Origin of the sequence: Anaerocolumna jejuensis DSM 15929, from assembly GCF_900142215.1 — a bacterium.
Lineage (GTDB): Bacteria > Bacillota > Clostridia > Lachnospirales > Lachnospiraceae > Anaerocolumna > Anaerocolumna jejuensis.
Genome location: NZ_FRAC01000016.1, coordinates 1 through 57,671 on the forward strand (window position 1 = coordinate 1; position 57,671 = coordinate 57,671).

Annotated in this window: 53 protein-coding genes (1 of these 53 running past the window's edge); 40 read left to right on the forward strand and 13 right to left on the reverse strand. The window is 41.3% G+C overall.

The window, feature by feature from the left end:
- The 6 genes from BUB77_RS29945 to BUB77_RS15810 form a co-directional block, all read left to right on the forward strand.
- A partial coding sequence (locus tag BUB77_RS29945) for a hypothetical protein (protein ID WP_170866667.1) occupies nucleotides 1-302 on the forward strand: 302 nt, incomplete at its 5' end.
- 895 nt (nucleotides 303-1,197) lie between these two features.
- Nucleotides 1,198-1,713, forward strand: coding sequence for an STM3941 family protein (locus BUB77_RS15790; protein ID WP_073277645.1), 516 nt, complete (start codon nucleotides 1,198-1,200; stop codon nucleotides 1,711-1,713).
- Between the two features lie 31 nt (nucleotides 1,714-1,744).
- Nucleotides 1,745-2,398, forward strand: a complete 654-nt coding sequence (locus BUB77_RS15795) for an HAD family hydrolase (protein ID WP_073277878.1) — start codon at nucleotides 1,745-1,747, stop codon at nucleotides 2,396-2,398.
- 131 nt (nucleotides 2,399-2,529) lie between these two features.
- Nucleotides 2,530-3,285 (forward strand): exodeoxyribonuclease III, encoded by a 756-nt coding sequence (locus BUB77_RS15800; protein WP_073277647.1) that lies wholly within the window; start codon nucleotides 2,530-2,532, stop codon nucleotides 3,283-3,285.
- Nucleotides 3,286-3,505: 220 nt separating this feature from the next.
- Nucleotides 3,506-4,078 carry a cyclase family protein gene (locus tag BUB77_RS15805; protein ID WP_073277649.1) on the forward strand — a complete coding sequence of 191 codons (573 nt, stop codon included), beginning with the start codon at nucleotides 3,506-3,508 and terminating at the stop codon, nucleotides 4,076-4,078.
- A gap of 25 nt (nucleotides 4,079-4,103) precedes the next feature.
- Complete coding sequence (locus BUB77_RS15810; RefSeq protein WP_073277651.1) at nucleotides 4,104-5,132, forward strand: M42 family metallopeptidase; 1,029 nt, start codon at nucleotides 4,104-4,106, stop codon at nucleotides 5,130-5,132.
- Here BUB77_RS15810 and BUB77_RS15815 read toward each other — a convergent pair.
- From BUB77_RS15815 to BUB77_RS15825, 3 genes are all read right to left on the reverse strand, one after another.
- Nucleotides 5,116-6,855, reverse strand: coding sequence for a S8 family peptidase (locus tag BUB77_RS15815; RefSeq protein WP_073277653.1), 1,740 nt, complete (start codon nucleotides 6,853-6,855; stop codon nucleotides 5,116-5,118). The genes BUB77_RS15810 and BUB77_RS15815 overlap by 17 nt on opposite strands.
- A gap of 73 nt (nucleotides 6,856-6,928) precedes the next feature.
- Entirely contained in the window at nucleotides 6,929-7,786 is an 858-nt protein-coding gene (locus BUB77_RS15820; RefSeq protein ID WP_073277655.1) for a YitT family protein, read from the reverse strand.
- Between the two features lie 342 nt (nucleotides 7,787-8,128).
- Complete coding sequence (locus BUB77_RS15825) at nucleotides 8,129-9,022, reverse strand: AraC family transcriptional regulator (protein WP_073277880.1); 894 nt, start codon at nucleotides 9,020-9,022, stop codon at nucleotides 8,129-8,131.
- Between the two features lie 283 nt (nucleotides 9,023-9,305).
- On the opposite strand from BUB77_RS15825, the gene BUB77_RS15830 reads away from it, so the two are divergent.
- From BUB77_RS15830 to BUB77_RS15850, 5 genes are all read left to right on the forward strand, one after another.
- Nucleotides 9,306-12,491: an alpha-mannosidase gene (locus tag BUB77_RS15830; RefSeq protein WP_073277657.1), complete on the forward strand. Its 3,186-nt coding sequence runs from the start codon at nucleotides 9,306-9,308 to the stop codon at nucleotides 12,489-12,491.
- 356 nt (nucleotides 12,492-12,847) lie between these two features.
- On the forward strand, nucleotides 12,848-13,534 hold the full coding sequence (locus BUB77_RS15835) for a response regulator transcription factor (protein ID WP_073277659.1): 687 nt from the start codon (nucleotides 12,848-12,850) through the stop codon (nucleotides 13,532-13,534).
- 94 nt (nucleotides 13,535-13,628) lie between these two features.
- A complete protein-coding gene (locus BUB77_RS15840) occupies nucleotides 13,629-14,555 on the forward strand; it encodes an ABC transporter ATP-binding protein (RefSeq protein WP_073277661.1) in 927 nt (308 codons plus the stop codon).
- Nucleotides 14,548-15,345 (forward strand): ABC transporter permease, encoded by a 798-nt coding sequence (locus BUB77_RS15845; protein WP_073277663.1) that lies wholly within the window; start codon nucleotides 14,548-14,550, stop codon nucleotides 15,343-15,345. Before BUB77_RS15840 ends, BUB77_RS15845 begins: the two co-directional genes overlap by 8 nt.
- 41 nt (nucleotides 15,346-15,386) lie before the next feature.
- On the forward strand, nucleotides 15,387-16,289 hold the full coding sequence (locus tag BUB77_RS15850; protein WP_073277665.1) for a sensor histidine kinase: 903 nt from the start codon (nucleotides 15,387-15,389) through the stop codon (nucleotides 16,287-16,289).
- 152 nt (nucleotides 16,290-16,441) lie between these two features.
- Here the strand turns inward: BUB77_RS15850 and BUB77_RS15855 are convergent, their stop codons facing one another.
- Nucleotides 16,442-17,020, reverse strand: coding sequence for a methyltransferase family protein (locus BUB77_RS15855; protein ID WP_073277667.1), 579 nt, complete (start codon nucleotides 17,018-17,020; stop codon nucleotides 16,442-16,444).
- A 754-nt stretch (nucleotides 17,021-17,774) separates the two neighbouring features.
- On the opposite strand from BUB77_RS15855, the gene clpB reads away from it, so the two are divergent.
- The 3 genes from clpB to BUB77_RS15870 all read left to right on the forward strand — a co-directional run bounded on the left by clpB (nucleotide 17,775) and on the right by BUB77_RS15870 (nucleotide 23,365).
- Complete coding sequence (clpB, locus tag BUB77_RS15860) at nucleotides 17,775-20,366, forward strand: ATP-dependent chaperone ClpB (protein ID WP_073277669.1); 2,592 nt, start codon at nucleotides 17,775-17,777, stop codon at nucleotides 20,364-20,366.
- Nucleotides 20,367-20,472: 106 nt separating this feature from the next.
- Nucleotides 20,473-21,453, forward strand: a complete 981-nt coding sequence (locus tag BUB77_RS15865; protein ID WP_073277671.1) for a DHH family phosphoesterase — start codon at nucleotides 20,473-20,475, stop codon at nucleotides 21,451-21,453.
- A 319-nt stretch (nucleotides 21,454-21,772) separates the two neighbouring features.
- Complete coding sequence (locus tag BUB77_RS15870) at nucleotides 21,773-23,365, forward strand: DEAD/DEAH box helicase (protein WP_073277673.1); 1,593 nt, start codon at nucleotides 21,773-21,775, stop codon at nucleotides 23,363-23,365.
- Between the two features lie 112 nt (nucleotides 23,366-23,477).
- Here BUB77_RS15870 and BUB77_RS15875 read toward each other — a convergent pair whose 3' ends face one another.
- Complete coding sequence (locus BUB77_RS15875; RefSeq protein WP_073277674.1) at nucleotides 23,478-23,984, reverse strand: putative signal transducing protein; 507 nt, start codon at nucleotides 23,982-23,984, stop codon at nucleotides 23,478-23,480.
- Nucleotides 23,985-24,498: 514 nt separating this feature from the next.
- Between BUB77_RS15875 and BUB77_RS15880 the strand changes: the two genes are divergently transcribed.
- The 3 genes from BUB77_RS15880 to BUB77_RS15890 all read left to right on the forward strand — a co-directional run bounded on the left by BUB77_RS15880 (nucleotide 24,499) and on the right by BUB77_RS15890 (nucleotide 27,925).
- On the forward strand, nucleotides 24,499-25,671 hold the full coding sequence (locus tag BUB77_RS15880) for an AGE family epimerase/isomerase (protein ID WP_207650842.1): 1,173 nt from the start codon (nucleotides 24,499-24,501) through the stop codon (nucleotides 25,669-25,671).
- Nucleotides 25,672-25,704: 33 nt separating this feature from the next.
- Nucleotides 25,705-26,868 carry a glycoside hydrolase family 130 protein gene (locus tag BUB77_RS15885; protein WP_073277678.1) on the forward strand — a complete coding sequence of 388 codons (1,164 nt, stop codon included), beginning with the start codon at nucleotides 25,705-25,707 and terminating at the stop codon, nucleotides 26,866-26,868.
- Nucleotides 26,869-27,322: 454 nt separating this feature from the next.
- Entirely contained in the window at nucleotides 27,323-27,925 is a 603-nt protein-coding gene (locus BUB77_RS15890) for a lysozyme (protein ID WP_073277680.1), read from the forward strand.
- A 204-nt stretch (nucleotides 27,926-28,129) separates the two neighbouring features.
- Here BUB77_RS15890 and BUB77_RS15895 read toward each other — a convergent pair whose 3' ends face one another.
- Together BUB77_RS15895 and BUB77_RS15900 are read right to left on the reverse strand one after the other, a co-directional pair.
- Nucleotides 28,130-28,750, reverse strand: a complete 621-nt coding sequence (locus BUB77_RS15895; RefSeq protein ID WP_073277682.1) for a hypothetical protein — start codon at nucleotides 28,748-28,750, stop codon at nucleotides 28,130-28,132.
- 351 nt (nucleotides 28,751-29,101) lie between these two features.
- The gene (locus BUB77_RS15900) at nucleotides 29,102-29,497 is read right to left on the reverse strand and encodes a hypothetical protein (RefSeq protein WP_073277684.1); all 396 of its coding nucleotides are present in this window, start codon (nucleotides 29,495-29,497) and stop codon (nucleotides 29,102-29,104) included.
- A 490-nt stretch (nucleotides 29,498-29,987) separates the two neighbouring features.
- On the opposite strand from BUB77_RS15900, the gene BUB77_RS15905 reads away from it, so the two are divergent.
- Nucleotides 29,988-30,290 carry a hypothetical protein gene (locus BUB77_RS15905; RefSeq protein ID WP_139241206.1) on the forward strand — a complete coding sequence of 101 codons (303 nt, stop codon included), beginning with the start codon at nucleotides 29,988-29,990 and terminating at the stop codon, nucleotides 30,288-30,290.
- Nucleotides 30,274-31,527: a hypothetical protein gene (locus tag BUB77_RS15910; RefSeq protein ID WP_073277688.1), complete on the forward strand. Its 1,254-nt coding sequence runs from the start codon at nucleotides 30,274-30,276 to the stop codon at nucleotides 31,525-31,527. Before BUB77_RS15905 ends, BUB77_RS15910 begins: the two co-directional genes overlap by 17 nt.
- A gap of 221 nt (nucleotides 31,528-31,748) precedes the next feature.
- Here BUB77_RS15910 and BUB77_RS15915 read toward each other — a convergent pair whose 3' ends face one another.
- The 3 genes from BUB77_RS15915 to trhA form a co-directional block, all read right to left on the reverse strand.
- On the reverse strand, nucleotides 31,749-32,291 hold the full coding sequence (locus BUB77_RS15915) for an NADH peroxidase (protein ID WP_073277690.1): 543 nt from the start codon (nucleotides 32,289-32,291) through the stop codon (nucleotides 31,749-31,751).
- A gap of 436 nt (nucleotides 32,292-32,727) precedes the next feature.
- Nucleotides 32,728-33,129, reverse strand: coding sequence for a Fur family transcriptional regulator (locus BUB77_RS15920; RefSeq protein WP_073277692.1), 402 nt, complete (start codon nucleotides 33,127-33,129; stop codon nucleotides 32,728-32,730).
- Nucleotides 33,130-33,192: 63 nt separating this feature from the next.
- Nucleotides 33,193-33,864, reverse strand: coding sequence for a PAQR family membrane homeostasis protein TrhA (gene trhA / locus BUB77_RS15925; protein WP_073277694.1), 672 nt, complete (start codon nucleotides 33,862-33,864; stop codon nucleotides 33,193-33,195).
- Nucleotides 33,865-34,021: 157 nt separating this feature from the next.
- Between trhA and BUB77_RS15930 the strand changes: the two genes are divergently transcribed.
- Complete coding sequence (locus BUB77_RS15930; RefSeq protein WP_073277696.1) at nucleotides 34,022-34,222, forward strand: DUF951 domain-containing protein; 201 nt, start codon at nucleotides 34,022-34,024, stop codon at nucleotides 34,220-34,222.
- A 120-nt stretch (nucleotides 34,223-34,342) separates the two neighbouring features.
- Here BUB77_RS15930 and BUB77_RS15935 read toward each other — a convergent pair whose 3' ends face one another.
- A complete protein-coding gene (locus BUB77_RS15935; RefSeq protein ID WP_073277698.1) occupies nucleotides 34,343-35,227 on the reverse strand; it encodes an ROK family protein in 885 nt (294 codons plus the stop codon).
- Between the two features lie 306 nt (nucleotides 35,228-35,533).
- Between BUB77_RS15935 and BUB77_RS15940 the strand changes: the two genes are divergently transcribed.
- The 19 genes from BUB77_RS15940 to BUB77_RS16030 all read left to right on the forward strand — a co-directional run bounded on the left by BUB77_RS15940 (nucleotide 35,534) and on the right by BUB77_RS16030 (nucleotide 54,498).
- Nucleotides 35,534-36,370: an alpha/beta hydrolase gene (locus BUB77_RS15940; RefSeq protein ID WP_242962530.1), complete on the forward strand. Its 837-nt coding sequence runs from the start codon at nucleotides 35,534-35,536 to the stop codon at nucleotides 36,368-36,370.
- 309 nt (nucleotides 36,371-36,679) lie between these two features.
- Entirely contained in the window at nucleotides 36,680-37,732 is a 1,053-nt protein-coding gene (locus tag BUB77_RS15945; protein ID WP_073277700.1) for an NAD(P)H-dependent flavin oxidoreductase, read from the forward strand.
- A 462-nt stretch (nucleotides 37,733-38,194) separates the two neighbouring features.
- Complete coding sequence (locus BUB77_RS15955) at nucleotides 38,195-39,226, forward strand: LacI family DNA-binding transcriptional regulator (RefSeq protein ID WP_084124336.1); 1,032 nt, start codon at nucleotides 38,195-38,197, stop codon at nucleotides 39,224-39,226.
- Nucleotides 39,227-39,281: 55 nt separating this feature from the next.
- Nucleotides 39,282-40,196 (forward strand): ribokinase, encoded by a 915-nt coding sequence (locus BUB77_RS15960; RefSeq protein WP_073277706.1) that lies wholly within the window; start codon nucleotides 39,282-39,284, stop codon nucleotides 40,194-40,196.
- 275 nt (nucleotides 40,197-40,471) lie between these two features.
- A complete protein-coding gene (locus BUB77_RS15965) occupies nucleotides 40,472-41,383 on the forward strand; it encodes a nucleoside hydrolase (RefSeq protein WP_073277708.1) in 912 nt (303 codons plus the stop codon).
- A gap of 191 nt (nucleotides 41,384-41,574) precedes the next feature.
- On the forward strand, nucleotides 41,575-43,110 hold the full coding sequence (locus BUB77_RS15970) for a hypothetical protein (RefSeq protein WP_073277710.1): 1,536 nt from the start codon (nucleotides 41,575-41,577) through the stop codon (nucleotides 43,108-43,110).
- 355 nt (nucleotides 43,111-43,465) lie between these two features.
- On the forward strand, nucleotides 43,466-43,753 hold the full coding sequence (gene rpsF / locus BUB77_RS15975; RefSeq protein WP_073277712.1) for a 30S ribosomal protein S6: 288 nt from the start codon (nucleotides 43,466-43,468) through the stop codon (nucleotides 43,751-43,753).
- Between the two features lie 21 nt (nucleotides 43,754-43,774).
- Nucleotides 43,775-44,212, forward strand: a complete 438-nt coding sequence (locus BUB77_RS15980) for a single-stranded DNA-binding protein (RefSeq protein WP_073277714.1) — start codon at nucleotides 43,775-43,777, stop codon at nucleotides 44,210-44,212.
- A 56-nt stretch (nucleotides 44,213-44,268) separates the two neighbouring features.
- Complete coding sequence (rpsR, locus tag BUB77_RS15985) at nucleotides 44,269-44,556, forward strand: 30S ribosomal protein S18 (protein WP_073277716.1); 288 nt, start codon at nucleotides 44,269-44,271, stop codon at nucleotides 44,554-44,556.
- A gap of 370 nt (nucleotides 44,557-44,926) precedes the next feature.
- Nucleotides 44,927-46,228: an SPFH domain-containing protein gene (locus tag BUB77_RS15990; RefSeq protein WP_073277718.1), complete on the forward strand. Its 1,302-nt coding sequence runs from the start codon at nucleotides 44,927-44,929 to the stop codon at nucleotides 46,226-46,228.
- A gap of 12 nt (nucleotides 46,229-46,240) precedes the next feature.
- Nucleotides 46,241-46,942 (forward strand): hypothetical protein, encoded by a 702-nt coding sequence (locus tag BUB77_RS15995; RefSeq protein ID WP_073277720.1) that lies wholly within the window; start codon nucleotides 46,241-46,243, stop codon nucleotides 46,940-46,942.
- Nucleotide 46,943: 1 nt separating this feature from the next.
- The gene (locus BUB77_RS16000; RefSeq protein ID WP_073277722.1) at nucleotides 46,944-47,537 is read left to right on the forward strand and encodes a hypothetical protein; all 594 of its coding nucleotides are present in this window, start codon (nucleotides 46,944-46,946) and stop codon (nucleotides 47,535-47,537) included.
- A 27-nt stretch (nucleotides 47,538-47,564) separates the two neighbouring features.
- A complete protein-coding gene (locus tag BUB77_RS29950; RefSeq protein WP_170866668.1) occupies nucleotides 47,565-47,726 on the forward strand; it encodes a hypothetical protein in 162 nt (53 codons plus the stop codon).
- Nucleotides 47,727-48,198: 472 nt separating this feature from the next.
- The gene (locus BUB77_RS16005; RefSeq protein WP_073277724.1) at nucleotides 48,199-49,956 is read left to right on the forward strand and encodes a peptide ABC transporter substrate-binding protein; all 1,758 of its coding nucleotides are present in this window, start codon (nucleotides 48,199-48,201) and stop codon (nucleotides 49,954-49,956) included.
- Nucleotides 49,957-50,058: 102 nt separating this feature from the next.
- Nucleotides 50,059-51,015 carry an ABC transporter permease gene (locus BUB77_RS16010; protein WP_073277726.1) on the forward strand — a complete coding sequence of 319 codons (957 nt, stop codon included), beginning with the start codon at nucleotides 50,059-50,061 and terminating at the stop codon, nucleotides 51,013-51,015.
- A 17-nt stretch (nucleotides 51,016-51,032) separates the two neighbouring features.
- Entirely contained in the window at nucleotides 51,033-51,950 is a 918-nt protein-coding gene (locus tag BUB77_RS16015; RefSeq protein WP_073277728.1) for an ABC transporter permease, read from the forward strand.
- 36 nt (nucleotides 51,951-51,986) lie between these two features.
- The gene (locus BUB77_RS16020; RefSeq protein WP_073277884.1) at nucleotides 51,987-53,012 is read left to right on the forward strand and encodes an ABC transporter ATP-binding protein; all 1,026 of its coding nucleotides are present in this window, start codon (nucleotides 51,987-51,989) and stop codon (nucleotides 53,010-53,012) included.
- A 1-nt stretch (nucleotide 53,013) separates the two neighbouring features.
- Nucleotides 53,014-54,009: an ABC transporter ATP-binding protein gene (locus BUB77_RS16025; RefSeq protein WP_073277730.1), complete on the forward strand. Its 996-nt coding sequence runs from the start codon at nucleotides 53,014-53,016 to the stop codon at nucleotides 54,007-54,009.
- A 144-nt stretch (nucleotides 54,010-54,153) separates the two neighbouring features.
- Nucleotides 54,154-54,498 carry a hypothetical protein gene (locus BUB77_RS16030; RefSeq protein ID WP_073277732.1) on the forward strand — a complete coding sequence of 115 codons (345 nt, stop codon included), beginning with the start codon at nucleotides 54,154-54,156 and terminating at the stop codon, nucleotides 54,496-54,498.
- Between the two features lie 319 nt (nucleotides 54,499-54,817).
- Here the strand turns inward: BUB77_RS16030 and BUB77_RS16040 are convergent, their stop codons facing one another.
- Together BUB77_RS16040 and BUB77_RS16045 are read right to left on the reverse strand one after the other, a co-directional pair.
- Entirely contained in the window at nucleotides 54,818-55,816 is a 999-nt protein-coding gene (locus tag BUB77_RS16040; protein WP_073277736.1) for a WYL domain-containing protein, read from the reverse strand.
- Nucleotides 55,806-57,035 (reverse strand): WYL domain-containing protein, encoded by a 1,230-nt coding sequence (locus BUB77_RS16045; protein WP_073277738.1) that lies wholly within the window; start codon nucleotides 57,033-57,035, stop codon nucleotides 55,806-55,808. Before BUB77_RS16045 ends, BUB77_RS16040 begins: the two co-directional genes overlap by 11 nt.
- Nucleotides 57,036-57,180: 145 nt before the next feature.
- On the opposite strand from BUB77_RS16045, the gene BUB77_RS16050 reads away from it, so the two are divergent.
- Nucleotides 57,181-57,671 carry the start of an RtcB family protein gene (locus tag BUB77_RS16050; RefSeq protein WP_073277740.1) on the forward strand. Its footprint extends 742 nt past the window's final position, so the window shows 491 of its 1,233 coding nt (coding positions 1-491); the start codon lies at nucleotides 57,181-57,183; the stop codon falls past the right edge of the window.

Sequence of the window (57,671 nt, forward strand, 5' to 3'; positions counted from 1 at the left end):
CGCAGTACTCAGGTTCTAATGACGTTGAATCATATTTTTTTGCTCTTACTAATGAAGATGCTTTTTTATTTAATTTTGAATTTAATAAAGCATCTGGAAATAATGATAGTAGTGTAAGTTCTATTATACCGATAATATCACAAACAAAAAGCGAATATAAACCCAAAAAGCAAGGCGATAATCTAATAATAAAAACCACTCTAAATATAGGTGATAATGATTTAACGTTATTTGAGATTACTTTTAATCCAGATTTAAAAAATAGGATAATGAAATTTATCAGTAAATCTAAATTGGAATGATAAAAGGGCTGTTGTTCAACTAACTATAATGTTAAGCAACAGCCCTCTTTGAGACTGTGAAAAAAAGTCAGTAAAAATGTAAACATAAAGTAGGTCTTCTATGATAAAATCATAGTGATTATTTCGCATGAATGAGTCCAGTATAGAACAAAGTTCCGTACCCCATATCCTCTTTTTATACCACCTATTCGAGCATGGAACCATACACTTGAAGCCCTTCACATTTAACAGAAGAATTACTGACAACATAAAAATACTTATTACTGGATACCCGTCACATAAAAATGAGCTGTAGCACTAATTTTAGTGTGCAGCTCATTTTTATGTGCTGTTTACATTATTTTTAAATAATTTTATGGATCAATTACTCATTGGAATCTTCTTTACTATTTTCTGAAAGATCTTTGTCCAATAATTTTTCACTTACATTATCTAGCATATTATCTATTATATCAGAAATCTGGGGACTTTACTTGATTAAATCAGCGTTTCCCTAGTTTAATACATGCAGGCAGTTTGCACAAAACAGAGAGATGAATGCGCCTATGGAAATGTATTAGAAATTCTTTTCTCTGAAGCTTTTGTGCTATATCATCAAACAGATTGTCTGAGCCCACGAGTTATCTGTTTGATGATATGTCCAGCGCAAAAGCTTCAGAGAATTAGGATTTCTTATACATTGGAATCGAAGCATTCATCTTTCTGTTTTGTGCAAACTGCCGTCCCCATTGTGAAAAACTGCTTTTTACCATACAAATCTTAATCTCATTACCCTGGGACTTATAACCCATATAATATAACAAATTTCACCATGTTTACTTGCTTTTTTAAGGTTAACCATATAAAATGAAAGAAAGAATGGAAAGATGCGTACAGACACGCGGATGGGAGCAACGTGGAGAAGATTATTATTGAGGAAAAACAGACGAAAGCAGTACGGCACTTTTTGCGTTCTTTCGCCCTTTTTTTTCTGGCGGTTACCCTATGGGTAGCAGGATTTCGGGCGAGGTCTCTGCTGCTTGGTTTGCCAGGGGGTATAGCTGCTGTTGTATTCGGTATACGGTGTATTGTGAATCTTTTGAAGGCATCGCAGAAAAAACCTCTGATTACCATAACCTTTGACGGTATTATTGACAGTTCCTCGAAAAATTCAATAGGTATGCTGTCATTCCAGGATATTGAACAGTTCTGTATTGCAGAGGAAGATGATGCCATTGGAATTATACCAAGGGATGAAGAAGTTTTTATAAAGAAGCTCTCGCCTTTAAAGCAGCAAAAGGCCATTGATAATAAAAGCTACGAAAAGCCGGTGTTCCTGCTCTATGTGGGGAATGCAAAGGATATGTCCTTAGAGGATATCTACACTCTTCTGAAAAAACGTTTGGATGACTACCGCAGCCTGTATGATTGACACAATGATAATGACAACAGAAAGGTATTACATGATAAAGAGATATCTATTATTTGATTTAGACGGAACACTTACAAATCCCAAAGAGGGAATTACAAAATCCTTGCAGTATGCCCTTCATCATGTAGGAATTGAGGTAGAAGACCTGGATTCCTTAGAGAAGCATATCGGCCCTCCTTTAATAGACGGACTGAGGGATATCCAGGGACTGAAGGAAGAGGAGATAAAGGAAGCCACAAGATGGTACAGGGAATACTTTAAGGAAAAAGGAATCTTTCTGAATGTTAAGTATGAAGGTATCGATGACCTCCTTGATACCCTTGTAAAGGCTGGCAGGACCTTAATTCTTGCAACCTCCAAGCCGGAAGAATTTGCAAGGGAAATCCTGGTGCATTTTAATCTGGACCATTATTTTACGGACATCTGCGGCGCTGCCATGGATGATACCAGAAGAAAAAAGGGTGACATTATAGCGTATGCCCTAAAGAAGAATGGCATAAATGACAAAGAGCAGGTCGTAATGATAGGGGACAGGCTTCATGACATAAAGGGAGCCAGGGAAAACGGAATCAGTTCTATTGGGGTACTCTATGGCTTTGGAAGCAAGGAAGAGCTGACAGAAGCAGGAGCCGGCAGCCTTGCAAAGGACCTGGAGGAATTAAAGGATATATTGTTAAAGGAATAAATGCTGATGCTGCTGAAAGAGAGTGGCATCCGTAATAAAAGCAATGCTGTTTCCTGCTCAGGCAGCTTAAGGGCCAGGCAGGAGTAAATACTAAATTATGCACCGCCATGAGCGGAGGAATGGAGGTAACTATGAGATTTATATCATGGAATGTAAATGGTTTAAGAGCATGTTTAAATAAAGGCTTTGAAGATTTTTTCAAAGAACAGGAGGCGGACTTTTTCTGCCTTCAGGAAACCAAGATGCAAAAGGAGCAGTGGGAGCATTCCTTTGAAGGCTATTATGAGTACTGGAACAGTGCGGTAAAGAAGGGCTATTCGGGAACTGCCATTTTTGCAAAGAAAGAACCCTTATCCGTAACCTATGGCCTTGGTATTGAAAAGCATGACCTGGAAGGCCGTGTCATTACACTGGAATATGACAATTTCTATCTGGTAAATGTTTATACGCCCAATTCCAAGAGAGAACTGGCAAGGCTTGATTACCGGATGGAATGGGAGGATGATTTCAGGGCCTATTTAAAAGAGCTGGATAAGAAGAAACCGGTAATTCTTTGCGGGGATTTAAATGTTGCCCATAAAGAGATTGATTTAAAGAATCCCAAGACAAATACCATGAATGCCGGCTTTACAAAGGAAGAACGTGAGAAGATGACAACGCTTCTGGAAAATGGCTTTGTAGATTCTTTCCGCTATCTCTATCCTGATGACATAGAGCGTTACACCTGGTGGTCCTACATGTTCCATGCCAGAGAGAAGAATGCTGGCTGGCGTATTGACTATTTTATAGTGTCGGAGCCATTAAAGGATAAGATTAAAGACAGCATTATTCATAAGGATGCCTTAGGCAGTGACCATTGTCCTGTTGAGCTGGATATAGAATTGTAATAGGAATATTTAAAATGCATTTTATTGCGGGCCATTTAACTCATGGAAGAGGGAAAACCAGGATACAGCTTATATGGACAGAAGAAAGATGTATTATAAAAGAAATATATAAATAAAAGAATAACTGAAAGAAAATTAAGGGAATGAAAGGCTGCCATTTGTAATTCTTTCAGCTTCTATACGGGCAGTGCCGGAAAACTGCGGCAGGAAAATATAAGCTATGAAAATCTACGATATAACCCAGGAGGTCTTTACGAGTGCCGTATATCCTGGAGATGAAAAGCCTTCCTATGTAAGGAACAGTTCCATGGAAAAGGGTGATGTCTGCAATGTTACGGTAATTACCATGTGTGCCCATAACGGTACCCATATGGATGCACCTTTCCATTTTGTAAAAGACGGGAAAACCATTGAGGAGCTCAATCTTTATCATTGCGTTGGAAACTGCACCTTGAAGGCCTTTGATAAACAGCCTTCAGCCGAGGAGCTGAGGGAAGTCCTAAAGCACAGCCAGAAAAAATTGCTTTTAAAAGGACCGGTGGTTATTTCCATGGAGCTTGCCAGGTGCATCCTTGAATATGACCTGGAGCTTATCGGAGTGGAAAGCCAGAGCGTGGCACCGTTAGAAGCACCAAGGGAAGTGCATGTGGAGCTTTTGGAAAAGGAAGTAGTCCTGCTGGAGGGGCTGAAGCTGGACGAGGCGGAAGAAGGGGAATACTTTCTGGTCGCCGCACCGGTTAAGCTCGGAGGCTGTGACGGAGCACCGGTAAGAGCAATATTAATGGAGCTGTAAGGCTGGTAAAAGGAGGATATGCTGCATGGATACCATGGAATTTATAGTAAATACAATAAAAGAGCTTGTGAATATTCCAAGCCCTTCCGGCTACACAAAGGAAGTAATGGAATACGTAAGAAATAAAGCGGAGGGATTCGGCTACGCTTGTGAATACAGCAAAAAGGGCGGAATGATAATATCAGTTCCGGGAAAAGAAAAGGAAACCTTGGGGGTTTCTGCCCATGTGGATACTCTGGGAGCCATGGTGCGTTCCGTATCAGCCAATGGCATGCTTAAGTTCACTCTGGTAGGCGGATTTACGATGCAGAGCATTGAAGGCAGCTATTGCAAGATACATACCAGGGAGGGAAAGACCTTTACAGGTACCATATTGTCAAAAAGTCCTTCGGTCCATACCTATGATGATGCAAGAACACTGGAACGAAGTGAAAAAAATATGGAGATACGTATTGACGAGCAGGTAAAAAATAAGGAAGAGGTACTTGCTTTAGGAATCAATACCGGAGATTATATCAGCTTTGATGCTAATTTTGAGTATACGAAAGCAGGCTTTATCAAGTCCAGGCATCTGGATGACAAAGCCTCAGTTGCAGTATTATTGGGCTTATTAAGGGATATGCAGGAAGAAAAAGTGGTGCCTCAGAAAAATTTAAAGCTTGTTATCAGCAACTACGAGGAAGTGGGATACGGTGCCAGCTGGCTTCCGGAGGATATCACGGAATTTTTAGCCGTGGATATGGGAGCCATGGGGGATGACCTGAATGGAAGTGAGTATGCCGTATCCATTTGTGCCAAGGACTCTTCCGGCCCCTATGATTATGAACTGACCAATAAGCTTATCAATATCGCAAAGCGCTCAGAGGTGGATTTTGTAATTGATATATTCCCCCATTACGGCTCTGATGTATCCGCAGCTCTCAGAGGAGGAAATAACATCAGGGGCGCCTTGATCGGACAGGGAGTACATGCCTCCCATGGCATGGAACGTACTCATATCAAGGGCTTGGAAAACACTCTGAAGCTGCTGGAGAAATTCATACTGGAAAAGTAGGCATAGTTTCCTGTACGCTTATAATGGAATTAATCACATTTCCCATATTGGCAATATCAACGATGCCATAACCCCAATCCGGGTTGGGATAAGTCTCATTAGGCCTTCGGCTTGCGCTTTGGGTGATGATTTTTTTCATAAGTGCATTACTCATCTGAGGAAAATTACCGTTTGTTACGCCCCATTCCAGGAGAAGGGATAAGACCCCTGCTATATAGGCGGAGGCAACACTGGTGCCGCTTACCTGGATGAACTTGTTGTCAAGATAGGGACTTAAGATATTAACGCCGGGAGCAGTGATATCTGGCTTTGGGAAGTTATTAACGGTATTGCCTTTGCTGGCGTAAAAGAAGAGAGTATTGTTTACCGGATTGTAAGCTGTGGCACATATCAGGCTGCTGTTGTTACCCGGAGCAACAATGGTAGTATTATTATTCGGTTCTAAAAAAGTTGTTCCTGCTGATAGAAAATTATGAATAGGAAGCCAGAAATGAAAGCGCATGGGCAGGTCGCCCTTGATGCCATAAACATAAAAATGCCAGTTTCCCGGGACAGGCTGATTGAAGCGCAAAACAATAAATTGCTCTGTGGAATAGGGCTCCTTGACCTGGCTGTCAGCAATGATGGTCATATTTTCAAGAGAATAAAGAATGCTGTTGCTGGTTGTCGGCGGTATCCTGGTAATGAACCCTCCGTCAGGGGCATACAGGTCAATCCAGAACCAGTTTGGGGCGGTTCCCCAAAACTGCATGGTAAATCCATAGGTATTTTCGCCAACGGTAAGAATAACATCGTCGAAAGCAGTGGGAGGCTTGATATCACCATAATAATGGCTTCCCCGGTTACTTTCATTGCCTGCTGCCACTGCGACAGCTCTTCCGTTTATTTCGCTGAAGGAAGCCAGAAATCTGCTTAAAGTCCGGTTACCCGTATGGTCGCTTTGGCTGGTGCCTATTCCTAAACAAATGATCAGCGGTTTATTATTTGCAAGAGCCAGCTGATGGAGGTAGACAACTCCGGTTATGATATCATTTTCCTGAAAACAGACAGCATCAGGGGGAATGGAGAAGAACTCCTTTATATAGGCTTTGGCAGGTTTTAATTTGACTACAGCAAAGATGATATCATCGGCAACACCGGAAAAACCAGATTCCGTGTTCTTTGATCCTCCGGCAATACCGGCCATCATGGTACCATGTCCAATGGTATCCATACTTGGAACTACTGCCAGGGGATTCTCTGCTTTTAAAGCTTCATTAATCATCCCATTATTGTATTCCGTACCATAGAAAAAGCCTTGTGGATAATTGCTGCTGTCGATGCTCTGGTCCCAGATGGTCAGTATCCTGCTGGTCCCATCTTCCTTTAAAAAAGTTTGGTTTCGGTAATCAATGCCGGTGTCAATAAATCCAATTATTACACCTTTACCGGAATAACCGTCTCCCACCTTAAAGGAAACCGGAAGATTCCTAATATTATAATCAAAGGTATCTTCATTTGCGTTTAACAAGCCAAAGCAGGCAGGGATTCGGTTATAGCCAAATCTATGGATACTGTCAAAGGTCATATTCTCAACTGGAATGTGGACGACGGATGAATCATCAAAGGTCAGACTTACAGAGGTATCAGGGTAGGTATTTACGATTTCATCTCTTTCTTGGTTAGAGACAATTAGATCTGCAAAATCATCACTTAGTATTTTAAACCGCTCGGATTCAGTCATAGGGCTACCTCTATAGACTATTTACTTCATTTATATGAAGGAAAGAAGAAGAACGGAACAAAAATATAAAAAGTTAATGAATCGGTTTCTTTCTGTATTTCTTTCCGGCAACTTCTACACTCCCAATGGTTATCAGAGCGTTGTTATCAAAGGAATGTACGATATTTTTGATCTTTGCGATTTCCAGACGGGATACAACAACATAAATGACATTCGTTGTCAATCTTGAGAAGCCGCCCTGGCCGTTTAACAGGGTCACACCTCTTCCCAATCTATCGATGATGGCCTGGGTAATATCTTCATTTCTATCGGAAACAATGGTAACAGCCTTGGACTCGTCCACACCTTCCACAACAATATCAATCATTTTAAAGGCTACGAAATAGGCAATAAGAGAGTACATAGCCCTGTCCCATCCATATACAAATCCCGCACCGCTTAATATAAATACATTAAAAAACATCACTATTTGTCCTATGGAAAAGCTGACTTTCTTATCCAGAATAATGGCAACAATCTCCGTACCGTCCAAAGAACCCCCTGCACGGATAATAAGACCTACGCCGGTACCGTTGATAATGCCGCCGAATACCGTTGCCAGAAAGATATCATGAGTAACACCGGGAATCGGATGGAGAAAGGAAACGCCGATGGAAAGACAGGTTACGGCAAAGGCAGTGGAGAGCACGAAGGTTTTCCCGATTTGCTTGTAGCCGATAATAAAAAAAGGAATATTTAAAGCGAATGTAAAGAGTCCCAGAGGTAATCCGGAAAGATAACTGGTAATAATAGATACGCCTATGATACCGCCGTCGATGATGTTATTGGGTATTAAGAAAATTTCCAGCCCAATGGATGATAAACATGCTCCGAAGATAATCATTAACATCCGAAAGACGATAGAAAGGTATTTGTGTTTGGTCTGTGTCATCCACTATCCTCCTATAAATTAGTTTTAATTTCATTTTAACATAGGAAAAAAGGGGAGACAAGAGAAAATTACAGAAAAGACACGGTAAACGCATAAAGGAAGTTTATGGAAACGGACGATGACCAAGAGGGGGGGTGGAGTTTTGTTACGCGAGAACCCTTATTTCACTAAAGCGGCAGAAGACGTAACTGGCAGGTAAATCAGCGCCAAACTCGCTGTAACAAATATGGCTGTGTCAGTTAACGAGCTCAAACAGTGGCGCTGTTTTACCTGGTCACGTTTCCTGCCGCTTAAGTGTCATAAGGAACCTCTTGAGACAAAACGCCAAAACACCCCCCTTGGTCATCTGTGCATATCCATTATTTGGTCTGTATCATCTATCCGCCGTTTCCGGTATTCCGTCGGACTTAGCCCAAGGTTTTTAAGGAATACCCGGGAAAAGGTCTTATAGGACTTAAAGCCCGTCTCAAAGCAGATATCAAGAACGGAGGAATCGGTAGAAAGCAGCAGGTCACAGGCCTGTGCAAGGCGTATTTTCTCCAGGTATTTGTGAAAATTTTCTCCAAGGAGCTGATGGAAGGAGGAGCTGATGTGGGAAGCACTCATGTGGAAGCCTTCGGACAGGTGCTTTAAGGTAATATCCTCCTGGTAGTGCTGGGATACATAGGTTATGATATCCCACATGCCGCTTTTCTGGCTTAAAATACGCTTTCCTTCTGCCAGGCTATTCTTATCCCCGCGGTTCCGGTCGTAGGTAATCAGGAGTTCCATGAGCTTGCTCTTAAACATCAGGGTACTCCATTTTTTACGCTGTGTGAGCTCCTTTTGCATGGAGTTTAAAATAGCTGTCAGCTCATTTGTTGTTTCTTCCCCAAAATCATTATAGGGAACCTTATCCATAGCCGCCTGGCTTAAAAGCTCCGTAAGGACCTGAAAATCCCCCTTTTTGTCATAAAAGCTCTCAAACTTGATGCTGCCTACAAAAACAGTTACCGGCTTTTCCGGGGCTACCTCGATTTCATGAATGTGGTGGGGAAACAAAAGAGTAAAGGTGCCGGGCTTTAAGATATGCTCTACTCCGTTAATCTTCTCCCGGGCACTTCCGCCCACGGTAAAATTGAACTCAATATAATTATGACAGTGAGGAAGTACATGCTCTTTGATATTGTCGACTCTCAGGGCAAAGGGAAGGTCTTCGCTGATCCACTGTTTATGGGAAACCAGTAACGGATTCATAATAATTTCCTCCTGCTTCTTTCCGGCAGCTTTAAAGAGAGCAGCCTGATTGTTATATATCATGAAAATAGAGATAAGGATATTTTCTATGGTCATTATAAAGTACAGCCTATTATAAGTCAAATACTGATTTCTGTCATGTGGGGTAAGTTTTTATAAATTAAATGGGAGATAAAATTTTGAGATATTCTTGGTAATAATGGCATGAAAAGAAGGACAGTCTTTATTATGATAAGGATAGCGATATTTTGTATTATTACATCATGAATTTAAGGAGGTAATTATGCCGTACTATTTGCAGAATATGAAAGACAGGCTGCCGGAAGTGCAAAAAAGGATAAAGGAATCCATATATGAAAAAAAAGCGCTCTTGGATATGACAGTCTGGATAACACCGGAGCCCGTACCCTTTCCGAACAGGACCACCGGTAAAGAAAAGAAGGTGACCGTAGGAGAAAGCTGGGGCGGACTCTTTGAATGCGGCTGGTTCCATTTTACGGGAACGGTCCCGGAAGGATTTGAAAACCCTGGGGAAAAGGGAGAAGATACGTTGAATTTTGAGACCTCGGATACCGAACCGGTACTGTTAATCGATATTAATGGTGAGCTATGCGTGGTGAATGAGGAGGGAAAGCCGGTAAGGGGACTTACCAATGTATCCTCGGAATATGATTATAATTTGGGAAGACCCGGAAAGACCGTTTACCGTTTTGACCGTGCTCTGAAAGCAGGAGAAACTATCGATTTGTGGGCGGATGCAGGCTGTAATGATCTCTTCGGAAAGTACCAGGACAGCGGGATTATAAGGGATGCCCATCTTGCTGTCTGCAACCGGGAGCTGGAACAGCTTTATTATGATGTTGAAGTACTTTATGAGCTGATGCTGAACCTGTCCGAGGAAAGTGCCAGGTACCACAGCCTCCTTCACAGCTTGAACCGGGCTGCCAATGAGCTTCATTTATATAACAATGAGGAAGCCCGCAGGGCAAGAGGAATCCTTGGCAAAGAGCTGGAGAAAAAGGGCGGGGATGCTTCCCTTAAGGTAAGTGCCGTAGGCCATGCCCATATTGACCTTGCGTGGCTGTGGCCCATCAGGGAAACTATCCGCAAAGGAGCAAGAACCTTTTCCACTGTTCTCAGGAATATGGAGAGGTATCCGGACTATGTGTTCGGAGCCAGCCAGGCCCAGCTATACCAATGGGTCAAGGAGTATTACCCGGCTCTTTATGAAGAGGTAAAGGAGCGGATTAAAGAAGGCCGCTGGGAGGTGCAGGGTGCCATGTGGGTGGAAGCGGATACCAATATATCCGGCGGTGAAGCCCTCATCCGGCAGGTACTTCTGGGTAAACGCTACTTTCAGGAGGAATTCGGGCAGGATATACGGAATCTGTGGCTGCCGGATGTCTTTGGATATACGGCGGCACTGCCTCAGATATTGAAGAAATCCGGAGTAGATTATTTTATGACCATAAAACTATCCTGGAGTAAATTCAACAGGCATCCCCATCATACCTTCTGGTGGGAAGGACTGGATGGCAGCCGGATTCTGGCACATATGCCGCCGGAGGGAACCTATAACAGCTCCGCAGCTCCCAGAGCGGTTAAAAAATCAGAGCAGGAATTCCTGGATAAGGGAGTCGGCGAGGAATGCCTTCTTCTGTTCGGAATAGGAGACGGAGGCGGAGGTCCGGGAGAAGAGCACCTGGAAAGGCTGAAAAGGGAGAAGGATTTAAATGGACTTGTTCCCATAAGCCAGGGACCTGCCCAGGGATTCTTCGACAGGATCAGCAGGGAAGCCTCCCTTTACAAGACCTGGAAGGGAGAGCTGTACCTGGAGTACCATCAGGGCACCTATACTTCCCAGGGCCGTAATAAAAGATATAACAGAAAGATGGAGCTTGCCTTAAGGGAGCTTGAAATCGCTTCCGTTTGGAATATAGTAAAGGCCGGCAGCAAAGAGAACAGCAGCCTGAAGGCTGGGGAAGCTCTATACCCTGCTGCATTCCTGGATAAGATCTGGAAGGAAACCCTCTTATACCAGTTCCATGATATTCTGCCAGGCTCCTCCATTTCCAGGGTGTACAACGAATCTCTTGAGAGATATAAGGAAATGCTGGAAGAGGTAGAAGCGGCAGTTAAGGAAAGGTATCAAGCTCTGGAAACCGGAAAGATACCGGAATCAGAGGGCCTTACAGCAACTCTTGAAGAAGAGGGCTTTGTCAGGATATTCAACCCCCTGTCCTGGGAACGTGAGGAATGGGTTCAGATAGGGGATAACTGGACAAAAGTGAAGGTTCCGTCAATGGGATACCGGGTATTTCCTGTTCCGGAGGGGAAGGGCAGTTCAGAGGCGGCACCGGACTCCCTGGCTGGTACTGCTGCCGGAAATCACTCTGCGGAGGATGCCTTTGCAAAGCTGCCGGATGGGGTGAAAACTCTGGAAAATGATATCTTTACTGTCGTATTTTCCGATGACGGATTTATTCAGTCTATCTATGACAAGGAAGAAAACCGGCAGGTTATACCGGAAGGTGAAAAGGCAAATAAGCTGGTGCTGTATGAGGATAAAGGCGATGCATGGGATTTCCCCATATATTATGACGAGGTTCCCGGCGAGGCGCTTATACTCACGGACAGCAAGGTTTACAGGGAGGGTCCTCAGCTTGTAAGGCTGAATCATTTCAGCACTCCCTCCGGTAAGTCGAAGCTGGAGCAGAAGGTGGTATTAAGGGATGGAAGCAGGCGTATTGATTTTATCAGTACAGCCCATTGGGAAGAAAGCGAAAAGATGCTTCGTACCTCCTTCCCTGTAAATGTTTCAGCTCAGGAAGCTACCTGTGAAATCCAGTTTGGCAATATCAAACGGCCGACTCACTCGAATACCTCCTGGGATATGGCAAAATATGAGGTCTGCGCTCATAAGTGGGTGGATATCTCCCAGGGAGATTATGGCACCGCACTTCTAAATGATTGTAAATACGGACATAAAGTAAGAGATAATGTATTGGATCTGAACCTGTTAAGAAGTACAGCATATCCTGACATCAATGCGGACAGGGGAAGCCATGAATTTACCTATTCCCTGTACCCTCATAAGGGAGACTATATCGAGGGCGGAGTAGTAAGGGCAGGCTATGAGCTGAACGTACCCCTTACTATTCTTCCGGCGGACCATAGTATTACACCAGAATCAGAATCCCTGGTAATAGTCGATGTAAAGAATGTCATTGTCGAATCTGTCAAGAAATGTGAAGACAGCGATGACTTGATTCTGCGCCTGTATGAATGCCATGGCAGAGGAGCCAGGGCCAAGGTGCAGCTGGGCTTTAAGGTAAGAGATATCGTATTGGCAGACTTAATGGAAAATGAAATAAGCCAGAAGGGTCTTACGAAAGACGCCGGGGAAAAAGATTCCTGTACACTGGAATTTAAGCCCTTTGAGATACAAACTTTGAAGGTATCCTTATAGGCGGCAGAAAATCAATTAAAGCAGCTGCAGTTTCCGGCTTAAGAGCTTTAGAGCAACAGGATGATATTTATTAGAATGATATCTGTACCGATATGACCGGCCGGGAACAAACGGCTTCATGCCTTCTATGTTTCACTTTCGGCCTTTGTGGCAGAGCGTAAACATAGAAGGTTTTTTAATAGCGATTTTGGTGTAAGGCTTTTAAGATTAATGATACTTAAATATTTTACAAGTGGGATGGCGGCATTTTGTATTTGTTTCGGTATATGAAAGTGTTATAATAATGAATATATGAAAACAGCAGAGCTGGATGGAATAATCAGTGAGTGCAAGTCTAAAGCACAGGGAGCCATGCTATGAGCAGAATATTAATTATAGAGGATAATAAGGACGTGAACTTTATGCTTTCTGAGACCTTATCGGAAGCCGGCTATGAGGTTTGTCCGGCTTATACAGGAATAGAAGGAGTCAATAAAGCCAAATCGGAAGAATTTGACCTGATGCTGTTAGATATCATGCTTCCCTATAAGAGCGGAGATGTAGTCCTGAAGGAGGTTCGTGTATTTTCGGATATTCCGGTCATTATTATCTCTGCAAAGGATATGGTCCATACAAAGATTGAAATGCTGAAGCTTGGAGCGGACGACTATATAACAAAGCCCTTTGATTTGGGAGAAGTAGCCGCAAGAGTTGAGACTCTTCTCAGAAGAATCCAGAAGCAGAAGGAAAAGGTGCAGACATACAGCTTTAAAGAGCTTACCCTGGATTGCAATGCAAAACGCTTCTTTGTAAAGGAAGGGGAGGTAGAGCTTACAGCCAAGGAATATCTTATAATGGAGCTGTTTTTAAGGAACCAGGACAGGATATTTACCAAGGCCAAATTGTATGAAACCATCTGGGGAGAAGAGTATCTTGGAGATGACAATACCGTAAAAACCCATATCAGTAATTTAAGAAATAAAATAAAGAATGGGAATACGAAGGAAGAATATATCGAAACTGTCTGGGGGCTTGGATACCGTTTGAATAAAAGTGTAAAATAGTTTCTTATCACTTTCTTATTCATAAGCCTCCGTTTCTTAACCTTTTCTAAACCTTTGCCGGATATACTGAAGTCATGAAAGGATGAGTGAGGACATGAAAGGAAAAGAATATATTTTAAGAACAAACAGCCTCTCAAAAAGCTATCATGGCTGCAGGGTATTGCAAAAGGTATCCATAGACCTGGAACCTGGCAGGATATACGGTTTAATCGGTCAGAACGGTGCCGGAAAAACAACGCTGATGCGTGCCATTACCGGGTTGACCTTTCCGGAAGAAGGAAGCATAGAGCTGTTCGGGCAAAGGGGGAAAGACTTGCCGGAGGAAAGAAAACGCATAGGCTCCATGATTGAATACCCCAGTATTATCCCCTATATGAGCGCCGGTGAGAATCTCACCTATTATAAGACCCTGCGCGGCATACCGGGTAAAGCCCTGGTAGGGGAACTGCTGGCACTTGTGGGTTTAAAGGATACGGGAAGGAAGGCTGCCAGAAATTTTTCCCTGGGAATGAAACAGCGCCTGGGTATTGCCATTGCTTTAATCGGGAATCCGGATTTACTGATTCTGGATGAGCCCATTAATGGCCTTGACCCATTAGGCGTAATCGAGATAAGAGAATTGATCAAGAGGCTCTGTGAGGAACGGCATATGACGATTCTTATCTCCAGCCATAATCTGCCGGAGCTTTATCAGACAGCAACGGACTATATTATTATCCACCATGGGAGTATTAAGAGAGCCATAACTCAAAAGGAATTAGAGGAAAACTGCAAGCACCATATCCTGATAGGAAGTATGGAGCCTGAAAAAGTGGTAAATGTCATAGAGATGCAGCTGCATACGGATAAATATAAGGTTATGCCCGATAAAACAGTGAAATTATATGACTGCCTGGATGAGAAGGAAACCGTAGCAAAAGCGTTAATGGACAGTGGAATCATAATGACAAGCTTTACGGTTCAGGGAGATACTCTGGAGAATTACTTCCTGTCAGTAATCGGAGGTGAGGGAAATGCTTAATATGATCTATGCGGATATCTATAAGATGTTGAAATCAGGTTCCATTAAAATCTTATTTGCCATAACGGTTTTGACCTCCCTGCTTATGGCAGTAATGGGAAATGCCATAGCAAATGGCAGGCTGAGTGCCGAGTTTGGAGGAATTGCCTTTCTTTTCTCGGATGTTAATGTTATAAGTATTCTTGGCGGGGTAATAGCAGGTATTTTTATCTGCAGTGACTTTGAAAACAAAACAATCCATGAAGCAATTGCCTGCGGCTGCAGCAGAGGAAAGATTGTTATCAGCAAGGCAGTGGCATTTTTCTGCGGAATAGTGGTTCTGCTGCTTCCTTATGGGGCGGCCACAGGCATCGCCTTAAGCCTTGGAGGAAATTACAATCCCGGAAAGGATTCCCTGGGCTTTTTCTATCTGCTTGCAAAGGAATCCGGTGCTGTTCTGAAGGGAGCGGACCTGCCGAAGCTTATTCTGGTTATGATAGCTCTGATTATGGTACTTGCGTCACAGTTAAGTGTCTGTATACCCTTAGCACTTCTATTGAAGAAGCCGGTGCTTGTTGTGGGATTATACTACGGAATCTCTATAATGAGCGCACAGTTACTGGGACTTGCCAGAAATCATGAAATCTTTGATAAGATATATGCCCTTACACCCTTTGGAGGAGAATATCTGTTTATGAATTTAAAAACCGGAATGGGAGATGTGGGGAAATCCCTTGCTGTCAGCCTGGTCTTTATCCTTTTGGTACTTGGAATTACAGCGGGAGTATTTCGCAAAGCAGAAATAAAGTAGAAGCAGTTTGAAAAGGGGAAAGGAAGGAGGAGGCGAAAGAGATGAATATACCAGTTATAGTGCTTACTGCCATTATTGTTCTGCTGATTCTATATATCTATCTTCTGAAGCGGCAATTTAAGAATATCAACCGGCAGCTTGACAAGCGGCTCAATAAGCATACAAGGCAGCCGGTCAGCGTGGAATTCATCAACCGCCAGCTGAATCAACTGGTAATTAATATCAATAACTGCTTAAAGGCGGAGGAAAACCTCCGCCTTACCTGCATCAGGGACGAAAAAAAGTTCAAGGAATTAATTGCAAATATATCCCATGACCTTAGAACACCCCTTACTGCTATAAAAGGTTATCTGCAAATGCTTGATAATGGGGAGCTGTCCTGTGAACAGCAGATGAAATTAGATGTTGCCGTAAAATACACAAGGGAGCTGGAGCAGCTGATTTCCCACTTTTTTGAGTATTCCTGCCTTATTTCGGCGGAAGATGAACTTAAGCTGGAAAAAATAAATCTGACCAACCTCATGACAGAATGCCTGGCGGAAGCAGTTCCATCCTTTGAGGAGCAGCATTTGATATTGGATTTTATAGAACCAAAGGCTATTTTTGTTTTAGGCGATAAGGAAAGCCTCCTTCGGATTATTCAGAATCTGATTCGCAACTGCAGGCAGCATGCCAGAGATAGGGTTGAAGTTCAGCTTTTAGAGGAAAATGAACAGGCTGTCATGTCCTTTTGCAATTATATGGAAAAAGATTCGGACCTTGACCCTGGCAGGATGTTTGAACGATTTTATACCGGTGATAAAGCAAGAGTAAGCCAGTCCGGCCTGGGACTGGCCATTGTGAAAATCCTTGCAGAGCAGATGGGGGGCGGTGCCGCTGCCGCATTGGAAGAGGTCAGGCTTGAAATCAGGGTAATGCTTCCCTTATTTCGGGATGAGGGATAATGACACCTGTTCTTTATGATAATTCACCTAGCGATTCCATTAATTCTTACCTGTTCTAGTAATTCATTTATATGATATTGATAAATTACACTCTTAGATTTTGATGTCTTAAATCTAAACTGGTTGTTTCCTTATGCAAAACCTTGAACGGCCTACAGAAAAATAAAATACCTTCCGACCCTTTTTTTATAGGCGGCATAGCTGCCTACAAAAGTACTCTCTAAATATTTTTCTTCTTCCAGTATTTGAAGGTGCATCATTAGGATTGTAAAAACAGCGGCTATAAGCATAACCATATTTCCAAAAGTCAAGCATGCACCTATATATGTCAGGTCAAATCCTAAAAAAGCAGGATTTCTGCTTACTTTATAAATACCCGAAGTAACCATCTCCGTTTTGTCTTTGTCCGGTATCCCGGCTCTCCAGCTATCCCTCATAGTGGCCATGGCAATGATAAAAAGACAGGTGCCCAGACCGGACAGCACTAAACCGGTTAACCTTATTGGCTGGCCTGTAAACATGGAAACATTTAATATTGCGCTGATAAACATAATGGCAGCAATAAGAACAGTGGATATTTTTAATAAGCTTTCAACTATAACAGCTTTCTTGGATTTATTGCCTTTACCTAATTGATTGGTTTTAATGCCTTTTCTTTTTTGATTCAGGAGTTTATAAAAATAAGCGGTGTAAAATAAGATGACCTCTATAATCCCAATTAGTTGTATCATAGTAAACCTCCCTTTATGATTGGTTGAATAATTGAGTAACTGTTCAACTAAGAATATTATATTCATTATTTTCTAACAATGTCAAGTGAAATTGTAGTTTGTTAATTTAAAATTGTTACAGTACGGACTTCCTTGCATTTAAGTTTTGGGAAACGGACGATGGTTTTTGGTTCCGTTCAGGCATTTTCTTGTTCGGAGCTGCTAGCTCCTGTTCCGATTCCACTAAAATGCCAGCCGTTATTCCTGGAAGGTTAAATTGCACCAAACTCGCTTCACATTTACTGGGTATATTAACACTGTGAGCTCAGACACTGGTGTAATTTAACCTAGTCATAACGGCTGCCATTTAAGTGTCATATGGAACCCCTCAATAGAAAATGCCTGAACGGAACCAGAAACCATCTGTACTTTAACTTAAAATTACTGTGAATAAATGTGCAAGGATGAACGGTAACTCATAAGTTAATTCGGATTCAAAATGTTATGTTTAGAAAAATGTTTTGCATTTTTATACCCTAAATATAAGTGGAAGAAATCTGAGATTAGCTTCTTACACCTGTAACAAATTTATATTAGTATAGAACAGAAAATATCATTGAACCAATGGAAAAACATAGCATCTGGTTATTGAATTAGATATAATAACGGCATAGATAAAATTTTTTAAAATACTTGCATTTGCTAATTATAAATGTTATAGTAGTTATAGAACAAACTAAAATTCAAAAAAAATAACTTTAAAGGGGGTTATTGTATGAATATCAGCAAATTTACTCAGAACTCCGTTCAAGTGGTGCAGAACTGCGAAAAGCTTGCCATGGATTTCGGTCATCAGGAAATTGATGAAGAACACCTGCTCTACAGCCTTCTTACCATAGAGGACAGCCTTATATTGAAGCTTCTTAAGAAGATGGAGATAGTAGGGGAAGTGTTTACCGCACAGGTAGAAGGCCTGCTGAATAAGAGGCCCAAGGTATCCGGCGGACAGATTTATATCAGCAATGATTTGAATAAGGTTTTAATTTATGCAGAGGATGAAGCAAAGAAAATGGGGGATGATTATGTCTCCGTAGAGCATCTTTTCTTAAGCCTCTTAAAGCAGCCCAACAAGACATTAAAAGAATTATTTAAAACCTTCGGGATTACGAAGGAAGACTTTCTTAAAGCCCTTCAATCCGTAAGAGGGAATCAGAAGGTTACCTCCGACAACCCGGAAGGGACTTATGATACCCTGGAAAAGTACGGCTCCGATTTGGTGGAAAGAGCCAAGGAACAAAAGCTTGACCCCGTTATCGGAAGGGATGGGGAAATCCGTAACCTTATCCGTATCCTCTCCCGTAAGACCAAGAACAATCCGGTGCTTATCGGGGAGCCGGGTGTCGGTAAAACTGCTGTAGTCGAAGGGCTTGCCCAGAGAATTGTCAGAGGCGATGTGCCGGAGGCTTTGAAAAACAAAAAGGTATTTGCCCTTGATATGGGAGCGCTGGTTGCCGGGGCAAAGTACCGCGGCGAATTTGAAGAGAGGTTAAAGGCAGTACTGGAAGAAATCAAAAACAGTGATGGTGAAATCATCCTCTTTATTGACGAGCTTCATACCATAGTAGGAGCTGGAAAGACGGAAGGCTCCATGGATGCCGGCAATATGTTAAAGCCCATGCTTGCCAGAGGGGAGCTTCACTGTATTGGAGCCACCACCCTAAACGAATACCGTATGTATATTGAAAAGGATGCGGCTCTTGAGAGACGTTTCCAGCCGGTAATGGTGGATGAGCCGACTGTGGAGGATACCATTTCCATTCTAAGAGGTCTGAAGGACCGCTATGAGGTATTCCATGGAGTGAAGATCACAGACAGTGCCCTGGTTTCCGCAGCAGTCCTGTCCAACCGCTATATATCCGACCGTTTTCTGCCGGATAAGGCAATTGATCTGGTGGATGAAGCCTGTGCTTTGATTAAGACAGAGCTGGATTCCATGCCCACAGAACTGGACGATATCAGCAGGCATATCATGCAGCTTGAGATTGAAGAAGCTGCCCTGAAGAAGGAGACAGACCGTTTGAGCCAGGAAAGGCTTGAGAATTTAAGCAAGGAGCTGGCGGAGACCAAGGAGCTCTTTGCTGCCGGAAAGTCCAGATGGGACAATGAAAAGACTGCTGTTGAGAGGGTACAGAAATTAAGAGAGGAATTAGAAAGCCTTAACAATGAAATAGAAATCGCAGAAAGAAAATATGACCTGAATAAAGCTGCAGAACTAAAATACGGCAGGCTTCCCCAGATTACAAAGCAATTGGCGGAGGAGGAAGAAAAGGTAAGAAAGGAAGAGCATACCCTGGTTCATGAGAATGTTAGCGAGGAAGAAATCGCAAAGATAGTTTCCCGCTGGACCGGTATTCCCGTTGCCAAGTTAACGGAAAGCGAGAGGGCAAAAACTCTCCATCTGGATGCGGAGCTTCATAAGAGGGTAATGGGACAGGATGAAGGAGTTCAGCTGGTATCCGATGCCATCCTTCGTTCCAAGGCAGGAATCAAGGACCCTACAAAGCCAATCGGTTCTTTCCTTTTTCTGGGACCTACCGGTGTCGGTAAGACGGAGCTTGCCAAGGCTTTGGCAGCAGCCCTTTTTGACAATGAGCAGAATATGGTGCGTATTGATATGAGTGAATATATGGAGAAATACTCTGTCTCCAGACTTATCGGAGCGCCTCCGGGATATGTGGGATACGAGGAAGGCGGACAGCTCACGGAGGCAGTCAGAAGAAAGCCCTATTCGGTAGTTCTGTTTGATGAGATTGAAAAAGCCCATCCCGATGTCTTTAATGTCCTGCTGCAGGTACTGGATGACGGACGTATTACGGATTCCCAGGGCAGAACGGTGGACTTTAAGAACACAATTCTTATTATGACCTCCAATATCGGCTCGACCTACCTTCTGGACGGTATTGATGAAGCCGGCAACATTATGGAGGGCTGCAAGGACCTGGTCATGAATGACCTGAGAAATCATTTCAGACCGGAATTTCTTAACAGGCTGGATGAGATTATTCTGTTCAAGCCCTTAACGCCAAAGGATATCAGAGGCATTATTGACCTCCTCATAATGGAACTTAATAAGAGGCTCTCAGACAGGGAAATTACCATTGAGCTTACGGAGGCAGCCAAGGATTTTGTAGTAAAGGAAGCCTATGACCCGGTATACGGAGCAAGGCCTCTTAAAAGGTATCTGCAAAAGAATGTGGAGACCTTAAGTGCCAGATTAATTCTAAGTGATGAAGTAGACACCGAGGATACCATTCTGATTGATGTCAGAAATGATGCCTTAACAGGCAGTGTAAAGCGGAATATGTAAATAATGGTTTTTCGTGCATTTCCAAAATAGATAGTATATAATACCCATAGGTATATCGCCAGAGACAGCAGGCAGTAAAGCAGTACCGGCGATTAGGGGGAAAAAGGTGACAAATTTAGAGAAATTACTATCTGCTGTGAAAAGGACACATGTATATATACAGACTCATAATTATCCGGATCAGGATGCCCTGGGTTCAGCCTTTGGCCTGGCAGCCCTTTTAAAGGAAAAGGGTGTTGACTCTACTATCTGCTACAGCGGTCAGATAGATAAATTAAATACCCAGAAGATGGTAGAGCTGATTCCCATTCCTGTCTGTATAGGGGAGGGGCTTCCGATGACGGAAGAGGATGAAATCCTTCTTGTGGACTCTCAGGAGGGGAATATCAATGTAAAGAAATTTCCGGGAAGGATAATTGCCTGCATTGACCACCATCCCAGACAGCAGACAGAGAAATACCGCTTTGCTGATATCCGCAGCGATGTCGGTTCCTGCTGTGCTATCATAGGGGATTATTTTCTGGAAAATGGGATTGAACCGGAAGAAGCAGTTGCCACAGCCCTTGCCTATGGAATTAAAATGGATACGGCTAATTTAACAAGAAATGTTTCCGAATTGGATATTGAAATCTTTCACTATCTTTTTGATAAAATAGAATCGGAGAAGCTGAATGAGCTGGAGGGCAGCTCCTTAAGGAAAGAGGACTTAAATGCCTATAAGGAAGCTATCAGCAATTTAAAAATCTATGGCAGGCTTGGAATCGTCAGGATAGGGGACGATTACTCCGAGGCTATCCTTGGCAGTATTTCCGATTTTTTGCAGACTCTTTCCGAACTGGATATAACCCTTGTTTATGGCTACCGGGTTGGAGGGCTTAAATTCTCCATCCGCAGCGGAACACCCTTAGTGGATGCAGGCAAGGCAATTAAGGCTGCCCTGCGAGGTGTTGGTGACGGCGGCGGGCATGCAGTAATGGCAGCCGGCTTTATACCGGAGCTTCAGGGAGAGGCTGAAATTGCGGATATGTCTTCCCTGGTGGAACAGCGGCTGATTCAGTATGTCCACAAAAAATTGATTGACGTATAAGCATTTGCGTGCTATAATACCTACGGTACATTTATCTGGATTAAGCATCTGGAGCAAGGGAATAATTACGGAATATAGCTAATATGTGATATTAGAGCTCTCTGTCCTAAAAGACCAAGAGCTTTTTTTATGGGTTTAAGCTCCTTTTATTAATGAATATCTTTTGCAGATGCTTATAGCGGTTTTGAAACTATATGGGGACTAAGACTGGTAATTAGCGGAATACTAATACTACTTATAAACAGATTTTAGGAGAAAATACACAGCCGCAGCAGGATAAGGACTGAAAGAATTCAAGATTAGAAAGGGTAATATATTTATGCAGACAGTTAAATTTGAAGAATTAGGAATCAGCGATGCGATATTAAAGGCCATTTTAGAGATGGGCTTTGAAGAAGCCTCTCCCATCCAGGCCAATGCCATACCGGTCATGCTGGAGGGAAAGGATATTGTAGGCCAGGCCCAGACAGGAACCGGTAAGACAGCAGCCTTTGGGATTCCGTTGTTAGAGAAGATCGATCCAAAAGACAAGCATTTACAAGCGGTGGTTTTAAGCCCTACCAGGGAGCTTGCCATTCAGATAGCGGAGGAAATCAGAAAGCTTGCTACCTTTATGCATGGAATTAAGGTACTTCCCATATACGGAGGACAGGACATTTCGAAACAGATCCGTTCCTTAAAGGCCGGTACACAGATTGTTATCGGTACTCCGGGCCGTGTAATGGACCATATGAGAAGAAAAACCGTTAAGTTTGATGAAGTAAAGCTGATAGTGCTGGATGAAGCAGATGAAATGCTTAACATGGGCTTTCGTGAAGATATTGAAACAATCCTGAAGGATGTTCCGGAGGAAAGGCAGACAGTATTATTCTCAGCAACCATGCCGAAGCCTATTATGGACATTGCAAAGACCTATCAGAAGGATGCCCAGATTATAAAGGTGGTTAAGAAGGAACTTACGGTTCCGAAAATTGAGCAGTATTACTATGAAGTAAAGCCCAAGAACAAGGACGAGGTGCTTTGCAGACTGCTTGATATGTATGATCCCAAGCTTTCACTGGTATTTTGCAATACCAAGAAGCAGGTGGATGAGCTGGTATCCGTTCTCCAGGGAAGAGGATATTTTGCGGAAGGCCTTCACGGCGACTTGAAGCAGCAGCAGCGTGACCGTGTAATGCACAGCTTCCGGAACGGAAAGACAGAGATTCTGGTAGCAACGGATGTGGCCGCCAGAGGAATTGACGTGGATGATGTGGAGGCAGTATTTAATTATGATGTGCCTCAGGATGATGAATATTATGTACACCGTATCGGAAGGACCGGAAGAGCAGGAAGAACCGGAAGGGCCTTTACCCTTGTAGTTGGCAAGGAAGTCTATAAATTAAAGGATATCCAGAGATATTGCAAGACAAAGATACTGGCACAGCCCATTCCTTCCATTAATGACGTTACAGCAGTAAAAGCAGAAAAAATCCTGGACCGCGTCCAGAAGATCATTGCAGAAGATGATTTATCCAAAATGATAGAAATCATCGAGCAAAGAGTCAATGCAGAGGATTGTACGGCTCTTGATATTGCGGCAGCTTTTCTGAAGCTTTCCATGGGAGACGAAAACGAGCAGATTGAAGAGAAGGCTTCCTATGAAGATTATGGCGATACAGGAGCGGAAGCCGGAATGGTAAGGCTCTTTATCAATATCGGAAAGAAGCAGAATACAAGACCGGGAGATATCTTAGGCGCTATTGCCGGAGAGACCGGAATGCCGGGTAAATTAATCGGTTCCATTGATATGTACGATAAGTATACCTTCGTTGAGGTGCCAAGAGAATATGCAGGCGATGTAATCCAGGTAATGAAGGATGCGAAAATAAAAGGTAAGAGTATTAATATAGAGCCGGCAAACAGGAAATAACAAGCCGTCGCTGCCTTGCGGCGGGTTAAGATACAAGGGCTGCAGCATCGGATATAAAACATAGTACTTTATGTATATGGTTTATATGGTGCTGCAGCCCTTTTACTGTTAATTATTTGTCCAGGAGGCCGATAATTCCGGAAAATATCATGCCAAGTCCGATAATAACTACGATGATTCTTGCAACTACCCGGGGATTCTTATAGAACGGAAGTTTATATTCGGCCTGGTCTTCTTCAGTTTCTATAGCTTCTTTATCTATGCTCTCATTTTCAACAGACTCTTTATCTGGCTCAAGGCTGCCGATTAAATCCAGGGCTGCTTCATAGTCTTTTCTATCAACATATATGTCTTCCCCATAAACGGAATAACCCATATATACATTCATGTATCCGCCTGCTCCAATATCCTTTTTAAAGCAGGGAATATTATTATTTATAAGCAAATTCATAATAAGTCCGGCATCAATGTCGTTGGCAGCAGATGTGACCTTTACAGGATCTGAGGCAGCAGAATACACCTCGTCATCTTCAGGCAGCTGAGCCGTCAATTCTTTTTTACAATCCGGGCACACCGTTATACCGGATTCATATTCCTTTTTACAATTTGGACAATACATAATAAGTTGTACCTCCCTGATCTGAAAATTTACGTTCACATTTAATTTATTTCTTTCTGATTAGTTACTAACTATTTATGCTACCTATTTATACTAACCATTTTGCTGCTAACTAATTTGTTACTACCTATTTTATTATTGACTATTCTATTACTGACTATTTTATTACTGATTACTTTGTTTCCGCCTATTTATTCCCAGCTATTTAAATCTTAACATTAAGTATAGATTTTGTGTACCCCTAATATTCCTTTTAGAAAAATATTTTATTATTTTAGAACAACGACTCTTCGAGGGACAATAAAAGAAAATAATAAAAGCAGAATGGAGTGGCATACTAAAGTATGGATTTTTGTAATAAGTCGGGAAATGCGCAAGCATTCAAATAAAATGCACTATTAATGCGCTATAAAAGAAACATAAAATGTGCATAAAAAGTAAAATACCGGCTTGTTTTAGGTATAAAATATGATATAATTAAGTGAAAAAATTCAAAGGAAGGATGGTATTTATCGTGTTTATCAAAGAAGTTAAAGATAATCTGGTTCATAATATAATTCCCTTCTGGGAAAGTTTAAGAGATAATCAATACGGTGGTTATTACGGATTTTATGATTTTGACCTGAATTTGCACAAGGAAGCAACAAAGGGTGTGATTTTAAACAGCAGAATTTTATGGTTCTTTACCAATGCATACACAACTTTGGGGGACGAAGAATGTTTAGACCATGCAAACCATGCATACCAATTCTTAAGAGATTTCTGTTTGGATAAGGAATACGGCGGGGTATACTGGTCCATGTCTTATGACGGAAAACCGGAAGATTCCACAAAACATACCTACAATCAGGCATTTGCAATTTATGCTTTATCTTCCTATTATGGTGCGACAAAGAATCCGGAGGCTTTAAAACTGGCCTATGGCCTCTTTGAATTAGTTGAAGCGAAATGCAAGGATTCCGTAGGTTACCTGGAAGCCTTTGATCGTTCTTTTGAACCTGTTGATAATGAAAAATTGTCCGAAAACGGCCTTATGGCAAGTAAGACCATGAATACACTGCTCCATGTGTTTGAAGCCTATACGGAACTGTACCGTGTGGACGGCCAGGAAAAAGTGGGCAGCTGCCTGAAATGGATGCTGGACCAGTTTGCGGAGGTCTTGTTTAATCCTGACCGCCGAATCCTGGAGGTCTTCTTTGATGAAAATATGAAGAGTTTATCGGATCTGAATTCTTACGGACATGATATTGAAGCCTCCTGGCTTATTGACCGGGGCTGTGAAGTTCTGGGGGATGAAGCTTATACGGCTAAGCTTCGGAAAGTTACCGATGCCTTAAGAGAGCATATTTTAGAAGAGGGCTTTGACGGTACATCCTTAAATAATGAATGTTTTAAAGGTGAGGTCGATACCACAAAGATCTGGTGGGTTGAAGCAGAGTCGGTCTTAGGCTATATTAACGGTTATCAGAAAGATCCTTCCAAAAAGGAATATCTTGATGCGGCAGCGAAAATATGGAATTTTATTAAGGAATTTATGATTGATAAACGAAGGGGTTCCGAATGGTTTTATGACCTGAATAAAAAGGGTGAGCCGGTAAGCCGGAGAGAAATTGTGGGCCCCTGGAAATGCCCTTATCATAACGGAAGAATGTGCTTTGAAGTAATAAAGAGAAATGTAGACTGGTAAAAAGAATTAGTTTGAGAAAGGCAGGGTCCTGAAATGCATCCGAATTATTATGTACAATTGGAAAAGTATAATAAGCTGATCAGCAAAAAGAATGAAGTAAGCCCCATCTATAATGGAATATATGACCGTTATATCAATCCGGTTTTAACCAACGAACATATACCGGTATTCTGGAAATATGATCTGAATGAAGAAAGCAACCCCTATTTTATGGAACGGCTGGGAGTAAATGCCGTATTCAATTCCGGAGCCATTGAATTAAACGGCAAGTACTACCTGGTGGCACGTATCGAAGGAAATGACAGAAAATCCTTCTTTGGCGTGGCAGAAAGCGACAGCCCGGTAGACGGATTCAAGTTCTGGGATTATCCTGTCTTGCTTCCCGATACCTGCAAGGAAGAGACCAACGTTTATGATATGAGACTTACCAAGCATGAAGACGGCTATATCTATGGTGTATTTTGCTCGGAGAGCAAGGACACTGCCAGCTCTGATTTATCCGCAGCAAAGGCAGAGGCAGGAATTGTGCGTACCAAGGATTTAAAGAACTGGGAAAGACTTGACAATCTAAAGACCTTAAATTCTCCCCAGCAGAGAAATGTAGTACTGCATCCCGAATTCATCAATGGAAAATATGCCTTTTATACCAGGCCCATGGATGACTTTATTAATACAGGCTCCGGCGGCGGTATCGGCTTTGGATACTGTGATGATATCACTCACGCAGTGATCAATGAGGAAATTATTACAAGCGAAAGAAAATACCATACGATTACAGAGGCTAAGAATGGAGCAGGTGCTGTTCCTATCAGGACGGAAAAGGGCTGGATACACATAGCTCACGGTGTTCGAAATACTGCGGCAGGCCTTCGCTATGTAATCTATGTATTTGCAACAGATTTAATAGACCCTGCCAAGGTGATAGCCGAGCCCTCCGGCTTCTTTATCGCGCCCCTTGGAGAAGAAAGAGTAGGAGATGTTTCTAACGTAGCATTTACAAATGGTGCTATCGCAAGAGACAATGGAGAGGTGTATATTTATTATGCTTCTTCTGATACAAGGCTCCATGTTGCTTCCACATCAATTGATAAACTCATAGATTATACCTTTCATACACCGGTCGACCCCTTACGTTCGGTGGATTGTGTAAAACAAAGGTGTGAGCTTATCACAAAAAATCTGGAGTATTTAAAATAATACTGGCTTTAATAGTGCCGAATCAAAAGAACCGCCCCTTTATGCGAAAGCCTTGGGGCGGTTCTTTTGGATGAATTTATACAAATTGGGAGTAGGGGAGGCTTTTACTTTATTTAATGCTGATAACATATTATCCCGTATCCCATCGGTTACATGGGTGTAGCGGCACATCGTTCTGCCCTGAATGTATTGTAAAACGTATCGACAGGCAAAATAGGTTAAAAAATGTTTATCTCTCACGTTTACATTTGTAACTTATTTTACTCTTTATATAACGAATGCATTCAAAGCGAAATTAAAAATTCAATTTTTTTAAAAATGGTGGCTGGGTGGGTATGTGAAAAAATCATTAAATAATTACTCAAAACAGTATAACAATTAGGGAGTTGTTAAGTCTGTTTATCCCTTGGGTAAAATTTAATGGCAAAAAATCAATTATGCGAGGAGATTAATTATGCCAGATTTATCTTTAGGCACCGCTGGTGCAAAAATAATCAAGGATTCTGAGGGATTTTGCTTGAAATTTTATGCAGATCCCAATGGGTATCCAACAGTTGGATGGGGACATTTGATAACAAAAAAGAAAAAATATACCGCAAATACGACAGGTGATCCAAATGATTCTATTCTAACTAAAAAAGAAGCTGATGATTTATCAAAATTTTTAAAGTTAGATTATACCTCACCAATTTCACAAACTAAAGCAGATGACTTATTCTCTAGTGATACTTCAGATGCTGTAGACGATGTAAATGCGTTAAAGCTTCCATCAGGTGCTAAATTCTCACAGTCTCAATTTGATGCGCTGGTTTCGATGAGATTTAATTGTGGTATTGTAGTGCTAAAATCTAATGATGTGGTAACTATGCTTAAAGAACCAAAGATATACCCAACTTACGCAGACAAGCTTTCAAAAACTGAAAGTGATAAGTGTTCAAAATTAGTCAGCAAAGCATTCTCATATGACGAAAGTTTAAAAGAGAGGAGAAACAAAGAAGCAACTTTATTTTGTAGCGGCCAGCAATACACCCACAAATACCCAGTATATTCATTGTAATTTGTAAGTGTTTAAAGTATGTCATATATAAAAAGAATTCCGGTATGGTACAATTAGCACGCTAACCTCGGAGTTCTTTTTTATTTACTTTCACCCTGCATTTCTAGCAATGCCTTTGACTAAGGCAGATAGGCATCTATCAATTCTGGATTATTGGATATGAGAAGTCAGATACACCAAAGATCACTTTGATGCTTAATTCATTTAATCAGAGACTCTTTCAAGCTCAAAAAAGGTTGCTTCTATCACCAAGATAAGTCGGCTGTTATTAACAATCAAAAAACTTAAAGGTATAGAAAGCTCGGTGGAAGAGTCTGCTACTCCTATATATTTAACTTCATCATTAGGATTTAAGTCAGGGAATTCTGTTTTAAATTCTCTATAAAAAGAATCCTCGTCATAGGATATAAATTCAATATCATAAATTGGATTTTCTAGTTCATATTGATAATTAGTATAGTTTTCTAATCCTTTTGACGAAAAGAAGTCTTCATTTATTTTAATCTCATCTCCAATAATTTTTTGCCCTGTTGGATATTCAGAAGCATCATTATATGAATTAGCAAATCCCAAAAGTTTTTCAACCTTCCAAGGTCCATAAAAAAATTTTTCAGTTTTACTATCCAAATCCTTACTTCCAACAAATGGTTCGGGTATGTTGGTTGGAGTAATATTATCATCTTCTTTGTCTGCAGGTGGTGTACTACTATTTGCATCTTGATTTTTAATATTACTAATTGTATCAGAAGTGACCTTTTTTCCACAACTTATAGCCGTAATACAACAAATCAAAATGAAACTTAAAAGAATAAATTTTTTTAGCATTATATTGCCTCCGGTTGATTTTTACACAATTATACTATAATTAACATGATTTATCAATTTCTATTAATGGTATTATTTTCTATATTAGCTAGTTTGTCTATTTTCTTTTTACATGTTTTCTAATGTAATACTGTAAACAACTCCCTCCCAATAACTCTCTCGCCCAAGCAAAATCAGCCACCCAGCGATTCTCAAGGGGATATTTCCTTAAATCCGCAATCCGGGTGAGTAAATCCATCTATTTTTCGCAAATTATCCTTGAATTTATCGTTGACATACAAATAAGAGAACAGCGCCTGGTCATAACAACCAAGCGCTTTCCTCTAAATAGTTATTCTGCACACGAATGGATTAGATCAATGTCAATCTAACTAAGTCATGTTGTAAGACATTGTTTCCTTCCTGTGGGTCAAATTGAATAGCACTAAGTCCAAAAACATTTGTAACAACATCTTTATCTTTAGGATGGGTTATTCTAACTTCATAAGCAAATGTCGTAGCAGGAAGCTCAAATGATCTAAATGTTCTGTATTGATTAGGTGGTATTGTCTGAGTTGTAGGATCAGCCATCGGTAATAAAACGGGTGAACCTGATGACCAGTCAAACATTTGAACAGATACTGTTCGGGAATCATCAGGATCAACATTCATCGCTTCAACAGTAAGAAATCGCGTACTCGAGTGCCTTCGTAACACACCAGTTGATAAAATATCTTCACATAGACTCAATATAATCTTTCTTTTCATTTTCAATTCAGGCAAGTACCTATAATAGTATATGTTTCGACAAAAAAATTGCTATTGACAAGCAGGAAAGGTATAAATAGGATAATTACAAGGGTTACAGGCATAAAAAAGACACCCTTGAGGGTGTCTTAACATAACCAGTATATACTTGTAAGCCTTGTAAATTCTTATTTAAAGTATTTGTCTAATAATCCTTTGAATGCTTTTCCATGTCTAGCTTCGTCACGAGCCTATGGCTATTTATAAGGATTTCAAGGCTGTATTTTACAAATACACAGTGTTTTACACAGCTGTCATACCCTTTATGTACTAGTCTGCGTTATAAGGATGGGTATATTTATTTTCTACCCCCACCATAAAATGTTGTTCGTACAGTGTTATGCTTATTCGTTTTTTCAACTGGATGAGACTATGTACGAATAATATTCTATTTTCATAGTTGACTTTGACGTTAAGTCAAGTGGTACAATGGATTTATCAAATACGAATTGTGGGTGATGTTATCATTCAACGTGTTTTGGACGATTTCTATAATGAAAGCGATTATGATGATTTTGCCTTTGCAGGGGGATTATTTGCGGTGATAAATCTTTATCTTGATGAGGATTTAGGCGAACGGTTACGCTCTCTTATAAAAAGTTTTAACGTTAACAAGTTTTATGAGATTGATTACACTCATGCGGGAGAGTTGCGCCACCCCGCTATGTTGGAAAAACTTATTTCACCGGATGAAAGACGGGAGATTGTCGCTATGCTTGTACCGGTGAAGAAACGACTTGACTTTCCGTGTTGATATAGAATTTCGTCAGTCTGATAAGGGTGGAAGTGGTATTGTTGTTTACCATGGTGAAGATATCGGGTATCATACAGGCGACCTCGGTAATATGGGCTTTGGTATCAACATGGGTAACAACGCTAAATCAGTTGGTGCAGGCCGTCAGTTTTCATCAACCGATTTTTGGGTTTCACAGCTTGCTGATTCGCCGAAAAATATAATAAAGAAAGAGGAACTGCTTATGATCACAAAACAAAGCAACAACATCATCCCTGTCATACATCGACTTGTTACCGATGAATTTGGCGAAAACTACTGGCTTAACGGCTGCGCTAAATATGTGATGGAATGCCTCGGCGAATCGGACTATGACTACTGGTTTTTTGCGGGGTTGACTGGCGATATATTCACACAGCACTACACCTATACTAAATCTTCGGACGATGCCTTATCGAGCTACATGATGGAGGAAAATCCCACTAGATTCATTGAGGACATCTATGCTCGTTGCGGATACGCCGCTACCTATGTTTCCAATCCGGACATACGAAAGAATACCGAGATGTATTTACAAACGCTGATAGCCTATATCGACAAGGAAATCCCTGTTATTAAATGGGGAAACCCGGAGGGAGTGTTTGTCGGATATGAGGATTACGGTAAGGTTTTGCTCTACATCACGGGCAACAGTAACCAGCCGGAACGGCTGGCGCTGGAAAAAGCGATACAGGGAGAAGCACTCAGCGGGTGGATTTTTGTAGGTGAGAAAAGGGAAAGCCGCTCGCTTGCGCAGCTTTACTGCGAGGCAATATGCGAAATACCACAGCACCTAAGTGTCAAAACAGACACGTATTGTTTTGGTGCGGAGGCATTTAGATTATGGGCAAGAGATATTGAAAATGGCAAGTTCGATGGAATGACAGTCGAAGAATTTGATACTTGGGCTTACTACACCAATTATGTGTGCGTTCTCGCTACTAATGGGAGTTGCTGTTACGGATTTTTAGACAAGGCAAAGGAGCTTAATTCCGACTTTATATTTATTGATGAGGTTAAAAAATTATATACTCGAACGGGACAGATATGGAATAATGACAATGGCAATGATTTAGAAGCACTCGGCGGCGGGTTCAATGTCACGCTGGAGGTTTTGCAGAACAAGGAAAAACGCGCCAAAATCATTGCGAAAATCCGTGAGTGTGGGGATTGTATTGATAAGATCGTAGAAGTTATCGAAAAGTTTACCACCAAATAGCACTTATGTCCGTGCACACCCCAGAAAGGTAACCCACCTCTGCTTAAAAGTTTTTATTTAGTCGTTTTCAATCATACGCTGTGTATAAATACTGTGTACTGATGTTCATAAAATAAAACGTAAGTTTCTATGCCCAATATTATATACAACCGCTATAGCAAATAAAGACACCTTTTCAGGTGTCTTTAAGTTATCTATATAGCTGTAATCCTTGTAAATGCTTATTTAAAGTATCTGTCCAGTAATCCCATAAAGGCTTTTCCGTGTCTTGCTTCATCTCTTGCCATTTCATGCACGGTGTCATGGATTGCATCTAAGTTAGCAGCCTTTGCACGTTTTGCAAGGTCTGTCTTGCCAGCGGTAGCACCATTTTCAGCAGCAACTCTGAGCTCAAGATTCTTCTTGGTACTGGAAGTCAGCACTTCGCCTAAAAGCTCTGCGAATTTAGCAGCATGCTCTGCTTCTTCGAAAGCAGCCTTTTCATAATATAGACCAACCTCAGGATATCCTTCTCTATGTGCTACTCTTGCCATTGCTAAGTACATGCCTACTTCACAGCATTCTCCGTTGAAGTTATCTCTTAAATCCTTTAAAATATCTTCACTGACACCTTGTGCAACACCTACTACATGTTCGGAAGCCCAGGTGAAATCATCGCTTTGTTCAGCGAACTTGGAAGCGGGTGCCTTACAAACGGGACATTGCTCCGGTGCAGAATCTCCTTCATGAACATAACCACATACCTGACAGACAAATTTCTTCATTTCAATAATCTCCTTTGATATTTAATATTAGTAATTGTTATTGATATTATAATACACTATTGATTATTGTTTGTCAATAGTGAAATTAAAAATTATGTTATGACAGTTTGAATTTATGTAATAAAAATATTGATTCAAGTGTCAATTGTCTAGCTTGTTAAAAGTATACTTGGGGTATAAAAATACACTCAGCTCCATGATAGTCACTTCGTTGCATTTTTATACCCCAAGTATACCTAGAGAAAGGCTGAGATTAATATCTAGAGAAAGGCTGAGATTAATATCTAGAGAAAGGCTGAGATTAATATCTAGAGAAAGGCTGAGATTAATTTATAGAGGAAAGCTATGATTAATTTGAAATAGATGTTTAGATAATTTATACATAAAAAAGCTCCGGTATCAGGAATATGATACCGGAGGTAAGGGTGCTGGGTAATTATTTCTTGTCTTTTTCCAGGCATTTGCTGCAAATGCCATAAAAGTAGGTTGTGCTGCTTTCAATGCTGCCGTTAAAATTAGCTTTGGCAGTATCCATAAATTGCTCGGATGCTTCGTCCGGCAGGGATATATCTTCAACAGCCGAACATTCTCTGCAAACAAAGTGATAATGAGGTAAGACATTTCCGTCAAAGCGGTCACTGCCGTTACCATAGGATATCTTAATAATGGATCCCTGATCAACCAGGAAGTTTAAATTGCGATAAACGGTTCCAAGACTGATATTGGGATAAATTTTTCTGATATAGTCATATACCATATCTGCAGTTGGATGTTCCTTTGTAGTAGCAAGATAATCCTTAATGGATTCTCTTTGCCGGCTAAACTTTGTCGTTGTCATAGCTCACCTCCAATAACAATAATTATTACTAAGATTAACATATGTGAGCTATTCTGTCAAGAATTAAAATCTACCACCTGCAAGAAACTTATACATTAAAATAAAATGGCATACGGTGCCGCCTATGCAAAACAGGTGAAATATTTCATGGGAGCCGAAATTTTTATGACGGCTGTTAAAGATCGGGAGCTTCAGTGCATATATAATACCGCCCACGGTGTAAATGATACCGCCAGCCAGCAGCCAGTTAAAGCCTTCCATGGGAAGCGTATTTAGCAGGGGTGAAAATGCCAGTACACAGGTCCAGCCCATGGCAATATAAATTACGGAGGATACCCATTTCGGGCAGTATACCCAAAATGCCTTCAGTAAAATGCCGAGGATAGCCATGCTCCATATAATAATAAGGAGGGTTGTTCCAACTTTTCCTTTTAAAGGAATAAGGCAAATAGGTGTATAGGTTCCTGCAATTAGTATAAAAATCATCATATGATCGAATTTTTTTAATATCTTGTTCGTCTTGTCAGATAAATCGAAGGTATGATATACTGTGCTTGCGGTATAAAGCAGTATCATGCTGAGGGCAAAGACTGCAAGTGCAATGATACCGGTCTTATCAGGAGCCTTGGAGGCTTTGTACAATAAAGGAAAAGCAGAAAAGACGGCCATGAGCATGCCGATAAAATGAGTAATTGCGCTTCCCGGATCTTTAGGGTGTTTAATAAATTGAGCCATGTTAATCATTCCTTTCATATCATCATTTTAATAAATGCATTACGTAGTTTTCATTACTACATGTCGTGTTAATTACACTATATCACGTAGTTAGAAAAAATCAAGGGTTTTTTATAAATTTTTTTATTTTTTTTCTTTAGAAAGGTTGGGAGATCAGATGGATATTAGAGTCGGAGATGTAGTAAAGCTTAAAAAACAGCATCCTTGCGGAAGCTATTTATGGGAAGTTCTGCGTATTGGAATGGACTTTCGTTTAAAATGTGAGGGATGCGGTCATCAGATAATGATTCCCAGAAAACAGGTGGAAAAAAATCTAAGGCAATTGATACGAAAAGAAGAGGAAGGCAAAGAGAGTTAATTAAAAAAGTTAATATAGAGATAAAAAATGCTTCCTGTGAGGATGTAAGCTGTAAAGTCCTCACAGAAAGCATTTTTTCAGATGATTATTCCGGATATAAAATTCTATCAGTATTACGGACTAATTCCTGCTGTTTTCTTCCAGCTCCATAAGAGCCAGCTTAATACATCCCATAATACCCTGATTATCATTTAAGGCAGCAGGAACGATATAATGGTCCATATCATCCAGCTGAGGGGTTTTTAAATAGCCGTTTATAAGAGCTGTAACCTGTTCTCTTACCATAGGAAATAGCTGGGTCTGGTGCATAACACCGCCGCCTAATACGATTCGGTGGGGAGACAGGGTCAGGATATAGCCCACAAGAGCCTGAGCAATGTAATAGGCTTCAAATTCCCAGGCCTTATGGTCCGCACCCAGTTCATAAGCCTTCTTGCCCCAGCGCTTTTCAATAGAAGGGCCCGATGCAAGGCCTTCAAGGCATTGTGCATGATAAGGGCAGACACCTGTAAAGGTATCCTCCGGATGACGGCTTAACAGAACATGTCCGGCTTCCGGGTGAAGCATACCATGAAGCAGTTTGCCATTTTGGTAAACGCCCACACCGACACCTGTACCGATTGTAATATAAATACTGCTGGCAAGACCCTTTGTACTTCCCCAGGTAGCTTCGCCTAAAGCAGAGCCGTTTACGTCGGTATCGAAGCCTACGGGTATACCAAGACTCTTCCCAAGAATGCCTGCAATATCGCAGTTTATCCAGGGCAGTTTGGGAGTGGAAGTTATGTAGCCATAGGTTTTTGATGACCTGTCCAGGTCGATGGGACCGAAAGAGCCAATACCAAGGGCCTCAATATTCTTATCTTTAAAATAGTCTATGATTTTAGGAAGTGTAATATCAGGGGTTTCTGTTGGTATGGAAATTTGTTCGAGTATTTCTCCGTTTTCATTGCCGATAGCAAGAACCATCTTAGTGCCGCCGGCTTCTAGTGCACCTAATAACATTATAATGTCCTCCATAGTATATTCATAAGCTATATTTTAACTGAACTTTGGGAAAAAAAACAGTGTTAATTTAGTAATTGTTAAAGATTTTTCATCTTACCATTCCGGAAGTGTTGTGCTATACTTTTCTGAGTAGTAAGTGAAAGGAAGGTTAGTTTGAAAAATGTGTTACATTTTATAAATTTCTAATTAAATAGTATCCTAAAAAGCTTGGGATATGTATAGGGATTAATGTGAAAATTAAAAAGCAATTTTCACACACAAATTTGTGCCTGCGGCTCAAAGTTTGCAGGCTGTGAGAAAGGCATGGTTAATAACATGAGGTATTTTGCAAAAGAAATCATGGTTGAATTAGAAGAAGTGAAGGAACCTGCACTTTTGTGGGGATATATTCCCGATAATTCTGGAGAAATTGAAAATGACAGAGAACATCCGGCGGTGCTGATTCTGCCCGGCGGTGGTTATGAAATGACATCAGAAAGAGAAGGAGAGGCTGTTGCACTTAAATTTGCGTCAGAGGGTATCTGTACCTTTGTACTGAAATATCATGTGTCACCTGCCAGATTCCCGGCTGCCCTTTGCGAAGCATTGACGGCTTTGGCATTTATCAGGGAAAACAGCAGTGAATACCATATCGATAAAGGAAATATCAGCGTATGCGGATTTTCGGCAGGAGGACACCTTGCCGCATCTACAGGGGTACATTGGAACAAGGAAGAAATCTTAAAACTGATCGGCAAGGAGGCTGCTGCTGTCAGACCGGATAATCTGCTGTTATGCTATCCGGTAATAACAAGCGGAGAATATACTCATGAAGGCTCTATGAGGAGCCTATTAGGAGATAAGAGGGAGGATGAGAAGCTGTTTCACTTTAACAGCCTGGAAGAGCAGGTAGCAGCAGACACACCAAGAACTTTTATCTGGCATACCTGGAATGACGATGTGGTCCCGGTAGAAAATACATTGTCATTTATAACTGCGCTGGCTAAGAACAAAGTCGAAGCAGAGGTTCATATTTACCCCAAGGGCTTTCATGGATTATCTCTTGGAAATTATTTAGTAAACGGAGGCTGGAGCTACGGAGAAGACCATCCTTCCTCTGACTGGTTCCAAAAGGCTGTGCGTTTTCTATATGACAAATAGAGCGAAACGGTAAATGCCGACGGAGGATAAGATTTTCCCCTTCCTGGCTGATATACATATCTGTAAACGGATCTGAGCTGCCCATATTTGTATAAGGGATGGTTCAGGTCCGTTGCTTTTTTGTTCTTCTGTCAGAGAGCGGCAGGGGTATAAAGCCTCTTTTCTGAATGTATATCCTCTTCTTAAATTTTCTGTACATTTCAGGATGAATTCTTCCCTTCATGCAAGGTATGAAAGAATTCAGTGTATGAGTAGAAGGATTCAGAAACTTACAGTAGCGTTTATTTGCGAAAAGAAAAGAGGATCAGGATGTATCAGCCATTAAAAATAGGAGAATTAACGGCAAAGCTGCCGATTATACAAGGGGGAATGGGTGTGGGAATCAGCCTCAGCTCTCTGGCAGGAGCAGTTGCAGCCAGAGGCGGAATCGGTGTAATTTCAACAGCCCAGATAGGATTTTCAGAAGAGGGCTATGATAAAAATCCATTGGAAACCAACTTAAGAATGATAGGGGAACACATAAAAAGAGCAAGGAAGTCCGCAGGAGGCGGTATCCTGGGAGTTAATATCATGGTCGCGACCAGGAATTATGAGCTCTATGTAAAGGAAGCAGTCAAAAATGGCATAGATATCATCATATCGGGCGCCGGGCTGCCAATTGAGCTTCCGTCCCTGGTAAAGGGAACGAAGACCAAGCTGATACCGATTATTTCCTCCTTAAAGGGGGCAAGGGTAATCTTAAAGCTATGGGATAAAAAAGAAAAAACGGCACCGGATGCCATTCTGGTAGAGGGGCCAAAGGCCGGAGGACACCTGGGCTTTTCACTGGAAGAGCTGAACAACTATGAGGAAAAGGCTTATCAAACGGAAATTAAAGAGATTGTAAATCTTGCAAAGGAATACGGAGAAAAGTATCAGAAGGATATACCGGTCGTTGCAGCAGGAGGTATTCAGGATAAGAAGGAAATGGAGGATTATTTTTCTCTTGGGGTAAGAGGCATTCAGGTAGCTACGAAATTTGTTACCACGGAGGAATGTGATGCTCATATCCGTTACAAGGAAGCCTATATTGCTTGTAAAAAAGAAGACATTGTAATCGTAAAAAGTCCTGTTGGAATGCCCGGGCGGGCAATAAAGAACGACTTTATCGAAAGGACCTTCCTTGGAAAAATTCCTATAAAAAGGTGTCATAACTGCATTAAAACCTGTGACCCAAAAGAAACGCCCTACTGCATAACGGACGCTTTGGTAAATGCAGCCAGAGGAAACCTCAAGGATGCGCTTATCTTCTGCGGGGCAAATGCCTATCTGGAAAACCGCATGAGAAATGTCGATGAGGTGTTAGGGGATTATTTTGGATAAGGCGGCAGGTGAACAATAGAAAAACAGCATATATAGGATATTGGAAGAAGCTCTATGGCTTTCCTGGTAATACAGTTGAAAGCCATGGGGCTTTTCTGCTATTACAATTTAAAAGCTATGATGTTTTTCTTTTTTTGTTAATGCAGCCTGAAAGCCATGGTGTTTTTCTATTAATACAGCTTAAAGCTGAGTGCTTTTCTAATTCCCCGGTTCAGTGTCAAATGAATACAGAAAACAGTACACGTCATATCTACCGGAAGGGGAAATTCTCATTGGCATACATATTTTCCGACTTTGAATTTCCCTGGAATTTATATGACAGAGAAAACTCCTGGCAATGCTAAAATGTTTTAGCAGCTATGTAGCTAAAATAAGCCTGAGATACATTGACCATGTTCAAAATAGATGCTATAAATAAGCTATAAGCTAAAACGATTTGTCAGGCCGATTCAGGGAGAGAAGGTGATATATTTGGCCAGGGCAACCATAAGGGATATTGCAGTGAAGGCAGGTGTCTCCATAACAACCGTATCTCTGGTATTGAACGGAAAGGAGCTTAGAATTGCTTCGGCGACTAAGAAAAAGATTATCCGGATAGCAAATGAGCTGAACTACCGGCCCAATCAGCTGGCAGTAGGATTGATAACCAAAAAGACCAATACCATCGGGCTGATAGTTCCTGATATCAGCAATACTTTCTTTGGGGAATTGGCCAAGGGAGCTGAAAAGGAAGCGTCCAGTTGTGCCTATAACATCATTCTGTGCAATACCAACGATAATCCCGATAAGGATGTGGAGTATCTGAATATCCTGTTGGACAGGGGCGTTGATGCAGTTATCATGGTTCCTTCCGCCAACAGTGCGGACAGCATGGCAAAGAAATGCTTAACCCTGATGGAACAGTGCCAGAAACCCCTGGTGCTGGTTGACCGTATTAAAATGGGAGAAAAACACACCAGTATCTCCGTTGACCATGAGCAGGGCGGCTATATTGCCACCAAATATCTTATTGAAAACGGCCATACCAGGATAGGCTGTATAACCGGTCCGCTGGGAATGTTAAATTCCAGGCTTCGCTTCCTTGGATATAAAAAGGCATTAAAGGATTCTGATATCCGTTTCCAGGCAAAGTATGTGGAAGAAGGCAACTATCATGTAGAAGATGGGGAAAGACTGGCAGAAGGGCTCTTTGAGAATAAGGTAACGGCAATATTTGCCTTTAACGACCTGATGGCTTACGGAGTATATAAAGCCGCAGCAAAACTTGGCTGCCGGATGCCGGAAGACATCTCGGTGGTTGGGTTTGATGATTTGTTTTATTCAAGCATCATGGAGGTGCCACTTACCACAATCCATCAGCCCTCCTATGAAATCGGAGAAGCAGCGGTTAGAAGAATTGCAGAACTTGTAAAGGACGAAAATACGAAAAAGGAAGCAATCATTTTTAAACCAAAGCTGATTGTCAGAAATTCCGTACAAAATATAAATAGGTAACGGGAGTGAAATAGAAAAATGTATAACAATATAAACCGAGGAGGTATTTTATAAAATGAAGATTTTAAATTTTGGCTCACTGAATATTGATCATGTGTATGAAGTGCCCCATTTTCCCCTTCCAGGGGAAACAATTTCCTCCGCAAGGTACAGCCGATTTCCTGGCGGAAAAGGTCTGAACCAGTCCATTGCCATGGCAAAAGCAGGAGCAGATGTATATCACGCCGGAAAGCTTGGGCATAATTCTGAATTCCTGTTGGAGGCATTAAAAGAGAGCGGTGTTAACACCTCCCTCCTGGATACCACAGGCTCGGAAACGGGTCAGGCAATTATTCAGGTCAACCCGGAAGGAGAAAACTGTATTTTATTATATGGGGGAAGTAATCAGGAGATAACCACGGAATATATAGACCGGGTCTTTGCTTTTCTGACGGAGGATTCAATCCTGGTGCTGCAGAATGAGATTAACAACCTGGAATATATCTTAGTCAAAGCAAGGGAGAGAGGATTGAAGATAGCCCTTAATCCGTCTCCCGTTGACGAAAGGCTTAAGAGCATGGATTTATCAGGAATTACCTGGCTGCTATTAAATGAAATCGAGAGCAGGGAATTGAGTGGCTTTGAAGAACCTGACAGCAGTTTAATGAACCTCTTAAACTGCTATCCCCATATGAAAATTATATTGACTCTCGGAGAGAAGGGGGCTATCTATCAGGATAAAAATACCCGTTACGTCCAGCCGGCATATAAAACCAGAGTAAAGGATACAACAGCGGCAGGAGATACCTTTACGGGATATTTTATAAGCCTTACTGCCTCTGGTTTGGGCATTGAGGAAGCACTTGATATGGCAGCCAGGGCTGCAGCTATCACCATATCAAGAGAGGGTGCCGGCAGTTCTATTCCGAAGTTGGAAGAAGTTAAGAGATATATGCAGGGAAAAGAAAAAGCTGTGAATATAGATATGTGATTGTTAAAGATAAATGTTTAATAAAGATATATATTGTGGATAAAGATACCGTGGAATAGGATATGTGGTGGATAAAGATAAGCAGTAAATAAAGATATGTGGTAAAGAGATATACAATAAATAAAGATACACAATAAATAAAGATACACAATAAATAAAGATACACAATAAATAAAGATATACAATAAAGAGAGATGTACAATGAATAAAGATAAACAGCAAATCAAAATATACAGCACTGTCATTCCTATAAAGCCACAGAAAGGATGAAAACCATGGATAGTATAAAATTATTAAAAAGACTGGAAAAACCCAAAGGGAAAATAGATGTAGTGATTGATACGGATACATTTAATGAGATAGATGACCAATATGCATTATCTTACCTGATAAAATCAGAAGATAAGCTGAATTTAAAAGCCATCTATGCGGCACCTTTCTTTAATGAGAAATCAGAAGGTCCGGAAGACGGGATGGAGAAAAGCTATCAGGAAATCATGAAGGTCCTGGAGCTTTGCGGGAGAGAGGACTACGAAAAGCTTACCTTTAAGGGCTCCGGAAATTACCTGGCTGATGAAGAACAGGCAGTGGATTCACCGGCTGCCAGAAATCTGGCAGAGCTTGCCATGGAAAGGGAGGAGGAGAATCCTCTTTATGTAGTGGCAATCGGAGCCATTACAAATGTTGCCTCCGCCATCCTGCTGAAACCGGAGATTATTGAAAGGATAGTGCTCGTATGGCTGGGAGGAAATGCCCATGACTGGACGGACAACAAAGAATTTAATCTCTATCAGGACATTGCAGCCGCACGTGTAGTCTTTGGCTGCGGAGTTCCTCTGGTGCAGCTTCCCTGTGCAGGAGTGGTATCATCTTTTCGTACAACAGGGCCGGAGCTTGAATACTGGTTAAAGGGCAAGAACAGACTATGCAATTATCTGGTCGAAACAACGGTACAGGAAGCAGAAAAGATGGAAGAGAGCAGCTGCTGGAGCAGAGTCATCTGGGATGTTACGGCAGTAGCCTGGCTCCTTGACGGGGACTTCATGCTGGACAGAATAGAGTATAGCCCCATACCGGAGTATGACCACCACTATGCTTTTGATAAGACAAGGCATATAATAAGGTATGTTTATTCCATCAACAGGGATAAGCTTTTTGAGCATTTATTTAGGACGTTGGCAAAATAAAAGGGAATCCATAGAACGCTGGATATAGTAAAAATAGAGACAGATAAAAGCAGAATACATTAGAATTTGCTTTTATTTGTCTCTGTTAAATTAAGCTTGAATTAAAAAATGGGATATTGATTGAAATTTTTGGATAAAATGGTATAATTTGCATGTTGTTTAAAAATAGCGAATAATTGGGAGGAAAATTAATGAACAAAGTATTAAAAAAATTTATAGCCTGTGCAGTAGTATTCATAGCAGTATTTTCACTGTCACAGATCACTGCTGCGGCAAATCCGAATGATACTACTACAACTATCGGTCTGGATAAACGGGATAATTATGAGGACTTTGAATTTGATATGCCAAAGGACGGAAAAGTTAAAATAAATGCCCAAATATGGGACAAGGGTACTGTTCCGGGTATACTAACTGTTGCAATCCAAGAAAAATATGGTGAAGGCTCACCAAAGGTTAAAGAGTTTACAGGAATCACTGCCATAGCACCGCTTACTGATTTAGAGGTGGAATTAAGCGAAGGAAAATATTATATCAGTTATAAATTAAGCAATGCAACGGGGGATCTCAAAGATACAAGTATAGCTTTGAAATGCACTGCGGAAGTACTGACTACAACAGTTGTGAATATTCCAGAGTTAAAAGTGAGCAGCATCAACTCCTTTGATGAACTTACAAATAAGGGATATAATGAATTGAAGTTCGGAGACGGAGTACAGGAAAGTGATAAGAATATCGTGGTTCCCTTTACCGTTAAAAATGGAAGCGGCGTTTATATTACCATGCTTTCTAAAATGAGTAATTTTGATGAAATAACAGGAACGATATATAAGGATAAGGAATGTACAAAAGCTGTCGGAAAGAGCTTTATGCTTGATACAGTAGATGAAAATGCAAATTATATAAGAACCTTATCAGGCAGCGGTACCTATTATATAAAGTTTACCCTCGAAAATGATGAACGTGAATCAGTGGGAGAAACAAAATTTCTTGTAAAGCTTTATGATCTCAATGGAGCCGACAGAGTAATTTCTATTGGCAAGCCTACACTTTCTTATCAGGATAAGTCAGGTAAAAAAATCAATTATAAAGTAACAGTAAAGAAAAAGTGTATACTGGTTGCAGATGTAAACACAGCTACAGCTTCCCAAAGTGAAGCAGCAAGCTTTCGATTGCTTGATGGAAATAAAAAACCAATAACGAAAGTCAGCAAAATTGCAGGGGATATTGATGAGGATAATAAAGAATCCATGCTGGTAGAAAAACTTTACACGGTAACAGCAGGTACCTACTACATTCAGGTGACTGCCTCGAGCAGTGTATACCAATTTAAGGCAGGAACCGCCAGTGTAACTCACAATGCAGGGTCCAGTAAAGCCAAAGCCAAGCTTCTTAAAATTGATAAAAACCTTGGTACGGGATATTTTACTTATGCAGACAAGACTTCAAAAGCAGATTGGTATAAGTTTAACGTATCTTCCTATCAGTATGTAGAACTCTATATGGCATATTATCTGGATGGGAAATTTGATTATGAGATTATGAACTCAAAGGGGAAGTCAATATACCGTTACAGTAAGAATTTTACGGGGTTAGAAGGAGCTTATTACATTTGGTATGGAAATTATTTGGAAAATGGAACTTATTATGTAAAGGTACATAAAGTGGATATTTCAAGTTCTGTTTCTTATGCATTTAGTCTATCAAATACACCACATAAAGATTAAAAGAATAAAAATTATTTATCATAAAGAATGAGTAAAGAGCTTGCTGCAAATTTGATTTTAACTATGAAGCAGCAGGCTCCTTTTAACTTACTTTTCTATTAGCAGCGCATGACAATGAGATATATTTTAAAATTTATTTTAGAAGGTGAACTGCGATATGCAAGGGCATTGTTAAAGATATAAAAAATTCTTGCCAAGCTTCACAATATATGTTAAAATATATATTCGTGATATGTTATACATTATTTTCCTTGCTCTTTCCACACAAAGGGATTTATACAAATCCGTCTATGTCAAATGCCGCTGCGGCAATTTGAGAGAAAGGGCCAGAGACCAGAAGGAGGTGCAGACAACTATGAACCAATATGAATTAGCCTTAGTTGTAAATGCAAAAATCGAAGATGAAGCCAGAAATGCAACAGTGGAAGCCGTAAAAGAACTTATTACAAGATTCGGCGGCAACATCACTAATGTTGATGAATGGGGTAAGAAGAAATTAGCTTACGAAGTTCAGAAAATGAAAGAAGGCTTTTATTATTTTATCCAATTCGATGCTGATTCAACATGCCCAGGCGAAGTTGAAGATCGTATTCGCATTATGGAAAATGTAATCAGATTCTTATGCATTAGACGGGACGCATAGTAAAAGGAGGTATTCCTTAGTATGAATAAAGTCATTTTAATGGGTCGTCTTACAAGAGACCCGGAAGTAAGGTACTCCCAGGGAGAGAACTCCACAGCAGTTGCCAGATACAGCCTGGCGGTAGACCGCAGATTTAAAAGACCTGGTGAAGCAGATGCCGATTTTATCAATTGCGTAAGCTTTGGTAAATCAGCAGAATTTGCAGAAAAGTATTTTAAACAGGGAACCAAGATTGCTGTTACTGGAAGAATCCAGACAGGAAGTTACACCAATAAAGATGGGCAGAAAGTATATACAACAGATGTTGTAGTCGATGAACAGGAATTTGCAGAGAGCAAAGGTTCATCCGGTGCCGAATCCGGTTATCAGCAGACTCAGAGGCCGACACCCAGCCAGGCAGTCGGAGACGGTTTTATGAATATTCCCGACGGACTGGACGAGGAGCTGCCATTTAGTTAAAGCATAAAGAATTATGTGAGAGTAATCAGTTATTTATTGGATAAGGAGGTCAAGTCATGGCATATAATAAAAATGACAGAAACGGCAATAGAGATGATAAAGGCGATTCCCCTATGAAAAGAAGAAATACCCGCAGAAGAAAAAAGGTTTGCGCATTCTGTGCGGATAAGAATCATACAGGAATTGATTATAAGGATGTAAATAAATTAAAGAGATACGTATCTGAAAGAGGTAAGATTCTTCCCAGAAGAATTACCGGAAATTGTGCAAAGCATCAGAGAGCTCTTACTGTAGCTATCAAGAGAGCCAGACATATCGCTTTAATGCCTTATACACTGGATTAATCCCAGTAATATCAAAGGTTTCATAGGGCGTGTAGTGTTGTAGTTTACGACTTGTACACGTTTTGAATAGGTAATAAAATAGCCGTTACACTGCTTAGAGTGAATATTTCACTTGAGCCGTGTAACGGTTTTTTAATTATAAGAAAATTTCTTTATTCGAAAACAGTGAATAGTAGGCTTGAAATCAAAAATGGTATGTAAGAAGAGGGAAGGTGCCCAAATAGTACAAGTTTCTTATGTAAATGTACTGGGACGATTGTCACATATTGGACGAGGTGATATAATAAGGTAAATATAACACTCATAATATTGATATATACAATTAAGATAATGACGATAAACTTATTACTACATATGGGGGAAATGATATATGGCAATCGTGGAAGTAATTAAATATAACGGAGCACCGAATGTATTTGCATGGAAATATCCAAGTGAGGAATTAGGCACCTGGACGCAATTAATTGTAAATGAATCACAGGAAGCCATTCTGTTTAAAAGCGGGAAGGCATTGGATGTCTTCGGCAGTGGAAGGCATACACTGGATACTGCAAATATCCCTATATTGAATAATATAATTAATCTCCCGTTTGGTGGAAAATCTCCCTTTACTGCAGAAGTATGGTATGTAAATAAGGTTTACTCTTTGAATATTAAGTGGGGTACAACAACTCCAATTCAGATACAGGACCCTAAATATGGAGTTTTTATACCGGTTCGCTCTTATGGACAATTTGGTATCCGTATAGAAGATTCTAAGAAATTCCTGATAAAATTAGTCGGAACATTAAATGTCTTTGATGATAATAATATATTGCAGTACTTTAGAGGATTGTATCTGACAATGGCAAAGGATACCATTTCATCATATCTCATTCACAAGAAGATAAGCGCATTGGAAATTAATGCATATCTTGAAGAAATGTCCAATTATATAGTGGAACGGATTAAACCAGCCTTGGATGAGTACGGTATCGGTTTAGTGAATTTCTATGTAAATGATATTAATGTACCGGAGGAGGATGAGGCAGTAAAGACATTGAAGGACGCATTGGCTAAGCGTGCTGAAATGAATATTATAGGTTATGATTACCAACAGCAGCGTTCCTTTGATACACTGGAGAGTGCAGCAAATAACCAGGGTGGAATTTCCTCCGGTATAATGGGTGCCGGAATGGGTTTAGGAATGGGAATTAATGTGGGAAACGCAGTTGGTACCCAGTTTGGTTCTATTTCAACGGCACTGGATACAAAGGGTGGTAATAAGAAGGAGTGTGCGAAGTGTCACGCGGTAATGGAAGCAGGTGCTCGTTTTTGTCCTTCCTGTGGTAATGATACTGTTAAAACGGAACCTGAGAATAATAATATGATAAAATGTAATAATTGCGGGGCAGTTTATTCTGAAAATACAAAATTCTGCCCGGAATGCGGAAATAAATACAACCCGTGCCCTAACTGTAAAGCAGATTTACCGGATGGGGCGACCAGTTGCTCCAGCTGCGGATACGAATTACCGGTTCCTTGTCCGAAATGCGGCAATCCTATTAATAGAAAAAAACATAAATTCTGTCCGGAATGTGGTGCTTCTTTAGCAAAGAAATGTCCAAAATGCGAAACTGCAATTGAAGGCAGCCCCAAATTTTGTCCGGAATGTGGAGAAAAGCTAAATTAAGGGGGAAATGGGATGAAAACTCGGAATAGAAATGTAATAGGTTTTATTAGCTTTATTCTTATTTTGATTACGATTGCATTGTTTTTCATACTGACTGAGAAAAGAGTATTCATCGATTGGTTAGGCATTGGCTTCATTATAGCAGCCGAATTAATACTTATGACTGGACTTCTATTTATACAGAGAGAGAGGGGAGAACAGGAGCGGACTGTTTTATATGCCGGAATGAATAGTGCCATTGGACTTTATACCATTCTATCCATTATTGTTTCAGTCCTTTTTATGGGGCTTTTCAGAGAGGATGCAAAATATTTGCTTCTGATTCAGATTGTATTAATTGCAGCTTATTTAATTACCGTTGTATTAATATATAATATCAGCATTCACGTGGGTAAGGCTAATGCATCTGCCGTATATTCTGTTAATAAGATGCAGGAGCTATTAAACAGGATAGTAATGCTTCGGAATATCAATAGAAATGGTGCGCTGGTTCAGAAACTTGACAAGCTTTATGATGCAATTCGTTTTTCTGACGTATCGGCAACAGTAAAAACGGATGAAATTATTGCTGGTAAGCTTACAGAGCTTCAGATACTGATAGAAAGTGATACGGAAGAAACGGCCGAAGCAGCTGGAAGTTTAATTGATGATGTTATGGTTCTTATAAAACAGAGAGCAGCGGAGTTGAGTATAATTAAGGCAGGAGGAATATAAAGTGTCTCAGGATAAAAAAGTAAAAAGAAAGCTTTTTTTTAATAGTGCCATTGGCTTACTTCAAATTATGGCAGGAGGCTTTTTTGCATTTATTTTCGGAATTACATTATTAGGGTGCTTCTTTACTATGTTTGGTCCCAAAAAGACGACAACAGTAGGTGAGACACTTGTCATTCTGATTATATTTGTCTTATTTACTTACATGCTGTTAAGAGGCTTTCGTCGAAGAAGACTGAATAAGATATATTATGTTTATACACAGCAGCTAATGAAGAACTCAGCCTTTTCCATTGAACAGTTAGCTGCTGCATTAAGGATGCCGTTGGATTCAGTGAGAAAAGACATGGAAGAAATGGTTAAAAAGGAACTTATAGACATAGATGATAATAATTATAATCAATATTATCAGGATTATGAAGCTGAGGAACCAACATATGCATCAGATACTAAATCCAATATCAGAAAACCAGCCAGCGAGATGATATCCGATGAATACTTCGAGGTAACCTGCAAAAACTGCGGAGCATCCAGTAAGGTTTTAAAAGGTTCTGCTGTAATTTGCGAATATTGTGGGTCGATGCTGAAAAGCGAGTAAGATAGATTTATGGGAAGTGGAAGTATTATGTCAATATTTAAAAAGAGTAACAATAATATAAGTAAAACGGTCAGAGCGCAGACAGTCATTGTGAATGGTAAAGTAGTATCTGGTAATGATCCTGAAGCAAAAGCCGTGATGGATGACATGCAAAGGGGATTTAGTGAAAAGTTTAGTGAAGGTAATTAGCTGGTATTTCGAATACAGTTGAAGTAACAAGGGCAGAGATTTCTTCACCTTCGTTTGAAAGTCAGACAAGGGTTTTTGAGTGTAAAATTTGCGGGGCCAGGAATACGATTATTCCGGGAGCAGATGCGGTCTGTGAGTATTGCGGATCTGGTCTGAAATAAATGAGAGATTTGTTGTTTGTAGGTTGTTAGTCTGCATCCTTTTTACCCGTTCTGAATAAGATATAAAATAGCCGTTGCATAACTTAGGTTGTGCAGCGGTTTTTTAATACCTCACTTTCCACTGGATATTTAAATAAGATTACCTTTTAAATTTTTTCTTCCTTTCGTTGATGTTTTATATTGACAAAAAAGAAAGAATGAAATATACTACCAATTGTGATTGCATACAAAACTAATATGAATTGTATGAATTGATAAGAAACCCGGACGTTTAAGGCGCCTGTTTAATTTTAGCATGGAGGACAAAAAGAATGAAAAAGATGAAAAAGTATCTTTCTTTGATACTTGCAGGAATTCTGGTGACAGGGTTACTTACAGCCTGCAGCAGCGGAAAAACGGAAGTTGCGACAGCAGGAGGAGAAACGGCAGATACATCCGGTACGACCGATACCAGTGATACAACCGGTGCGGCAAAAGGCTCGGGTGACAGCGTACAGGAACTGAATTTAAGAGCATCTGCCTTTGGAAATAATTACGATGTTCAGGATATGGGCTGGCGTTGGATGATGGCAGAATGCTATGAAGGTCTGCTTCGTGATGTGGGAGGAGCTGACGGAGATAAGTATGAGCTTGCAGGTGCGGAATCCATTGATGTGTCTGAGGATGGACTTACCTATACCTTCCATCTGAGACAGAATGCAAAATGGTCTGATGGTAAGCCTGTTACAGCAAATGATTATAAATACGGATGGGACCGTTTGTTAGATCCCAGCAAGGGATACAGTTATGCAGCATTTATTTTCAATATTGTAGGTGCCGAGGAGTATTATAACAAGAAAGGTTCTTTGGATGACGTGGCAATTAAGGCTTTGGATGATTATACCTTTGAAGTGAAATTAAAAGTGGCAGATCCTACCTTTGAATCAAAGCTGGTTGCAACCCCTCTCTATCCCACCCGTCAGGACGTTGCGGAGGCAGCCGGTGACAACTGGGGTAAGGACTGGAAATTAAACATATATAACGGACCATATGTTTTATCAGACCTTGTGGAAGATAACAAGATGGTCTGGACGAAAAATAAATATTACTGGGATGCGGACAATGTAAAGCTGGAAAAGGTAAACTGGTTCGATGTTGCGGAAGACGCGACGGCAGCTACCATGTTTGATAACGGTCAGCTGGATGTAATTAACGGCGCCGGTGATTACATCAAGAAGTATGATGAAGAAGCAAAAGCTGGAAAGATACAGTCTCTTGCAACGGAATATCCCGGGACGGCTATGTTAAGCTATGAATTACAAAACGGCGGAAAATCCGGCTTAATGAAAAATGCCAATATCCGTAAAGCTATTTCCTACAGTATTAACAGAGATGAAATGGTCGGAGCGGTTTATGGAAGGTATACACCTGCCTACGGACTCATATCTCCGGCAATTACCTTTAATGAAAAGACCTACCGCTCTCAGGCTGAAGAGCCGATTAGTACCGAATATAAAGAATATGCAGGAGATAAGACAAAACTGCAGGGACTTTTCCAGAAGGGTCTGGATGAGCTGGGAGTGAAGACTCCAATCAGCGATGTTACTGTCGTACTGTTAACCTATGGTTCAACTACCCAGAACCAGACAGAACGTGAATATATCAAGCAGTCTCTGGAGCAGAATCTGGGAATTAAGGTAGAACTGAACACCGTAGGTGATTCTTCTCTGTTTACATCAGAAAGAGATGCCTTTAACTTTGACATCATGACTGCCGCCTGGTACAGTGACTATAATGATCCTTTGGATTACCTGGATATCTTTAGAACCGGTGTATATCATTCCTATGGGTTATACTCCAACACAGACTATGACGCTTTGCTGGACTCCTTATCCGGTCTTAAGGATAACTCAAAACGCCTTGAAATCTATCAGAAGCTGGAAAATAAATTACTTTTGGAAGACTGTGCGGCTGCACCTCTGTATTATGCCGATAACCATTTTTATATTCAGAACTGGGTAAAGGATTTCCATACATCTTCTTTTGGAGCCAGCCAGGAAGTGTACCATACATCTGTCTCCGGCAAATAAAAGTTATACATTGGGAATTGCAAAAAAGGGCTGGAGGTGAATAGCCCTTTTTTGCTGTATGTAAACATAAGCAGTTATTTTGGCTGATAAAGGAGAGTTACAATGGGGAAATATTTAATACGCCGGCTGGCTGAAATGATACTTACTCTGTTTTTAATTGCTACTGCTACATTCTTCCTTCTGGAGGCTGTACCCGGCGACCCGCTGACTCAGAGGGCAGAGAAACTGGCTCCTGCCGTGAAGGATAATTTATACAAAAGATATGGGCTGGATAAACCCATGATGGAACGTTATGTAATTACCATGAAAGGAATTGCCACCGGAAATTTTGGAGAATCCTTTGTCTATGCGGGCCAGACGGTTCAAGGGCTGATTCATGACAGACTGCCTGTTTCTGCACGGCTGGGAATACAGCAGGTACTTTTGGGAATCACCGTGGGTCTGCTGCTTGGCATATTGGCGGCGATGAAACGGGGTACCCTGGCAGATTATCTGGTAATAGTTTTGTCGGTGCTGATGATTTCGGTGCCTCATTTGATATTTGGATTACTGCTGCAGAAGATATTTGCAGGGGATTTAAAGTGGTTTCCCACCATCGGGTGGCCGGCAGGAAAAGATTTGTGGTTTGGAGGCTGGGAGTATACGGTTTTACCTACCCTGACAGGGTGCTTCAGCTATATTGCAGCCTATGCCAGGCTTTTAAAAACCTCCATGCTGGATGTTATCGGGCAGGATTATGTTCTGACAGCCGAATCCAAAGGGCTCAGCAAGGGGGCAATTATCCGGAAACATATCCTGCGGAATTCCTTTATTCCTGTAATTACACAGCTTCCCATGTCCATTGCAATGTGTATTACCGGTTCATTTTTTATCGAAAGTATTTTTTCTATCCCCGGAATCGGACAGTATTATGTTACTGCGGTAAATAACCAGGACCTTTCCATATTAATGGGAGAGACAGTCATTCTGGCAGGAATGTATATTGTTGTACTTTTTATAACGGACCTGCTGTATGTCGCCGTGGATCCGCGTATCAGCCTGACAGGCAAGAACAGCTAAAGGAAGGATAGAAAAATATGCCGGAATTAACACCAGGAAAATTCGAAATTATCGGATATAAAAAAGAAGATATTAATAAAATCACCCGGCCTGCTATTTCTTACTGGCAGGATGCCTGGAGACGTTTGAAGAAAAATCCCATAGCAATGGTATCCATAGCGGTTCTTATTGTCATGGTGATTATGGTAATTGCAGGTCCCATGATACGGGGATATGATTATGTTACCATGAATGTGGCACAGAAGAATCTGACCCCTTCTTCTAAATACTGGTTTGGTACGGATAATCTGGGAAGGGACCTTTTTTCCCGTATCTGGGCAGGTGCAAGAGCTTCTATTATGATAGCTATTGTGGCAACTGCTTTAAAGCTGGTATTCGGTACCCTGTATGGTGCACTGATGGCACATTTTGGCGGATGGGCGGATGAAGTTCTGATGCGTATTATTGAAGTGATCAATTCAATTCCTTCTCTGCTTATTACGATTTTGATCATGATGGTTTTAGGAAACAGTCTGTTCTCCCTTCTCGTAGCCTTGAGTATTACAGCCTGGTGCAATACTGCCAGACAGGTAAGGGGTATGATAAAGCAGCTGAGGGAGTCGGAATATGTCTATGCTGCGGAAGTGCTGGGAGCAAAGCCTGTCCGCATTATTTTTAAACATTATATACCAAATATGCTTGGAATTTTGATACTGGATGCTTCGACAGCAATTCCGGGCTTCATTTTCACAGAGGCAGGTTTAAGCTTTCTGGGTATCGGCTTGAAATCACCGGCTATCAGTCTGGGAGTTCTGATTTCTATGGGACAGCAGTCTATGGATTTTTATCCCTATCAGCTGTTTTTTCCCTGCCTGCTCCTTTGCATTATCGTTATGGCATTTAACCTCTTGGGAGACGGGCTGCGTGATGCATTGGATCCTAAGCTTCGCCAGTAATGGGTATTTGGCCGGAAAGGAGATATGGACAGTAAAATGAATGAGAATAAGCACATTCTGGAAGTGGAAGATTTGAGAGTTTCTTACCATACCTATGCCGGGGAGGTAAAATCCGTGCGGGGGGTATCTTTTTACCTAGAGAAGGGAGAAGCCCTTGCCATTGTAGGAGAATCCGGCTGCGGAAAATCAGTGACGGCGAAAGCCATTATGGGATTAATAAAAGGCCCTCAGGGCGAGATTAAAGCCGGCAGTGAAATACGGTATAATGGAAATAACATATTAAAATATAATAAAAATCAATGGAAGGATTATAAGGGCGGCGAATGTGCCATTATTTTTCAGGATGCGCTTGCTGCATTAAATCCTACCATGAGAGTGGGAAAACAGATTGCGGAAAACCTTATGGTCCACAAGCAGATGAAGAAGCAGGAGGCTGCCAGGGAAGCCGTGGAAATGCTTCGCAGAGTCGGAATTCCTGAACCGGAAAAGAGGGTGGAGCAGTATCCCCATGAATTCTCAGGCGGTATGCGCCAGAGGGTCATGATTGCAATTGCATTTGCCTGTGACCCGAATCTGCTCATCTGTGACGAACCTACCACAGCCCTTGATGTGACCATCCAGGGCCAGATACTGGATATTATTAAGGATTTGCAGGAAAAGCGCAAGGTTTCCGTTATTATGATTACTCATGATCTTGGGGTCGTTGCTAATATCGCTCAGAGAATTGCAGTGATGTATTCCGGGATGATTGTGGAAAGCGGAAGTGCAAAGGATATATTTTATAATCCGAGGCATCCCTATACCTGGGCGTTGATTCAGTCCGTTCCAAGGCTTGATCTGGAAAATAAACAGACGCTTATGTCCATACCCGGAACTCCTCCGGATCTTTTAGAGCCTCCGGTGGGGTGTCCTTTCAGCACAAGATGCAGCTACTGCATGCCTGTCTGCAGGGAAGCCATGCCGGAAACTACAGATTTTAGAGAGGGACACCAGGCAGCCTGCTGGCTGCACCATCCCATGGCACCCAAAGTTGATATGCCTGACTTCAGAGGAGGAAAATAACATGGAAGATAAGGAAATCGTCCTTTCCGTACAGCATTTGAAAAAGTATTTCTCTGTGGGAAAGGGAGAAGTACTGAAAGCGGTAAATGATATCTCCTTTGATATTTATAAAGGTGAGACCCTGGGAATGGTAGGAGAGTCCGGATGCGGAAAAACCACCTGCGGGCGTACCTGCATCGGATTATATGATAAAACGGACGGGCAAGTTCTCTATAAGGGAAAGGATGTCCATGGATTAAGTGGCAAGGAGCGTTTTGAATTTAAAAGACAGGTTCAGATGGTATTTCAGGACCCATATGGCTCACTGGACCCGCGTATGACAGTCTCCGACATTATCGGCGAGGGAATTGACATACATCATCTGGCGGCTAATAAAATTGAGCGGCAGAACATGATCTATAATTACCTGGAAATGGTAGGCCTGAACCGTGAACATGCCAACCGCTTTGTCCATGAGTTTTCCGGCGGACAAAGGCAGAGAATCGGCATTGCCAGGGCATTGGCAGTACAGCCGGAGTTTATGGTGCTTGATGAGCCGATTTCTGCTTTGGATGTTTCCATTCAGGCGCAGATTGTAAATCTTCTGGTGGAGCTGCAAAAGAAAATGGGACTTACTTACCTGTTTGTAGCCCATGATTTGTCAATGGTAAAGCATATATCCGACCGTGTAGCAGTGCTGTATCTCGGAACATTAGTGGAGCTTACCACCTCCGAGCAGTTGTATTCGGACCCGCAGCATCCCTATACGAAGGCATTGCTGTCTGCTATTCCCATTCCAGACCCTGAAATTGAACAGGAGCGGGATATGAGTAAAATCAAACTGGAAGGTGAAGTACCAAGCCCTATCAATACAAAACCGGGCTGTAAATTCCGGGGCAGATGCAAATTTGCAATGCCTGTTTGTGAAAAGGAAATGCCGGAGCTAAAGGATGTTGGAAATCATCATTTTGTGGCCTGCCACTATTGTGAGAACCAAAAGGATAGTTTGAATTATTGAAAAGCATAATTCAAACACAAGATTGTGCCTGCGAAATCCTCGGCCCAATCTTGCGGCGCGTTGGGAAGGCATGGCAGTTGGAGTGAATTATTGAAAGGCATAATTCAAACACAAGATTGTGCCTGTATTATATAGGGGATTAAAATGAAGAATGTGAAAGAAATATTAGTTGATTTTATAAAAGCTATAATCTTGGGTTTAGTCATCTCGGCGGCAGTTGGCGGGGTACTTTTTTTAGCAGGATTCCTGGCAGGAGGATTTCATGGAGATAAAGGGCTGGAAGTGGGGAAAGACGGGCTGCTTCTGATTGCATCTCTGGGAATGTTTCTTTTGGCGGGAATGCTGTTATCGAAAGGAAAGAAACCGGAGCAATTCACGGAAATGGACAGCTGGAGAAAACATTTTCGGATAATTGGCTATAAAACGGCCATAGGGATTGTTTGTGCAGCTTTTTTAACAGTCGCATCTGTTATGGATGGAATGATGTAAATTCAGTCCTGAAAGGCAGGATGAAAGTTAATCTGGTTTCCCCTTTTAATACCGTATTCTTAAAAATGATTTTAGGAAAAGGAAGAATGCAGATATCAGGAAAAGTGATGAAATGATTTGTATAGGATGCATCGTAATGAAATATAGCCGCTTTATGGTCATAGGCCATGCAGCGGCTTTTTATCAGCCATTTCTGTTCAGCAATAGGTAAAGTACATTGCCCCGGTCCTTTTATAAACCTTCTGATTGCCATATCGGTTTTTACATCTATATAATATCTGCTGCACAAAGAGTGCTCACCTTTCTTTCACAACTTCTATCATGTAATTTCCCAGGTATTTAACTGGTATTGTCTGTTTACCCGTTTTTTTACCTGCCTTAAAAAATCCTCCGGACCTAACACCTTTACAACCGGCCCAAAGCTTAAAATCCGTATCAGCAGCTCGGTCTCATCCTGTCTGTCGTAATAGATTCTGCAGATATAGCAATCCCGTTCTTCTTCATATTCAGTCTGCTTTTCCCAGGAGGCAAATTGAAGCATACAGCGCTCCAAGGCATTGCGTTCTTTTAAGATTTCAAGAACAATAGGAGCGGGGCAGGATTTTTGTTTGAAGTATTTTGCCGCATTAATATTCTCAAGCCTGGAAGTACTTAATGGCAGTGCCTTAAGAATTCGCGCAAAGTTCATAGTAATCTGCTTGTGATGCCCGTTGCTTTGGAGACGCACTCCAAGCAGACGAAATTTATCGTCACGGCCGGAATAGATGATACGATGGGGAAGTATTTCGGTCCAGGACTCCGTTTGCCTGCTATTTTCATATAAAATATGCAGGGGTGTTTTTGAGGCACAGGCTTTTAAAATTATTTTAAAGTTCTGTATGTAGTTTTCTTCTTCGTAAGGGTCGCCGTCGGCCGCAGAGTCGAAGACATGAAAATCCTCCGGCAAGAAGAGGGGTGAAACCTCGGAGAGGGTATCCTCTAAAAGCGTTAACTCCGACTGCGTTACAAACAGTCCTATGCGTTTGTCGGCTAAAAGAGCCTTGAGCCATGCTTTTTCAAGGCCGGTCATGGGCCGGCTGACGGTATCTGTCTCAAGCTTGGAATAATATTTGCCGTCGGCGCGTTGCTCCAGAAGGTCCCATTCGCCGGAAAAGAGCTTGGGCAGCAGGTGAAAGGCAGTATCATAAAATGCATGGGAACGGACCAGGTTCTCCATATCGCTTTTACTGATACCGTTTCCCGCCTGCTCCAATATTTTACCCACTACTGCAAAGTAGCAGCCATAAATCTCTGAAAATAATATATTGCTAGTCTCCATATAATTCTTGCATCCTTTGAATATCCCGGTAAAAACGGTTAATAACAACCTGATTCGTTCCTTCCAGCTGAAGAATTCTGCCTGTGAAGGTCTTGATCCAGGGTGCTATGTCATTGGTATCAAACATTTCCTTTGTATAAAGAAAGACATCCGGCTCCAGGCGCAGCAGTTCGCCTCCATGGCCTTCTCTGGTAATACGCTCTACTATGTATGCTTCGGACTTTTCCTGAATAGAGAGCTTCATGCAGATAATTTCCTTACGGCTTGCGCCGTTAAAGCCGACGCCCCAAACGCTCGGAAGGTTTTTAGCCAGGTTTTCCTGATGCTTTTCTGCCTCTTGGCAAAGTCCGATCGTTTTCACTGCTTTAATATGGTCCAGGCGGTAATTGAAAAAACGCCTTCCTCTGGTTTTATATACACACAGATAACGCCTTCCGGTGGAAGCACTGATGAAAATCTTTAAAGGAATGCCATCCAAAGTGGAAATCCTGGTCCCTGCTTCGTTGTAATTTAAGAATTCAATTGCCTGCCGGTTTCTGATGGCAGAAAGCAAATCCAGTAAAATAGCATCCTCCAGAGTATGGGCGGCATAGTAATGCTTAAAGGAGAAAAGGTTGTTTTTCATATTCTGGCTGTCCATGATAAAACTGCCGATTTCTCCAAAAGGTACGCTGCCTTGAAAGAACTTGATTGCTTCCGATAAGCCGGGAGCAATCGTAAGGAGGTGCTCAAAGGTGTCCGGAGACAGGCTGTAATATAGGGACTTCCCTGATTTTTCAGCGGTAAGCAGCCCCAATGAAAGATATTCCTTACATTTGCCCCGGACAGTTTGAATGTCAAAAATCCGGCCGCTTCTCTCGCAAAGAATATCCGTTAATTCATCGATGGCATACTTTTTACCGCCCTTAAGTGCATCAAGAATAAAAAAGTGCAGCATAATATCATTACTTGTGAAGGTTTTGGATTTCCAGGCAGCATAGAGAGGGTTCACCGTTATTTTTGAACAGTCCATGGAAATAAAGAGGTTCTTCCCGGATTTAGTGTAATCCCATTTCATATACCCGCCCATATAGCTTTCAATACGGCGCTTTTCATTATCATAGGTTCTGGAGGATTTGTGCGTAAAATCACTCCGGGACTTAAAACCGTATATATAAAAATCTCTCATATAATCTCGTATTTTATCAAAATTCCGAATCAGTTCCTGAAACTCACCCATAGCATCTCCTTGAGGTGCTCCATCTGAAAAATTAAATCCAAAGCACCTTTCGCAAACTTTTTTAAATGATGGACAAAAAAATCTATGCTATTATCATAACATAGCAAACAGATACAGACAATAAACAAAGAAAGGAAGTGATTGTATGTTTGTTATTGCAGAAAGTGATTCCGGTGTTCCTATTAAAGTATGGTTAAAGAGTGAGGATAGTATTGATAAAAGTTGTCTGGAGCAGGCATATAATCTCTCCAAATTGCCCTTTTTACACCAATGGGTTTCACTGATGCCGGATACCCATGCCGGAATGGGAATGCCAATCGGAGGGGTTATTGCAACCAGGGATGTTATTATTCCCAATGCAGTCGGAGTAGATATCGGATGCGGCATGGCATTTGCAGGAACCAATATCCTGGTAGAAGAGTTGAAAAATATCCAGACAGGAAGCGGAAGCCTGGTGCAGGCTATGGTGGGAGACATTCTTAGAAATGTGCCTACAGGTTTTAAGCACCATACCCATGAGCAGCCCTGTAATACCTTAGAGAGAGCCTTTGAGGAACTTTCCAAATATGAAGCAAACAGAGAGCTGTTAGGCCAGCTGGAGGCGGGCTTTTATCAGATTGGCACCTTGGGAGGCGG

Excerpts from the sequence above, each read along its gene's own strand:
- BUB77_RS15795 (WP_073277878.1), top strand. The coding sequence starts at position 1,745 with ATGATAAAGAGATATCTATTATTTGATTTAGACGGAACACTTACAAAT.
- BUB77_RS15800 (WP_073277647.1), top strand. The coding sequence starts at position 2,530 with ATGAGATTTATATCATGGAATGTAAATGGTTTAAGAGCATGTTTAAAT.
- BUB77_RS15805 (WP_073277649.1), top strand. The coding sequence starts at position 3,506 with ATGAAAATCTACGATATAACCCAGGAGGTCTTTACGAGTGCCGTATAT.
- BUB77_RS15810 (WP_073277651.1), top strand. The coding sequence starts at position 4,104 with ATGGATACCATGGAATTTATAGTAAATACAATAAAAGAGCTTGTGAAT.
- BUB77_RS15815 (WP_073277653.1), bottom strand. The coding sequence starts at position 6,855 with ATGACTGAATCCGAGCGGTTTAAAATACTAAGTGATGATTTTGCAGAT.
- BUB77_RS15820 (WP_073277655.1), bottom strand. The coding sequence starts at position 7,786 with ATGACACAGACCAAACACAAATACCTTTCTATCGTCTTTCGGATGTTA.
- BUB77_RS15825 (WP_073277880.1), bottom strand. The coding sequence starts at position 9,022 with ATGAATCCGTTACTGGTTTCCCATAAACAGTGGATCAGCGAAGACCTT.
- BUB77_RS15830 (WP_073277657.1), top strand. The coding sequence starts at position 9,306 with ATGCCGTACTATTTGCAGAATATGAAAGACAGGCTGCCGGAAGTGCAA.
- BUB77_RS15835 (WP_073277659.1), top strand. The coding sequence starts at position 12,848 with ATGAGCAGAATATTAATTATAGAGGATAATAAGGACGTGAACTTTATG.
- BUB77_RS15840 (WP_073277661.1), top strand. The coding sequence starts at position 13,629 with ATGAAAGGAAAAGAATATATTTTAAGAACAAACAGCCTCTCAAAAAGC.
- BUB77_RS15845 (WP_073277663.1), top strand. The coding sequence starts at position 14,548 with ATGCTTAATATGATCTATGCGGATATCTATAAGATGTTGAAATCAGGT.
- BUB77_RS15850 (WP_073277665.1), top strand. The coding sequence starts at position 15,387 with ATGAATATACCAGTTATAGTGCTTACTGCCATTATTGTTCTGCTGATT.
- BUB77_RS15855 (WP_073277667.1), bottom strand. The coding sequence starts at position 17,020 with ATGATACAACTAATTGGGATTATAGAGGTCATCTTATTTTACACCGCT.
- clpB (WP_073277669.1), top strand. The coding sequence starts at position 17,775 with ATGAATATCAGCAAATTTACTCAGAACTCCGTTCAAGTGGTGCAGAAC.
- BUB77_RS15870 (WP_073277673.1), top strand. The coding sequence starts at position 21,773 with ATGCAGACAGTTAAATTTGAAGAATTAGGAATCAGCGATGCGATATTA.
- BUB77_RS15875 (WP_073277674.1), bottom strand. The coding sequence starts at position 23,984 with ATGTATTGTCCAAATTGTAAAAAGGAATATGAATCCGGTATAACGGTG.
- BUB77_RS15885 (WP_073277678.1), top strand. The coding sequence starts at position 25,705 with ATGCATCCGAATTATTATGTACAATTGGAAAAGTATAATAAGCTGATC.
- BUB77_RS15890 (WP_073277680.1), top strand. The coding sequence starts at position 27,323 with ATGCCAGATTTATCTTTAGGCACCGCTGGTGCAAAAATAATCAAGGAT.
- BUB77_RS15895 (WP_073277682.1), bottom strand. The coding sequence starts at position 28,750 with ATGCTAAAAAAATTTATTCTTTTAAGTTTCATTTTGATTTGTTGTATT.
- BUB77_RS15900 (WP_073277684.1), bottom strand. The coding sequence starts at position 29,497 with ATGAAAAGAAAGATTATATTGAGTCTATGTGAAGATATTTTATCAACT.
- BUB77_RS15915 (WP_073277690.1), bottom strand. The coding sequence starts at position 32,291 with ATGAAGAAATTTGTCTGTCAGGTATGTGGTTATGTTCATGAAGGAGAT.
- BUB77_RS15920 (WP_073277692.1), bottom strand. The coding sequence starts at position 33,129 with ATGACAACGACAAAGTTTAGCCGGCAAAGAGAATCCATTAAGGATTAT.
- trhA (WP_073277694.1), bottom strand. The coding sequence starts at position 33,864 with ATGGCTCAATTTATTAAACACCCTAAAGATCCGGGAAGCGCAATTACT.
- BUB77_RS15930 (WP_073277696.1), top strand. The coding sequence starts at position 34,022 with ATGGATATTAGAGTCGGAGATGTAGTAAAGCTTAAAAAACAGCATCCT.
- BUB77_RS15935 (WP_073277698.1), bottom strand. The coding sequence starts at position 35,227 with ATGTTATTAGGTGCACTAGAAGCCGGCGGCACTAAGATGGTTCTTGCT.
- BUB77_RS15940 (WP_242962530.1), top strand. The coding sequence starts at position 35,534 with ATGGTTAATAACATGAGGTATTTTGCAAAAGAAATCATGGTTGAATTA.
- BUB77_RS15945 (WP_073277700.1), top strand. The coding sequence starts at position 36,680 with ATGTATCAGCCATTAAAAATAGGAGAATTAACGGCAAAGCTGCCGATT.
- BUB77_RS15960 (WP_073277706.1), top strand. The coding sequence starts at position 39,282 with ATGAAGATTTTAAATTTTGGCTCACTGAATATTGATCATGTGTATGAA.
- BUB77_RS15965 (WP_073277708.1), top strand. The coding sequence starts at position 40,472 with ATGGATAGTATAAAATTATTAAAAAGACTGGAAAAACCCAAAGGGAAA.
- BUB77_RS15970 (WP_073277710.1), top strand. The coding sequence starts at position 41,575 with ATGAACAAAGTATTAAAAAAATTTATAGCCTGTGCAGTAGTATTCATA.
- rpsF (WP_073277712.1), top strand. The coding sequence starts at position 43,466 with ATGAACCAATATGAATTAGCCTTAGTTGTAAATGCAAAAATCGAAGAT.
- BUB77_RS15980 (WP_073277714.1), top strand. The coding sequence starts at position 43,775 with ATGAATAAAGTCATTTTAATGGGTCGTCTTACAAGAGACCCGGAAGTA.
- rpsR (WP_073277716.1), top strand. The coding sequence starts at position 44,269 with ATGGCATATAATAAAAATGACAGAAACGGCAATAGAGATGATAAAGGC.
- BUB77_RS15990 (WP_073277718.1), top strand. The coding sequence starts at position 44,927 with ATGGCAATCGTGGAAGTAATTAAATATAACGGAGCACCGAATGTATTT.
- BUB77_RS15995 (WP_073277720.1), top strand. The coding sequence starts at position 46,241 with ATGAAAACTCGGAATAGAAATGTAATAGGTTTTATTAGCTTTATTCTT.
- BUB77_RS29950 (WP_170866668.1), top strand. The coding sequence starts at position 47,565 with ATGTCAATATTTAAAAAGAGTAACAATAATATAAGTAAAACGGTCAGA.
- BUB77_RS16005 (WP_073277724.1), top strand. The coding sequence starts at position 48,199 with ATGAAAAAGATGAAAAAGTATCTTTCTTTGATACTTGCAGGAATTCTG.
- BUB77_RS16010 (WP_073277726.1), top strand. The coding sequence starts at position 50,059 with ATGGGGAAATATTTAATACGCCGGCTGGCTGAAATGATACTTACTCTG.
- BUB77_RS16015 (WP_073277728.1), top strand. The coding sequence starts at position 51,033 with ATGCCGGAATTAACACCAGGAAAATTCGAAATTATCGGATATAAAAAA.
- BUB77_RS16020 (WP_073277884.1), top strand. The coding sequence starts at position 51,987 with ATGAATGAGAATAAGCACATTCTGGAAGTGGAAGATTTGAGAGTTTCT.
- BUB77_RS16025 (WP_073277730.1), top strand. The coding sequence starts at position 53,014 with ATGGAAGATAAGGAAATCGTCCTTTCCGTACAGCATTTGAAAAAGTAT.
- BUB77_RS16030 (WP_073277732.1), top strand. The coding sequence starts at position 54,154 with ATGAAGAATGTGAAAGAAATATTAGTTGATTTTATAAAAGCTATAATC.
- BUB77_RS16040 (WP_073277736.1), bottom strand. The coding sequence starts at position 55,816 with ATGGAGACTAGCAATATATTATTTTCAGAGATTTATGGCTGCTACTTT.
- BUB77_RS16045 (WP_073277738.1), bottom strand. The coding sequence starts at position 57,035 with ATGGGTGAGTTTCAGGAACTGATTCGGAATTTTGATAAAATACGAGAT.